The organism is Enterobacter cloacae complex sp. 677-3DZ2D5B, from assembly GCF_004136695.1.
Lineage (GTDB): Bacteria > Pseudomonadota > Gammaproteobacteria > Enterobacterales > Enterobacteriaceae > Enterobacter > Enterobacter hormaechei_C.
Genome location: NZ_QFLS01000006.1, coordinates 57,672 through 114,285 on the forward strand (window position 1 = coordinate 57,672; position 56,614 = coordinate 114,285).

The 56,614-nt window shown below is 55.4% G+C and carries 57 protein-coding genes, 1 tRNA gene and 1 other RNA gene (2 of these 59 only partly in view); 22 read left to right on the top strand and 37 right to left on the bottom strand.

What is annotated here, in order from left to right; all coding sequences use genetic code 11:
* The 3 genes in view from DD597_RS10080 to DD597_RS10090 are tightly spaced (at most 8 nt apart) and all read left to right on the top strand, a layout consistent with a single transcriptional unit that may run on beyond the window.
* A protein-coding gene (locus DD597_RS10080; RefSeq protein ID WP_003862857.1) for a cytochrome ubiquinol oxidase subunit I crosses the window boundary here: on the top strand, window positions 1-1,259 show its 3' portion. It extends 145 nt beyond the left edge of the window; the window shows 1,259 of its 1,404 coding nt (coding positions 146-1,404); its start codon lies off the left edge, out of view; the stop codon is at window positions 1,257-1,259.
* The gene (gene cydB / locus DD597_RS10085; protein WP_015571779.1) at window positions 1,259-2,269 is read left to right on the top strand and encodes a cytochrome d ubiquinol oxidase subunit II; all 1,011 of its coding nucleotides are present in this window, start codon (window positions 1,259-1,261) and stop codon (window positions 2,267-2,269) included. The genes DD597_RS10080 and cydB overlap by 1 nt, the downstream gene beginning before the upstream one ends.
* Before the next feature lie 8 nt (window positions 2,270-2,277).
* A complete protein-coding gene (locus DD597_RS10090; RefSeq protein ID WP_129256149.1) occupies window positions 2,278-3,903 on the top strand; it encodes an alpha-amylase family protein in 1,626 nt (541 codons plus the stop codon).
* Here DD597_RS10090 and DD597_RS10095 read toward each other — a convergent pair whose 3' ends face one another.
* Genes DD597_RS10095 through DD597_RS10110 form a run of 4 tightly spaced genes read right to left on the bottom strand, consistent with a single transcriptional unit; the run spans window position 3,904 to window position 6,395 of the window.
* Window positions 3,904-4,890, bottom strand: a complete 987-nt coding sequence (locus DD597_RS10095; RefSeq protein ID WP_129256150.1) for an SDR family oxidoreductase — start codon at window positions 4,888-4,890, stop codon at window positions 3,904-3,906. It abuts the gene before it with no gap.
* 16 nt (window positions 4,891-4,906) lie between these two features.
* Entirely contained in the window at window positions 4,907-5,425 is a 519-nt protein-coding gene (locus DD597_RS10100; protein WP_023323703.1) for a 2-oxo-tetronate isomerase, read from the bottom strand.
* Window positions 5,426-5,435: 10 nt separating this feature from the next.
* A complete protein-coding gene (locus DD597_RS10105; protein WP_006811854.1) occupies window positions 5,436-5,882 on the bottom strand; it encodes a DUF421 domain-containing protein in 447 nt (148 codons plus the stop codon).
* Between the two features lie 9 nt (window positions 5,883-5,891).
* Entirely contained in the window at window positions 5,892-6,395 is a 504-nt protein-coding gene (locus tag DD597_RS10110; RefSeq protein ID WP_003862866.1) for a hypothetical protein, read from the bottom strand.
* A 139-nt stretch (window positions 6,396-6,534) separates the two neighbouring features.
* On the opposite strand from DD597_RS10110, the gene DD597_RS10115 reads away from it, so the two are divergent.
* The gene (locus tag DD597_RS10115) at window positions 6,535-6,924 is read left to right on the top strand and encodes a YdeI family stress tolerance OB fold protein (protein WP_003862868.1); all 390 of its coding nucleotides are present in this window, start codon (window positions 6,535-6,537) and stop codon (window positions 6,922-6,924) included.
* Window positions 6,925-6,985: 61 nt separating this feature from the next.
* Window positions 6,986-7,870, top strand: coding sequence for an SDR family oxidoreductase (locus DD597_RS10120; RefSeq protein WP_003862870.1), 885 nt, complete (start codon window positions 6,986-6,988; stop codon window positions 7,868-7,870).
* A 33-nt stretch (window positions 7,871-7,903) separates the two neighbouring features.
* On the opposite strand, the gene DD597_RS10125 is transcribed toward DD597_RS10120, so the two are convergent.
* The gene (locus DD597_RS10125) at window positions 7,904-9,886 is read right to left on the bottom strand and encodes an alkyl/aryl-sulfatase (protein ID WP_129256151.1); all 1,983 of its coding nucleotides are present in this window, start codon (window positions 9,884-9,886) and stop codon (window positions 7,904-7,906) included.
* A gap of 168 nt (window positions 9,887-10,054) precedes the next feature.
* On the opposite strand from DD597_RS10125, the gene DD597_RS10130 reads away from it, so the two are divergent.
* Window positions 10,055-10,453, top strand: coding sequence for a hypothetical protein (locus DD597_RS10130; RefSeq protein WP_023323707.1), 399 nt, complete (start codon window positions 10,055-10,057; stop codon window positions 10,451-10,453).
* Between the two features lie 59 nt (window positions 10,454-10,512).
* Here the strand turns inward: DD597_RS10130 and DD597_RS10135 are convergent, their stop codons facing one another.
* From DD597_RS10135 to DD597_RS24850, 5 genes are all read right to left on the bottom strand, one after another.
* Window positions 10,513-11,124, bottom strand: coding sequence for an outer membrane beta-barrel protein (locus DD597_RS10135; protein WP_003862873.1), 612 nt, complete (start codon window positions 11,122-11,124; stop codon window positions 10,513-10,515).
* Between the two features lie 100 nt (window positions 11,125-11,224).
* Window positions 11,225-11,854, bottom strand: coding sequence for a winged helix-turn-helix transcriptional regulator (locus DD597_RS10140; RefSeq protein ID WP_003862875.1), 630 nt, complete (start codon window positions 11,852-11,854; stop codon window positions 11,225-11,227).
* A gap of 63 nt (window positions 11,855-11,917) precedes the next feature.
* Window positions 11,918-13,093: an OmpP1/FadL family transporter gene (locus tag DD597_RS10145; RefSeq protein WP_129256152.1), complete on the bottom strand. Its 1,176-nt coding sequence runs from the start codon at window positions 13,091-13,093 to the stop codon at window positions 11,918-11,920.
* A gap of 223 nt (window positions 13,094-13,316) precedes the next feature.
* Window positions 13,317-13,985, bottom strand: a complete 669-nt coding sequence (locus DD597_RS10150; RefSeq protein ID WP_017382881.1) for an isochorismatase family protein — start codon at window positions 13,983-13,985, stop codon at window positions 13,317-13,319.
* A 259-nt stretch (window positions 13,986-14,244) separates the two neighbouring features.
* Window positions 14,245-14,388 carry a hypothetical protein gene (locus DD597_RS24850; RefSeq protein ID WP_015571788.1) on the bottom strand — a complete coding sequence of 48 codons (144 nt, stop codon included), beginning with the start codon at window positions 14,386-14,388 and terminating at the stop codon, window positions 14,245-14,247.
* A gap of 374 nt (window positions 14,389-14,762) precedes the next feature.
* On the opposite strand from DD597_RS24850, the gene DD597_RS10155 reads away from it, so the two are divergent.
* The 3 genes from DD597_RS10155 to DD597_RS10165 are packed head-to-tail and all read left to right on the top strand — an operon-like array spanning window position 14,763 to window position 16,067.
* Window positions 14,763-15,254, top strand: a complete 492-nt coding sequence (locus DD597_RS10155; RefSeq protein ID WP_015571789.1) for an Hcp family type VI secretion system effector — start codon at window positions 14,763-14,765, stop codon at window positions 15,252-15,254.
* Window positions 15,251-15,664 carry a polymorphic toxin type 44 domain-containing protein gene (locus DD597_RS10160; RefSeq protein ID WP_232969554.1) on the top strand — a complete coding sequence of 138 codons (414 nt, stop codon included), beginning with the start codon at window positions 15,251-15,253 and terminating at the stop codon, window positions 15,662-15,664. Before DD597_RS10155 ends, DD597_RS10160 begins: the two co-directional genes overlap by 4 nt.
* Entirely contained in the window at window positions 15,642-16,067 is a 426-nt protein-coding gene (locus DD597_RS10165) for a hypothetical protein (RefSeq protein WP_023295378.1), read from the top strand. Before DD597_RS10160 ends, DD597_RS10165 begins: the two co-directional genes overlap by 23 nt.
* A 251-nt stretch (window positions 16,068-16,318) precedes the next feature.
* On the opposite strand, the gene DD597_RS10170 is transcribed toward DD597_RS10165, so the two are convergent.
* Together DD597_RS10170 and actS are read right to left on the bottom strand one after the other, a co-directional pair.
* Window positions 16,319-16,392 (bottom strand) — tRNA-Gly (locus DD597_RS10170).
* 80 nt (window positions 16,393-16,472) lie between these two features.
* Window positions 16,473-17,213, bottom strand: coding sequence for an amidase activator ActS (gene actS / locus DD597_RS10175; RefSeq protein WP_022651807.1), 741 nt, complete (start codon window positions 17,211-17,213; stop codon window positions 16,473-16,475).
* 163 nt (window positions 17,214-17,376) lie between these two features.
* Here actS and idi point away from each other — a divergent pair, with 163 nt between their 5' ends.
* Window positions 17,377-17,919: an isopentenyl-diphosphate Delta-isomerase gene (gene idi, locus DD597_RS10180; RefSeq protein WP_003863454.1), complete on the top strand. Its 543-nt coding sequence runs from the start codon at window positions 17,377-17,379 to the stop codon at window positions 17,917-17,919.
* A 48-nt stretch (window positions 17,920-17,967) separates the two neighbouring features.
* Here the strand turns inward: idi and lysS are convergent, their stop codons facing one another.
* From lysS to xerD, 5 genes are all read right to left on the bottom strand, one after another.
* A complete protein-coding gene (gene lysS, locus DD597_RS10185) occupies window positions 17,968-19,485 on the bottom strand; it encodes a lysine--tRNA ligase (protein ID WP_003863452.1) in 1,518 nt (505 codons plus the stop codon).
* Between the two features lie 9 nt (window positions 19,486-19,494).
* Window positions 19,495-20,593, bottom strand: a protein-coding gene (gene prfB / locus DD597_RS10190; RefSeq protein ID WP_096147815.1) for a peptide chain release factor 2 whose coding sequence is annotated in 2 segments (ribosomal slippage) — window positions 19,495-20,517 and window positions 20,519-20,593 — 1,098 coding nt in all. Because the reading frame shifts where the segments join, the coding sequence is not laid out codon by codon here.
* 90 nt (window positions 20,594-20,683) lie between these two features.
* On the bottom strand, window positions 20,684-22,417 hold the full coding sequence (gene recJ / locus DD597_RS10195) for a single-stranded-DNA-specific exonuclease RecJ (protein WP_022651808.1): 1,734 nt from the start codon (window positions 22,415-22,417) through the stop codon (window positions 20,684-20,686).
* Between the two features lie 5 nt (window positions 22,418-22,422).
* Complete coding sequence (gene dsbC, locus DD597_RS10200; protein ID WP_003863443.1) at window positions 22,423-23,136, bottom strand: bifunctional protein-disulfide isomerase/oxidoreductase DsbC; 714 nt, start codon at window positions 23,134-23,136, stop codon at window positions 22,423-22,425.
* 28 nt (window positions 23,137-23,164) lie between these two features.
* Window positions 23,165-24,061 carry a site-specific tyrosine recombinase XerD gene (xerD, locus tag DD597_RS10205; protein ID WP_003863442.1) on the bottom strand — a complete coding sequence of 299 codons (897 nt, stop codon included), beginning with the start codon at window positions 24,059-24,061 and terminating at the stop codon, window positions 23,165-23,167.
* 101 nt (window positions 24,062-24,162) lie between these two features.
* On the opposite strand from xerD, the gene fldB reads away from it, so the two are divergent.
* Window positions 24,163-24,684 carry a flavodoxin FldB gene (gene fldB / locus DD597_RS10210; protein ID WP_003863440.1) on the top strand — a complete coding sequence of 174 codons (522 nt, stop codon included), beginning with the start codon at window positions 24,163-24,165 and terminating at the stop codon, window positions 24,682-24,684.
* Window position 24,685: 1 nt separating this feature from the next.
* Here fldB and DD597_RS10215 read toward each other — a convergent pair whose 3' ends face one another.
* Together DD597_RS10215 and sdhE are read right to left on the bottom strand one after the other, a co-directional pair.
* Window positions 24,686-25,096 (bottom strand): protein YgfX, encoded by a 411-nt coding sequence (locus DD597_RS10215; RefSeq protein ID WP_003863439.1) that lies wholly within the window; start codon window positions 25,094-25,096, stop codon window positions 24,686-24,688.
* Window positions 25,077-25,343 (bottom strand): FAD assembly factor SdhE, encoded by a 267-nt coding sequence (gene sdhE, locus DD597_RS10220; RefSeq protein ID WP_003863437.1) that lies wholly within the window; start codon window positions 25,341-25,343, stop codon window positions 25,077-25,079. Before sdhE ends, DD597_RS10215 begins: the two co-directional genes overlap by 20 nt.
* A gap of 294 nt (window positions 25,344-25,637) precedes the next feature.
* On the opposite strand from sdhE, the gene ygfZ reads away from it, so the two are divergent.
* Window positions 25,638-26,618 carry a tRNA-modifying protein YgfZ gene (ygfZ, locus tag DD597_RS10225; RefSeq protein WP_022649306.1) on the top strand — a complete coding sequence of 327 codons (981 nt, stop codon included), beginning with the start codon at window positions 25,638-25,640 and terminating at the stop codon, window positions 26,616-26,618.
* Window positions 26,619-26,703: 85 nt separating this feature from the next.
* Here the strand turns inward: ygfZ and DD597_RS10230 are convergent, their stop codons facing one another.
* A complete protein-coding gene (locus DD597_RS10230) occupies window positions 26,704-27,363 on the bottom strand; it encodes a hemolysin III family protein (protein ID WP_003863433.1) in 660 nt (219 codons plus the stop codon).
* A gap of 266 nt (window positions 27,364-27,629) precedes the next feature.
* On the opposite strand from DD597_RS10230, the gene DD597_RS10235 reads away from it, so the two are divergent.
* From DD597_RS10235 to DD597_RS10260, 6 genes are all read left to right on the top strand, one after another.
* The gene (locus tag DD597_RS10235) at window positions 27,630-28,361 is read left to right on the top strand and encodes a MurR/RpiR family transcriptional regulator (RefSeq protein WP_023314798.1); all 732 of its coding nucleotides are present in this window, start codon (window positions 27,630-27,632) and stop codon (window positions 28,359-28,361) included.
* Between the two features lie 116 nt (window positions 28,362-28,477).
* Window positions 28,478-29,911: a 6-phospho-beta-glucosidase BglA gene (bglA, locus tag DD597_RS10240; protein ID WP_003863430.1), complete on the top strand. Its 1,434-nt coding sequence runs from the start codon at window positions 28,478-28,480 to the stop codon at window positions 29,909-29,911.
* Between the two features lie 124 nt (window positions 29,912-30,035).
* Window positions 30,036-30,395 (top strand): hypothetical protein, encoded by a 360-nt coding sequence (locus DD597_RS10245; protein ID WP_003863427.1) that lies wholly within the window; start codon window positions 30,036-30,038, stop codon window positions 30,393-30,395.
* Window positions 30,396-30,443: 48 nt separating this feature from the next.
* The gene (locus tag DD597_RS10250) at window positions 30,444-32,453 is read left to right on the top strand and encodes a protein-disulfide reductase DsbD (protein WP_129256153.1); all 2,010 of its coding nucleotides are present in this window, start codon (window positions 30,444-30,446) and stop codon (window positions 32,451-32,453) included.
* A gap of 1 nt (window position 32,454) precedes the next feature.
* Window positions 32,455-33,057 (top strand): DsbA family protein, encoded by a 603-nt coding sequence (locus DD597_RS10255; protein WP_058662856.1) that lies wholly within the window; start codon window positions 32,455-32,457, stop codon window positions 33,055-33,057.
* Window positions 33,047-33,547, top strand: a complete 501-nt coding sequence (locus DD597_RS10260) for a protein disulfide oxidoreductase (RefSeq protein WP_129256154.1) — start codon at window positions 33,047-33,049, stop codon at window positions 33,545-33,547. Before DD597_RS10255 ends, DD597_RS10260 begins: the two co-directional genes overlap by 11 nt.
* 2 nt (window positions 33,548-33,549) lie before the next feature.
* On the opposite strand, the gene DD597_RS10265 is transcribed toward DD597_RS10260, so the two are convergent.
* From DD597_RS10265 to DD597_RS10300, 8 genes are all read right to left on the bottom strand, one after another.
* Complete coding sequence (locus tag DD597_RS10265; protein WP_032610085.1) at window positions 33,550-34,293, bottom strand: SDR family oxidoreductase; 744 nt, start codon at window positions 34,291-34,293, stop codon at window positions 33,550-33,552.
* 70 nt (window positions 34,294-34,363) lie between these two features.
* Window positions 34,364-37,237 (bottom strand): aminomethyl-transferring glycine dehydrogenase, encoded by a 2,874-nt coding sequence (gene gcvP, locus DD597_RS10270; RefSeq protein WP_129256155.1) that lies wholly within the window; start codon window positions 37,235-37,237, stop codon window positions 34,364-34,366.
* Window positions 37,238-37,362: 125 nt separating this feature from the next.
* Window positions 37,363-37,752, bottom strand: coding sequence for a glycine cleavage system protein GcvH (gene gcvH / locus DD597_RS10275; protein ID WP_006811885.1), 390 nt, complete (start codon window positions 37,750-37,752; stop codon window positions 37,363-37,365).
* Between the two features lie 23 nt (window positions 37,753-37,775).
* Window positions 37,776-38,870, bottom strand: coding sequence for a glycine cleavage system aminomethyltransferase GcvT (gcvT, locus tag DD597_RS10280; RefSeq protein WP_003860107.1), 1,095 nt, complete (start codon window positions 38,868-38,870; stop codon window positions 37,776-37,778).
* A 397-nt stretch (window positions 38,871-39,267) separates the two neighbouring features.
* The gene (gene ubiI, locus DD597_RS10285) at window positions 39,268-40,470 is read right to left on the bottom strand and encodes an FAD-dependent 2-octaprenylphenol hydroxylase (RefSeq protein WP_063855277.1); all 1,203 of its coding nucleotides are present in this window, start codon (window positions 40,468-40,470) and stop codon (window positions 39,268-39,270) included.
* 12 nt (window positions 40,471-40,482) lie between these two features.
* Window positions 40,483-41,661: a 2-octaprenyl-6-methoxyphenyl hydroxylase gene (ubiH, locus tag DD597_RS10290; RefSeq protein ID WP_129256156.1), complete on the bottom strand. Its 1,179-nt coding sequence runs from the start codon at window positions 41,659-41,661 to the stop codon at window positions 40,483-40,485.
* Window positions 41,658-42,971, bottom strand: coding sequence for a Xaa-Pro aminopeptidase (gene pepP, locus DD597_RS10295; RefSeq protein ID WP_100397570.1), 1,314 nt, complete (start codon window positions 42,969-42,971; stop codon window positions 41,658-41,660). Before pepP ends, ubiH begins: the two co-directional genes overlap by 4 nt.
* A gap of 31 nt (window positions 42,972-43,002) precedes the next feature.
* Entirely contained in the window at window positions 43,003-43,581 is a 579-nt protein-coding gene (locus DD597_RS10300; protein ID WP_003860099.1) for a YecA family protein, read from the bottom strand.
* A gap of 167 nt (window positions 43,582-43,748) precedes the next feature.
* On the opposite strand from DD597_RS10300, the gene zapA reads away from it, so the two are divergent.
* From zapA to DD597_RS10315, 3 genes are all read left to right on the top strand, one after another.
* Window positions 43,749-44,078, top strand: coding sequence for a cell division protein ZapA (gene zapA, locus DD597_RS10305; RefSeq protein WP_003860096.1), 330 nt, complete (start codon window positions 43,749-43,751; stop codon window positions 44,076-44,078).
* A 41-nt stretch (window positions 44,079-44,119) separates the two neighbouring features.
* Window positions 44,120-44,303: non-coding RNA, 6S RNA (gene ssrS, locus DD597_RS10310), on the top strand.
* Between the two features lie 24 nt (window positions 44,304-44,327).
* A complete protein-coding gene (locus DD597_RS10315; RefSeq protein WP_003860095.1) occupies window positions 44,328-44,924 on the top strand; it encodes a 5-formyltetrahydrofolate cyclo-ligase in 597 nt (198 codons plus the stop codon).
* Between the two features lie 102 nt (window positions 44,925-45,026).
* Here DD597_RS10315 and serA read toward each other — a convergent pair whose 3' ends face one another.
* Together serA and rpiA are read right to left on the bottom strand one after the other, a co-directional pair.
* Entirely contained in the window at window positions 45,027-46,259 is a 1,233-nt protein-coding gene (gene serA / locus DD597_RS10320) for a phosphoglycerate dehydrogenase (RefSeq protein ID WP_032610090.1), read from the bottom strand.
* 266 nt (window positions 46,260-46,525) lie between these two features.
* Entirely contained in the window at window positions 46,526-47,185 is a 660-nt protein-coding gene (rpiA, locus tag DD597_RS10325; protein WP_003860091.1) for a ribose-5-phosphate isomerase RpiA, read from the bottom strand.
* A gap of 127 nt (window positions 47,186-47,312) precedes the next feature.
* Between rpiA and argP the strand changes: the two genes are divergently transcribed.
* The gene (gene argP / locus DD597_RS10330; protein ID WP_003860089.1) at window positions 47,313-48,206 is read left to right on the top strand and encodes a DNA-binding transcriptional regulator ArgP; all 894 of its coding nucleotides are present in this window, start codon (window positions 47,313-47,315) and stop codon (window positions 48,204-48,206) included.
* 48 nt (window positions 48,207-48,254) lie between these two features.
* Here the strand turns inward: argP and DD597_RS10335 are convergent, their stop codons facing one another.
* From DD597_RS10335 to tkt, 7 genes are all read right to left on the bottom strand, one after another.
* Window positions 48,255-48,995 (bottom strand): oxidative stress defense protein, encoded by a 741-nt coding sequence (locus tag DD597_RS10335; RefSeq protein WP_003860087.1) that lies wholly within the window; start codon window positions 48,993-48,995, stop codon window positions 48,255-48,257.
* Between the two features lie 92 nt (window positions 48,996-49,087).
* Entirely contained in the window at window positions 49,088-49,723 is a 636-nt protein-coding gene (gene argO / locus DD597_RS10340; RefSeq protein WP_039269094.1) for an arginine exporter ArgO, read from the bottom strand.
* 145 nt (window positions 49,724-49,868) lie between these two features.
* Window positions 49,869-50,723 carry a small-conductance mechanosensitive channel MscS gene (locus DD597_RS10345; protein WP_022651818.1) on the bottom strand — a complete coding sequence of 285 codons (855 nt, stop codon included), beginning with the start codon at window positions 50,721-50,723 and terminating at the stop codon, window positions 49,869-49,871.
* A 187-nt stretch (window positions 50,724-50,910) separates the two neighbouring features.
* Window positions 50,911-51,990 (bottom strand): class II fructose-bisphosphate aldolase, encoded by a 1,080-nt coding sequence (fbaA, locus tag DD597_RS10350; RefSeq protein ID WP_003860079.1) that lies wholly within the window; start codon window positions 51,988-51,990, stop codon window positions 50,911-50,913.
* 92 nt (window positions 51,991-52,082) lie between these two features.
* A complete protein-coding gene (gene pgk / locus DD597_RS10355; protein WP_003860077.1) occupies window positions 52,083-53,246 on the bottom strand; it encodes a phosphoglycerate kinase in 1,164 nt (387 codons plus the stop codon).
* A 49-nt stretch (window positions 53,247-53,295) separates the two neighbouring features.
* Window positions 53,296-54,315 carry an erythrose-4-phosphate dehydrogenase gene (epd, locus tag DD597_RS10360; protein WP_003860076.1) on the bottom strand — a complete coding sequence of 340 codons (1,020 nt, stop codon included), beginning with the start codon at window positions 54,313-54,315 and terminating at the stop codon, window positions 53,296-53,298.
* Between the two features lie 337 nt (window positions 54,316-54,652).
* Window positions 54,653-56,614, bottom strand: partial view of a transketolase gene (gene tkt / locus DD597_RS10365; RefSeq protein ID WP_023314810.1) — the 3' portion only. 30 nt of this gene lie beyond the right edge of the window; only the last 1,962 of its 1,992 coding nucleotides appear in the window; its start codon lies off the right edge, out of view; the stop codon is at window positions 54,653-54,655.

Here is a 56,614-nt window from a genome sequence, read left to right on the forward strand (position 1 = left end):
TCTGGCGCTCGCTATACCATTTCTGGCTAAAAATTTTCGCCGTCAACTTTGGTATGGGCGTGGTTTCCGGGCTGGTGATGGCTTACCAGTTTGGGACTAACTGGAGCGGCTTTTCCCAGTTCGCGGGCAGCATAACCGGCCCTTTGCTCACCTATGAAGTCTTAACCGCCTTCTTCCTGGAAGCCGGTTTCTTAGGCGTGATGCTGTTCGGCTGGAACAAGGTTGGCCCCGGCCTGCACTTCTTTGCCACCTGCATGGTGGCGCTGGGCACGCTGATGTCCACCTTCTGGATCCTCGCCTCTAACAGCTGGATGCACACCCCGCAGGGCTTCAGTATTCAGAACGGTCAGGTCATTCCCGAAGACTGGCTGGCCATTATCTTTAACCCCTCATTCCCTTACCGACTGATCCATATGTCCATCGCCGCCTTCCTGTGCAGCGCCTTGTTTGTGGGCGCGTCCGGGGCATGGCATCTGCTGCGCGGTAACGATACGCCCGCGATCCGCAAGATGTTCTCCATGGCCATGTGGATGGCGCTGCTGGTCGCGCCCATTCAGGCCGTGGTTGGGGATATGCACGGGCTGAATACGCTTGAGCACCAGCCTGCCAAAATCGCCGCGATTGAAGGCCACTGGGAAAACCCGCCCGGCGAGGCCACCCCGCTGCTGTTGTTTGGCGTACCGGATATGGAAGAGGAACGCACCAAATACGGGCTTGAAATTCCCGCGCTCGGCAGCCTGATCCTGACGCACAGCCTGGATAAACAGGTCCCGGCGCTGAAGGATTTCCCGAAAGAGGACCGCCCTAACTCGCTCATCGTCTTCTGGTCCTTCCGCATTATGGTCGGCATGGGGCTGCTGATGATTACCCTTGGCGTACTGAGCGTCTGGCTGCGCTATCGCCGTCGACTCTATCACTCACGGCCATTCCACTGGTTTGCCCTCTGTATGGGGCCTGCCGGATTACTCGCGCTGCTCGCCGGGTGGGTCACCACCGAAGTGGGCCGCCAGCCGTGGGTCGTTTACGGCTATCTGCGCACGATAGATGCGGTGTCTCTGCACAGCACGTTGCAGATGAGCATCAGCCTGCTGGCCTTTATCGTGGTCTACTGTTCGGTATTTGGCGTGGGATATGTGTATCTCGCCCGGTTGATTAAAAAAGGTCCGCAGCCTGTGGGCACGCTAACGTCTAATACATCGGGTACCCCTGCCCGTCCGCTGTCCGCCGCCGAGTCTGTTCCGGAAGAGGAGAAGATCTGATGGGCGTCGATATCCCGGTCATCTGGTTTGCCATTATTGTCTTCGCCACGCTGATGTACATCATCATGGACGGTTTCGATCTCGGTATCGGCATGCTGTTCAGCTTTGTGGGTGATGCCAAAGAGCGCGACGTGATGGTGAACAGCGTCGCCCCGGTCTGGGACGGAAATGAAACCTGGCTGGTTCTCGGCGGCGCAGGGTTGTTCGGCGCGTTTCCGCTGGCCTACGCGGTAATAATCGATGCCCTGACCATCCCGCTGACGGCCATGCTGATCGGGCTTATTTTCCGCGGCGTGGCATTTGAGTTTCGCTTTAAGGCGACCCCTTCCCACCGCAAATTCTGGGACTATTCTTTTGCTGGCGGTTCCCTGCTCGCAACCTTCAGCCAGGGGATCGTGGTTGGCGCGATGATCAACGGCTTTGACGTGGAAGGGCGTCGCTTTGTGGGCTCCTCGCTGGACTGGTTCACCCCGTTTAACCTGTTCTGCGGGCTGGGCTTAATTGTCGCCTATACCCTGCTGGCCACCACGTGGCTGATCATGAAAAGCGAAGGCGCGCTGCAAAACCGGATGCGCGAGCTGACCCGCCACGTTCTGCTGGCGCTGATTGCCGTCATTGCGGTGGTAAGTATCTGGACCCCGCTCGGCTGGCAGTTTGTCGCCGAGCGCTGGTTTACTCTGCCTAACTTCTTCTGGTTCCTGCCGGTTCCGGTTCTGGTGGCGGTATTCAGCCTGTGGATCTGGCGGCTGACGCGTAATCCCGACAGCCATGCCCGTCCGTTCCTGTTAACGCTGGGCCTGATCTTCCTCGGCTTTAGCGGCCTGGGCATCAGCCTGTGGCCACACATAATTCCGCCGCACATCACCTTGTGGGAAGCCGCCGCGCCGCCTGCCAGCCAGCTGTTTATGCTGATCGGCACGCTGTTAATCATCCCGGTGATCCTGGTTTATACCGCCTGGAGCTATTACGTCTTCCGGGGCAAAGTGTCTGATACCGAAGGTTATCACTAAGGATTACTATGGCAGGCTGGCATACACGCGCCATTATTTACCAGATAGATACTGCCATGTTTTACGATCTGAACGGCGATGGCTGTGGCGACATCGCCGGAATTGCCGCGAAGCTACGCTACATCCGCCGGATGGGCGCGACGGTTATCTGGATCACTCCGTTTTACCTCACGCCTTTTCTCGATGAAGGCTATGACGTGAGCGACCATTTGCAGGTCGATCCCCGCTTCGGCAAGCTCAACGATATCATCGCCTTTATTGAACAGGCGCGGGAGCTGGGGATGCAGGTCATTATTGAGCTGCTGATCCAGCATACCTCGGATGCGCATCCCTGGTTTCAACAGGCCCGCCGCAACCCTCAGTCACCCTATCGTGACTATTACCTGTGGTCCGACACGGACGACGATGATACGCCGCCGATGTTCCCCGGCGTGGAGAAGAGTATCTGGACATGGGACGACGAGGCGGGGCAATACTATCGGCATATGTTTTATCACCACGAGCCGGATCTCAATCTGGCCTCCCCTGCGGTGCTGAAGGAGGTTGAGAACATCATCATCTTCTGGCTAAAGCTCGGGGTGTCGGGCTTTCGCCTGGATGCGGCGTCGCACCTGACAAAACAGGCCGGACGTGGGGATGAAAAACGCGGCCTGTGGATCCTGGAGCATCTGCGCCGTCTTATCGAGCAGCGTAACCCGGATGCGATCCTGCTCGGCGAAGTCGACGTGGAGGTCGAGGCCTACAAAGATTATTTTGGTCAGAACGACCGGCTCAACCTGGTGCTGAATTTCTGGCTCAATAAGTACTTCTACGTCAGCCTTGCGGAGAAAAGCGCACGACCGCTGCGCAACGCGGTAAAGAAGATGATTGTGCCGCCTGACTCCTGCTGCTTCGCCAACTGGCTGCGCAATCATGATGAGCTGGATCTGGAAGGGATAGGAAAAAAAGCGAAGCAGACCGTCATTGATGCCTTTGCCCCTGACAAAGAAATGAGTGTGTATCAGCGAGGTATCCGCCGCCGTCTGGCGCCGATGCTTAATGGCGATCGTAAGCGGCTGGCCTTTTGCCATGCGGTCTTGTTTTCGCTGCCGGGCGTACCGGTCATGCGCTACGGGGATGAGATTGGCATGGGAGATGATTTGGAACTGGAGGAGCGTTACGCCGTACGCACCCCGATGCAGTGGGCCGGATCGCAAGGCGGCGGTTTCTCAGACGCCGACCCGGAAACTTTTATCGCCCCGATGATTGACCGCGGCCCGTACCGCTATCAAAAAATCAACGTGGCGGATTCGCTGTTGCACCGCAACTCACTCCTGCACTGCATTATCGATATCGCCAATACGCGCTCGGAGTTCCCTGAGATCGGCGTCGCGCCGTTTCGTCTTATTAATATCGACAGCGATGCGGTGCTGGGGATCTATTACGAAACCGACACGCGCAGCATTCTGACCTTCGTTAACTTTAGCGATAAGCCCGTTAATTTTACCGCCAGAGGGATCCGGCATGCGACCTGGACCGCCTGCCTGGCGGACAAACGCTACAACGACGCGCTGGTGTGCGGCAAAACCGTCGCGCTTAACCTCAGCGGCTATGGCTACCGCTGGTTCTGGACCGATCGTACCGCACTGCGCTGATTATCGTCTCCGCGAGAGCAGAAGACGCGCCACGATCGCACCCGTGACGGCGAGGGAGCCGAGCAGCACTTTCCCCGGCATGCCGGAGGTAACGCTGGTGGCGCGCTCTTTTGCTTCGTTGGTGAAGTGCCCGTGGATTTTATGCAGATCGTTAACCGGCTGATCCAGATAGTCCTGACGGTCATCCGCATTTAGCGTATCGGTCATCTGCCCTTCCCAGGCCTTTTTAACCATCAGCCGATCCAGAAAGCCGGGAAAAAGAAATTGCCCGACAATCGACTGGACGGTGCTGCTGCCCACCCACAGCTCCCGCACCGGTTTTTGCGCTACCTTGAAAATCGCGCTGGCAGCCACTTCCGGCTGAAACACGGGAGGAACCGGGCGCATCGCCCAGGAAAATTTATTCCTCGCCCACTCGAACTGCGGCGTGTTGAGGCCCGGCATCTGTACCATTGCGATCTGCACCCGGCTGTTTTCATGCATCAGCTCGGTGCGCACGGCGTCAGTAAACCCGCGGATCGCGGCTTTCGCCCCACAGTAGGCTGACTGCAAGGGAATGGAGCGGTAGGCCAGCGCGGAGCCAACCTGAATAATCGTCCCCCGGTCACGAGGAGTCATTAACTCCAGCGCGGCGCGGGTACCGTTAACATAGCCCAGATAGGTCACCTCGGTGACGCGGCGAAACTCCTCAGGCGACATGGTGCGAAACGGCGCCAGCATCCCGCCCATGGCGTTATTCACCCACACATCGATGGCCCCAAGCCGGTATTCAATCTCGTTAGCAGCATCGGTCACCGCCTTGCTGTCCGCCACGTCGGCCTGAACGGCACAGGCGTTGATCCCGAAACGGCGCAACTCCTCTTCTGTGGAGCGCAGGCTCTGCTCATCGCGGGCAATGATGCCCACATCGTAGCCCGCTTTGGCAAAGTGCAGCGCCGTGGCCTTCCCCACGCCCGCCGTACCGCCGGTAATCACGATGACAGCCATAGCCTTTCCCCTTGTTTCAGACGTTATCCCAGCCGGAGAGTATTTCGATCAGTTCAGACAGGGAATAACGCACCGCTTTATCCACCACATCCTGACATTCACCGGAAAACAGCACGGTGCGGGTTTCCGTCTGTCCGCGAATATTCCAGCCGAAGCAGACCGTACCGGCTGCGGTGCCATCGTCTCCGCCTTCCGGTCCCGCATAGCCGCTGATGGCAAGGCCAATATCCGCCTCGGCAATTTCGCGAATTTTAGCGGCCATCTCGGTCACCGTTTGTTCACTGACGGCGGTGAAGCGCTCAATGGTTTCGTGCCGCACGCCGAGGATCCTCTCCTTCGCCGCATCGCTGAACACCACCATGCCAACGTCATAAAATTCCGCGGTGTTCTCTTCGGCACAAAGCGCAACCGCGAGATTGCCGCCGGTACAGGACTCTGCGGTAGTTAACCGCAAACCTCTGTCCGTAAGCTGAGTGGCGAGCTTTTTCGTCAGCTCGCTGATGGTGTTGTTACTGTCGTGAATAAGATTGCTCATCGCGTTGCCCTTAATTTTCGTCAGGAATAATAGAAATATGACCATTACGCTCAAGAATAGCGTATTTTATCTCCTTCAATTCTGTAATACCGTGATTCTGGCGGGCTGATACCAATATATCATCACAGGATACATCGACCTTTTTCAGTTTATCGGCAAGGGGGACACCGTTCTCCACCAATATCACCGGCGTGCCATCAAGAATATTCTCAACAGTGGAAAAATATTTTTTCAGGAGGCCAAATATAATATCCACCACCACCAGCGTTGTTATTGTAATCATCGCACCAGTGACGGAAAAATCTTCGCCAAGCAGCGCCTGTTGTGTCGCTTCGCTGATAATTAAGAGCAAAATAAGGTCAAAACTGGTCATTTGTAGCAGGGCGCGCCGCCCGGCAACTTTAAACACAATGACCAGAAACAGGTAAATTGCCAGGGCACGAAAAACCATGTCCATATTCGACTCCTAGGGATAAATAAACTGCCAGAAACGGATATCTGGCTCGTTGTTTACGCGGATGCTGTTTGTCCACTTCCCTGCTTTTGACGGCGTGATGAATAATAGAACGGTAAATTTATCGGTCTGTTGTAAACGATCGTAGACGAGAAACAGGGTATTCCCCCGGCTGTACATGCTGTCCGGTTGTGGCCAGACGCTGCCGGGCTCATACACGTCGCTGCTTTCGCTGGTCAGGCTGAGGGTATATTTCCCCTCAGACGTCACCGGAAACGTCAGCGCCATCCGTGATTCGGTCTGGCGGCGACCGAAGCGCTCGTAGCTCAGAGCCAGGGATTTTGCATCGTTTGTTTTCTCCACGTCGCTGACCACACCGCTTGAAAACAGCCCGGCAATTGCCGCCACGATAATAGCTAACAGCACAATAAAACCCACCTGACGAAATGCGTACTCAAACGTCAGTAAACGATAACTCTCTTTTATCCCAGGCACTTTTTCATTTTTTGGTTCCATGGCAGTCGTCACCGTTTCGCTTAATTGCCGAAATTTTTGATTTCTCTGTGCAAATGCTTTTAAGACTTATCACATTTGCCACATAAAGAAATAGCAACAATACTTAATAAGTCAAGACATCCAAAATGAAGGATATCAGATGAAATTATCAGTGATTTCAGCCTTGTTAATATTAATTATCCCTACTGCCTGGGCAGATAATAACGGCGGGTTACAAAAGGGTGACGCGCCGCCACCGCCGCATGCGCTGGACAGCGGTTATCGTGGTACCGATGATGCGCGCATTATGACCATTACTCAGGCGAAAGAGATGCATGATGGCGCCTCTATTTCACTGCGCGGCAATCTTATTGATGGCAATGGCGATAAATACGTATTCCAGGATAAAACCGGGAAAATCGACGTTATTATCCCGAAAGCCGTATTTGACGACAGAACCGTGGAACCTGACAACATGATCAGTATTAGCGGCTCGCTCGATAAAAAATCATCCCCACCCGTAGTCCGGGTCAGCCACTTGCAAAAATAATTCAGCGAAGCGTTAACGCTGTAACTATCCATCAAATCTCACCCCTAACAAGGAGTTAGCTATGAGTGATAATGAACAACGTACGAACGCTTACCCAACGCCACCTTTCCCGAAGCAACCCCAGACGCCGCCGGGCCTGTCCTCAGAAATGGAACCCGTACCCGACCACGGCGAGAAGAGCTACAAAGGGCATGGACGTCTTGCCGGTAAGAAGGCGCTAATTACCGGGGGCGATTCCGGCATCGGACGCGCGGTAGCCATTGCCTATGCCCGCGAAGGGGCAGATGTCGCCATTAACTATTTGCCGGAAGAGGAAGAAGACGCAGCGGAAGTCATCGCCCTGATTAAAGCGGAAGGACGGAACGCCGTCGCGCTTCCGGGCGATGTGCGCGACGAAACTTTTTGTCAGAACCTGGTGGAGCAGGCCGTCTCAAAACTGGGCGGGCTGGATATCCTGGTGAATAACGCAGGCCGCCAGCAGTATCGTGAGTCGCTGGAAGAACTGACTACGGAAGATTTTGACGCGACCTTTAAGACCAACGTCTATGCGCCTTTCTGGATCACAAAGGCGGCGTTGCGCCACATGAAAGCTCCCGCTTCCATCATTAACACCTCCTCCGTTCAGGCGGTTAAACCGAGCGCCGTACTGCTTGACTATGCGCAGACCAAAGCCTGTCTCGCGGTGTTTACCAAAGCGCTGGCGAAACAGCTGGGTCCGAAAGGGATCCGCGTGAACGCGGTAGCGCCCGGACCTTACTGGACCGTGCTCCAGCCCAGCGGTGGGCAGCCACAGGAGAAAGTGAAACATTTTGGCGAGAGTACCCCTCTGGGACGCCCGGGACAGCCCGTGGAGATCGCACCGCTGTATGTCACTCTGGCCTCGGATGAGTGTTCATACACCTCCGGGCAGGTCTGGTGTTCAGACGGCGGCGACGGCGTCATTTGACGAAAAAGGCTGCGAAAGCAGCCTTTTTTACTTTTAAGGGGTGACGACAGGAAACCAGAAGCTGAAGCTCTCCATGCAGCGAAGCATTTCGTCTACCTTCGCGGCATTGCCGACGATCGTCACCTCTCCTGCCTGTTGCGCCTTTTTCAGCGTGGTCTCTTTGAGGATGATTTTATTCAGCGTTTCGCGGCTGAGCGTAATGGTTGCATCCGGATCTTCTGCCTGGATATTGGCACTATGGTTCAGCACGCCATTCTCCAGCTCCAGCTTATACCTGCCGCCCTCGCGGCCTAAATCAACGTTAAAAATGCCTCTGGCATTCGCCGCTCTGACGCCGTTAAGGTGAACGCCGAAATAGTCAAAAATCATCTCAGTCGACATGGCACGGACCGCATCCGGGCTGCCGGTATTGGGCGTCGGCATCCTCTTCACGCCGTTACGCAACTCCTGCGCACCGGTGAGGTAGGCGTTACGCCACGGTCCTGACTCAGCCTGGTATCCCAGCTGTTCAAACGCGTCCGCTTCCAGTTCGCGCGCTGCCTTATTATTCGGATCGGCAAAAACGACTTTACTGACCACCTGAGCCACCCAGCGATAATTCCCCCGGGCATAATCGACACGGGCTTTTTCAAGGATCGCACGGGCTCCGCCCATGTAATCGACATACTTTTTCGCCGCCTCGACCGGAGGCAGTTCATCGAGCGTCGCCGGATTGCCGTCGAACCAGCCAAGATAGTAAACATAGGTGGCTTTGTCGTTGTTGCTTACCGAGCCGTAATAGCCACGGCCTGCCCAGGATTTAGCCAGTCCGTAAGGCAGGGCGAAATTTGCGGCTATTTCATCCCTCGTCAGCCCCTTATTCGCCAGTCTGAGCGTCTGGTCGTTGATATAGCGGTAGATATCACGCTGGCTTTTCATCAGCTTCACCACTTTCTTATTACCCCATGTGGGCCAGTGGTGCTGCGCGATAATAATTTCCGCTTTATCCCCCCAACGATCGAGAGCGTTATTGATGTATTTTGACCATGCCAGCGGATCGTGTATCTTCGACCCGCGCAGCGAATAAGTATTGTGCAGGGTGTGAGTGACGTTCTCTGCTGCTTCAATCAGTTTTTTCTCTTCCACATACCAGAGCATTTCAGACGGCGCTTCCGACCCCGGCGCCAGCATAAAATCATAGGTGAGACCGTCGATGATCTCTTTCTGCCCGTCTTTGGTAATGGCGTGAGTGGGCGCGATAAGCGTGACCGTCCCCGCTGAGGTGGTCGTCCCCAGACCCGCCCCTATCTGACCTTTTACATTGGCCTTTAACAGGTTTCCGTAGATATAACTGGCACGGCGGCTCATGGCATTTCCGGCCATGATATTTTCCGATACCGCCTCTTCCATAAAACCTGCTGGAGCATAGACTTTCACTTTGCCGGTCATCACTCCCGCTTCATCGACCACGCCACGCACGCCGCCATAATGATCGACATGACTATGGGTATAAATAACGGCAACAACCGGGCGTTTGCCACGATGTTGAACGTAAAGATCCATGCCCGCTTTGGCCGTTTCCGCAGACACCAGCGGATCGATAACCGTGATCCCCTCTTTGCCCTCTATAATCGTCATATTCGACAGATCGAGGTTGCGGATCTGGTAGACGCCTTCCGTGACCTCAAACAGACCGCCAATATTATTCAGCTGCGCCTGACGCCACAGGCTCGGGTTGACGGTATCCGGCGCTTTTTGCCCTTCTTTGATAAAAGCGTATTTCTGGGGGTTCCAGATAACGGCGCCTTTTTCGTCTTTAATCACCGCGGCTGGCAGCGGGGCAATAAAGCCTTTGTGCGCATTTCGGAAATCGGTCTTATCAAAGAAGGGCAGTTGACCATAAAGTGCATCATTCATCTCTTTCGTATGGGCAGTGGCTCCCTTCCCTTCCTTTTGTGCCAGGACAGGCAATGAGGTCAACGAAACTAATAGCAGACCAGCAACGGCCATCGCACTAACGAGCGTTTTAAATTTCATACTTCCTCGAGGAGTTATATTCACGCTGGCGGTACATAGGGGGAAAGGAGGCTATCACCAGGCTTATCTTTAACCTATGAAATTAACGTTTATAAATAAGTTAATTCTTTCGTCGCTGCGGCCTTCAGGGATAATGCTGAGTCCAGTTTATTTCCCCGGAGTGATTCGATGAAGAGCCTGCCGTTCTTTTTCGCTGTATTAACCCTCAGCACATTAACAGCCTGTAGTTCTCCCCAACCAGACAATGTTGAAAAAATTAATCATCTGCAAATTCCACTGGTGTTGCCGGGGGAAAAATCGCCGCAGGTACAGATATCGCATATCGCGTCTCTTTATCAGGAAAATAAACAGCAGATCGAGACCCTAACGCGCAGCGTAAAATCACAGTATCTACAGGACACCACCGCAAAAGAAATTTTTGTTGCGGACAGTGCCGTTCAACGCGTATATGCCTCGCTGACCAAACTGGAACAGTTAGATATGGTTAATCAGCAATATCTGAAAGATAATAATGTCACGGGTCTGCAAAATATTCATATCGTTCTTGAACCGTTATTCACCAGCTGAAAACAAAAAACCCGGCAACTTAAGCAGCCGGGTTTTTATTAATGGGCATATCACGGGCATCAGTCGTACTGACCAAAGCGATAGCTAAGCCCTGCGGTGACGGAACTCAGGTCGCTGCTCACGCCGATCTGGTTAACATTGCCCACGTTGCTTACCCACTGATACTCCAGGCGGCCCGCCCAGTTTTTATTGAAGGCGTATTCAGTACCCACGGCAGCAAGCGGGCGCACACCGGTTTCAAAACGATTGTGGCCACTTACATCGGATTCAGCGCGATAGCCCATTGCGCCGGCACGGCCGTAAATATCCCAGTCATTGGTCAGGGCATAACTGGCCTTCAGAGACAGTTGCAGGCCCTGAGTTTTCATTTGCGCCCCTGCGCCATGCTGGCCTTTAATCTGCATGTTGCCTAAATAATCATAACCGCCTTCTACCGCAAGCCATGGGGTAATCTGATAACCCGTATAAACACCCCCGCCGACATTATCATGGTCAAAATCGAAGTGGTCGGAATGCGTGTTCTCAAACGCTTTTGAACCCATATTGGTATCAAAATAGTGAGACCAGCCGAATTTCGCCCCGCTATACCAGGTGCCCGCATCCGCGGCGGCGAAGGCGGAAGTGGCGGTAAATACATTAGCCACAATTAATGCGATAACTGTCTTTTTCATAAAAATACCGTTTACTTGATAAAGTTAAATCTGAGAAAGCAAACGATATAGAAAATTAACGGCAGCGTTAATTCCATTTCTGTTTAATTTTAAACTTCCGCTAGAATGATTCGGGTAAATGTCTGACTTCAAGCAGGTATCCGCCGCGCTTAAAGGAGATATATTCTCCCTGCTTAAGGGCGGATAATACATTGAGTATACTGCTGCGAGAGAGCAGCGTACGATCCTGAATATATTCCAGAATCGTGGTACGCAGACGCGTCTCTTCCGGGAGCAAAATCATTTCCTGAAGGTGGTTACGAATAACGGAATAGGTACGCTGCTGGAGTACCTGTGCATCACGAAATATTAAATAGGCCGTATGGTATGAAAGCAGCGCGGCGACATCCTCCCAGACGCCCTCGGCGCGAAACAACTCAGCCGCCTTGTCCGCATCGAGACGTAAAATAGTCGACTCCCTTTCCGCACGGAGAAGATGCCCCTGCGTAGGCTGGATCATCTCTGCAATACCAAACAAATGCGGCTCGTAAACGGTCACTACCACCAGTCCATCCGAAGCCCGCAGCAGGGATAACTCCCCTTCCAGAAAGAGGTACATCTGCTGTTTCCCCTTCCGTAACCAGGTGAGTCGCTTACGCGGAACAACGTGCACTTTCTCCGCTATCGGCTCAAGGATAGCGGTCAGTCGTTCGATGGATTTTTCGGGTCGAACAGGCGGTAAAATATGCATGGTACAACCTTCTGACATTCAATATCTGCCATTATAGACCATATATTTTAAGCGGTTAGCCGATCAAAACTGATAGCTGTAGTTGACGCTGGCAAACCAAAGATAAGGATGGTCGTAACTTCCGGCAAACGCCACCGGCGATTTCACATGCGACGACTGCATATGAAGATACGACACGGCAATACCAATATTGCTGGCCGGGGTGATCTGATACTGGGCTCCCGTACCAAATCGCCACTCATCGCCGGTAGGTAAGGTTAAGGCCACATCGCTCTGGCTTTCATACGGCGAGCTGTCGAACGCCACACCGGCATTCAGTCGCCACTGAGGCGTTGGACGATACTGCACGCCCACCGCACCGTGCCACGTGTCCTTCAGGCGGCTGACGTTGTTCAGCTGCTGGTCCCCGACGACGATTTGCGGCGCGCCGAACTGGCTCCAGTCCTGCCAGCCGAGATCGCCCATAACCGACCACCGCGGGTTAATATCATGCACCAGACTGAGCATGATTTGCTGCGGCGCGCTGATCTGTGCCGACAACGGCAGGTCGTAGGTGCCGTTCTGTAGACGCGCGTTGCCGTCAATATTGAAGCTGAAGTCCGTTTCGCTGTTCCAGGTAATACCGGCTCGGGTCTGGTCAGTTAGCTGCATCAGCAGCCCAAGCCGATAGCTCATGGCCAGGTCTTCATCGCGTCGCTGGTAGTCATCATCGTTAACGCTGCGAGTCAGCGAGAAATAACCGTAATTAACGTTGGCGGACGCCCCTATTGAGAGTCGGTCGTTGAGCTTGTATGCCAGTGACGGACTGAGCGTCATTGCAACCAGGGTACTCTTTTTAATCAGCCTGTCGCCCGCCCAGCTACCGTAATCGATCCCCAGACCGTAATTACCGTAAAGCCCGATCCCGGCATAAAGATCATCGTTTATCTTCTGGCTATAAAAGGCGCTGGCATTCGGGATGGTTTTCATCACGTCGCCGGGGCTTTGATGGGCATGGTTATCCAGCTGGTTGTCGATGGAGCCATCCATAACCTGTAACCCGCCAGTGACCATATGATCCGGCAGGCGCGTCATGCCAGCAGGGTTGGTCATGATTGTCGAGGCGTCCTGCGCACGAGCCGCCTGCCCTGCTCCGGCAAGCGCGGTATCTTCGGTGCCGGCTTCATAAAAATAGAGGGCGCTGGCATGGGCACTGGAGGCAGCTAATACGCCAGCGCACAGGAGGAGTCGTGTTTTCATCTGTGGTCCGGGAAATAAAAAATTTGCCGACAGATATAACAGGGGCGATTGATTACGTAAAAAGAAAGAGGGTTTAATTTTAAATTATGCGCGGTTCAGCCCCTCTTAATATCTCTGACAATTCAGCGACGTCCGGAATACGACGCCGCTACGTCCTGCACCTGTAATACGCTCAGGTACAGGACGATAAAATCCAGCAACTTTTATACAGGTTTATTAGGACTTACTTATAATGCTCCAGATTGGTTTCCGGGCCCGTTCTGGCAATTTCCTGAGCTTTGCCGAAACTTTCAATCAGGCACTTATATTCCGGACAGACATGCTCTGCCAGGATCTCAGCAAAGCGAGAACCTTCCTCGCGGTTCCAGGTTCTCATTAATTCAGCGACAATGGCAAACGTATCGGTAGGGATCGCCCCCGCCTGAGCCACGCGCGCGATGGTGGTATCGGTCGCGATTTTGGACCAGTTCCCCGAGGCATCCACAACACAGTAAACCTTATACCCCTCCTGGACAGCGCTAACCGCAGGGAACGCCATGCAGACGCTGGTGAGCGTGCCGGCAATAATCAGGGTCTTTCTGCCCGTCTTTTCCACTTCCTTCACAAACGCCGGATTATCCCAGGTATTAATCTGCCCGGTGCGTGGAACATACACGGCATGGGGTGCATATTTGTGAATTTCCGGGATGAGCGGGCCATTGGGACCGTCAGGAACAGAGGCCGTGGTGATCACCGGGATATTTAAAAGCGTGGCAACTTTGGCTATCGCTGTCACATAATTACGAAGGTCTGGTACAGGCACATCACGTACCGTGTTGAATAAGCCACTCTGATGGTCGATGAGTAAAATTACAGCGTCATCAGTATCAATCATACCGTTTGTAGCAGCCATATTTCTTTCCTCATGATTTCTTTTACATTGCCGTCAACTCTCCCGGCTCCGCGATTTTACATGCACATGGTCAGGGTATAATGCATTGATAAATCATAATGAATAGTAGTTCGATCCGGTCTGAATACCGCATCATTTCAGGACAATTTCTGGCACGGTACGCTGAGCCATCGACGCTGACGGAAAGCCCTCGTGAGGAGAAAAGATCTTTACAATGCCGTTATGCGGCCATTCGTATTCGTTCGGCTGAAGGCAAGCGTTACTCACTACTGGGATCGCCCTTATCCTCCCGCATGGATTCGATAAACTCCCGTTGCTCCTCTGTGAGTTCAAGCTCATCCAGCAAGCGATCTAACTCTTCTTCAGGTGATTCCTTTTGGTTCTTTCTCTTCCCGGTAGCCATACTCACCCTTGAGTTATTAGGATTAATCTCAGGGTATCCAGGGTACAGGAAATGTGCAACTTAGCGTGTTATGCCGACAACCGATCATAACAATGAACGAAAGGGGGAAGCAGGTACGCCAGTACAGGAAAGACTGATAGGGGTATTCCTGTTCCGGCGATGAAAGATAGCCAATTGAAAGCCTTGCCAGATTACATACGGGCTTTGCAATAATCGAGAGGGTGCAATACCTACCTTCCCTTTAGTTTAACTTAACTCAAATTTAATCACATTTAAATTAATGATTTTGTTAGATTTAATCGTTTATTGCCCTCTCACATATAGGTACACTTTCTCTATGGTTTTTTTTATAACAGCATGAGGAAAAAGTGAAAATGGCTATTCCAGCTTACCTATGGCTTAAAGATGACGGTGGCGCAGATATTAAAGGGTCTGTAGATGTTCAGGATCGTGAGGGCAGCATTGAGATCACTGGATTTTCCCATAATCTCAGCATTCCAACGGACTTAATGACTGGAAAGATCACAGGAACCCGCAAGCACTCTGCCGTGCTAATTCAAAAAGAGTTTGATAGCTCCTCCCCTTATCTTTATAAAGCTGTTGCTACTGGTCAGACGCTTAAATCTGCTGAGTTCAAATGGTATAAGATCAACGACGCAGGACAGGAAGCGGAATACTTCAACATCCTGCTTGAAAGTGTGAGAGTTGTCGGCGTTTCTCCAGTGATGCACGACACCAAAGATCCGACCAAAGAGAAGCACAACCACCTCGAGTGTGTAGAACTTCGCTATGAAAAAATCACGTGGAAATACTGCGATGGCAACGTTCAGTTTACCGATGCATGGAATGAGAGAGCGCAAGCGTGAGATACCCAACATTAGCAGCATCACCTCATCCGCCTTTTGATGTGTCATCTTTCGCCCCGCCAGGTGTGAATATCGTCAATAATATGATGATGGCTCGCTTTCACCGCGGCCCGTCAGCCCTTACCTATGCATGGTTTTATCAGCAGGTAAGAGGCCATGGTCCGTGGGATTACAAACAGCACGGGAGACAGTTTGAGAGCTTCGGAAACTTCCATTATGGTGCTGTTGGCCACGCTGCGGGGATTTCCGGCGAAGTATTACTTAGAGGCGCAGGATGGGCGCAAAGCCGCGCAGGAACAACGGATCCGGCTTTTGGTGATTGGTTTGGCTCAACGCCTTACGGTGATGATCCTAACGACCAGTACTGGATAAAAGCGGGTATCGACTATGCAAAACGCACAGGTTTTTAAGAAGCGGTATCTACTTCTGATCCTGTTGGCTGTTGTCGCCTATGGGATATACAACTTGCTGCACTTCTCACCACTTGAGCAAGTGATTATTAAGAAGGTGAAAGTTAACAATCTGGCTAATCTTTACATCACAGAAGCGAGTGCAGGAGCCACCACAGGCTTTTCCTACCGTTTCTATCTCTATGATGTAACCAAAGATGATAAAGCGTTTATGGCGAGTCTGGAGAACGATCACCAGCCTTTCATGATCACCACGGACAAAGATGCATTGAAGAAGGTCGAGAATAACGCGATCTACCTTTCCGTGAAGGGAACCATTTACACCTTTCACAGCCCTGCGGATTATCTGGCAGGTGGCTCGATCTACTCCGTCCCTGTCTATTTAACCGCATCACCATACTAAAAACATAGCCAGCTGCCACGCTGGCTCTTTCTCTTCTGGTTTTAGACAACAGAAACCATTAAGCCCCTTAGAGGTTAGAAGACAAGCGAAGCACAGCGATTTCATAAGACTGTCAGAGGGTTACCTGCATTTCGTGTGCAGGGAGGACGTCAATGCTCTACAGGACATAACGCCTAAACAAGTTAGTCAGCGCTACTGAGCAACCTACTGAAATAAAGAAAGTTTTTGAACGGTTCTACTTGGGGAAATTCTGGAGCGGGCGAAGGGAATCGAACCCTCGTATAGAGCTTGGGAAGCTCTCGTTCTACCATTGAACTACGCCCGCTTTGAGGTGCGTAAGGCATTATAGACCTTACGCCTCTTCATACAAGCCTTTACCCCACTAAGTGGCGATTAAATAATCACTTAGCATTTCGGCTTACTGCCCTGCGCCGGAAGATAACGCTGCGGATCGATGGCTGTGGCCTTATAGCGGATCTGGAAGTGCAGCTTGACCGTATCCGTCCCGGTACTGCCCATGGTCGCAATCTTCTGCCCCGCCTTCACGTTCTGCCCGTTATTGACCAGCATCGTGTCGTTATGCGCATAAGCAGTAATGTAGTCCTCACCATGCTTAATCATGATCAGGTTACCGTATCCACGAAGCTGGTTACCGACATAGACCACCTTCCCGGCCCCTGAAGCGTAAACCGGTGTACCGCGTGCGGCAGCGATATCAATACCTTTATTGCCACCTTCCGAGAGCGAGTACGGCGCAACCACTTTTCCGCTTGCAGGCCAGATCCAGCAGCGCTGACCGACCGGCGGCCAGGATGATTTAGGCACCTGATAGGATGGCGTGACTTTGGCTGTTTTACGCGTTGAGGACTTTTTCCCTGAGGAAGAACCGCCGTTAACCTTGAGCTTCTGCCCTACCTCAATAGTATACGGTGGAGAAATATTATTCAGGCGCGCCAGTTCCTTCACGCTGGTTCCCGTGGCGCGTGAGATGCGGTAGAGCGTGTCCCCGCGCTTAACGGTATAGACTGCACCGGAATAACTGCCCATATCCGAAGATTTACTCCCCGAGCATCCTGCTACAAGTAGCGTCAGCGTCAGGCAGAAAACGGCAATGATCGGGTTTCTCGTCAGGCTTCCTGCAAACAAAACAGCTCCTCGGTCAGCGTGAATGGCGCACTATGATAGCAGCCCAAACTGATGCGGGTCATGCCCTTTTCCGCTCTGTGGGCCAAACCGTTCGCATAAGAATGCAGTATAATAATTCCGCTGATGGTGCTGAACCATTAAGCATTTTGGCACTGGAGCATCAATGAGTATTCAAGAACACGTTATTTTGGTAAATGACCAGGGAAAAGTGATTGGCACTCAGGAGAAGTACGCCGCGCACACGTCACACACCCCGCTACACCTGGCCTTCTCTTCATGGCTGTTTAACGCTAACGGAGAATGTCTGATCACCCGTCGCGCCTTAAGTAAAAAAGCCTGGCCCGGCGTATGGACCAACTCCGTTTGCGGTCATCCACAGGCCGACGAAGCGACAGAGCAGGCGATTATCCGCCGCTGCCGCTTTGAAGTCGGCGCCGAAATCACAGACATCACCCCCATTGCCCCGGAGTTCCGCTACCGTGAAGCCGACCCGTCAGGGATCGTTGAAAACGAAATCTGCCCGGTCTATGCCGCCCGCGTAACGAATACCCTCGCAATCAATGACGATGAAGTGATGGAATATCAGTGGGTGGAGCTGGACGCGCTATTCCGCGCGCTGGACGCCACACCGTGGGCATTTAGCCCGTGGATGGTGCAAGAAGCGAACACTGCGCGTGAAAAACTCAGCGCCTTCGCGGCGCAATAAAAAAGCCCCGGCGATAAACGCACGGGGCTTTTTTTACGTCTTAACGGCTTATTTCACCGGACGCATCGCCGGGAACAGGATCACGTCGCGGATGGTGTGGCTGTTGGTGAACAGCATCACCATACGGTCGATACCAATACCCAGGCCAGCCGTCGGCGGCAGGCCGTGCTCCAGCGCGGTCACGTAGTCTTCGTCGAAGAACATCGCTTCGTCATCGCCTGCCGCTTTCGCGTTAACCTGATCCTGGAAGCGCTGCGCCTGATCTTCTGCATCGTTCAGCTCGCTAAAGCCGTTACCGATTTCGCGGCCCCCGATGAAGAATTCGAAGCGGTCAGTGATTTCCGGGTTCTCGTCATTACGACGCGCCAGCGGAGACACTTCCGCCGGGTATTCGGTGATGAAGGTAGGCTGAATCAGGTGCGCTTCGGCCACTTCTTCGAAGATCTCGGTCACGATACGGCCCAGACCCCAGCTCTTCTCAACCTTAATACCGATGCTTTCAGCGATCGCTTTCGCAGAGTCGAAGTTATCCAGATCCGCCATATTGGTTTCAGGACGGTATTTCTTGATCGCTTCGCGCATGGTCAGTTTTTCGAACGGCTTGCCGAAGTCGAACACCTCTTCACCGTAAGGTACCTGGGTGGTGCCCAGAATGTCCTGCGCCAGGGTGCGGAACAGGGATTCGGTCAGCTCGATCAGATCTTTGTAATCCGCATAGGCCATATAGAGTTCCATCATGGTGAACTCTGGGTTATGACGTACGGAGATACCTTCGTTACGGAAGTTACGGTTGATCTCAAACACGCGGTCAAAACCGCCGACCACCAGACGCTTCAGGTACAGTTCCGGCGCGATACGCAGGTACATGTCCAGGTCCAGGGCGTTGTGATGGGTGATGAACGGACGAGCGGAGGCTCCGCCTGGGATCACCTGCATCATCGGGGTTTCTACTTCCATAAAGTCGCGGTTAACCATGAACTGGCGAATGCCGGCCATGATCTGGGAGCGAATTTTGAAGGTCTTACGGGATTCATCGTTAGAGATGAGATCCAGGTAACGCTGACGATAGCGCGCTTCCTGATCCTGCAAACCGTGGAACTTGTCCGGCAGCGGGCGCAGGGCTTTGGTCAGAAGACGCAGCTCGGTGCAGTGGATAGACAGTTCACCGGTCTTGGTTTTGAACAGTTTACCTTTAGCGCCCAGGATGTCGCCCAGGTCCCACTTCTTGAACTGCTCGTTGTAGATGCCTTCCGGCAGGTCGTCACGAGAGACGTACAGCTGAATGCGGCCGCCAACGTCCTGTAAGGTGACGAAGGACGCTTTACCCATGATACGACGGGTCATCATGCGGCCCGCCACGGACACTTCAACGTTCAGCGCTTCCAGCTCTTCGTTCTCTTTACCGTCGAAGTCTGCGTGCAGTTGGTCTGAGGTGTGGTCACGACGAAAATCGTTCGGGAACGGCACGCCCTGCTCGCGCAGCGCTGCCAGCTTCTCGCGGCGGGTTTTCAGTTCGTTGTTAAGATCGACTACCGCGTCAGCGCCCTGTGCTTGTTGTTCAGACATGTTGGTTCCTCATAACCCTGCTTTCAAACTTGCTTCGATAAATTGGTCCAGGCTGCCGTCCAGCACCGCCTGCGTGTTACGGGTTTCAACCCCGGTGCGCAGGTCTTTGATGCGGGAGTCATCAAGGACGTAAGAACGGATCTGGCTGCCCCAGCCGATATCGGACTTGTTGTCTTCCATCGCCTGCTTCTCAGCATTTTTCTTCTGCATCTCCAGCTCATAAAGCTTCGCTTTCATCTGCTTCATGGCCTGGTCTTTGTTCTTATGCTGGGAACGGTCGTTCTGGCACTGTGTTACCAGCCCGGTTGGAATGTGGGTAATACGCACCGCAGATTCCGTACGGTTAACGTGCTGACCACCCGCGCCGGATGCGCGGTAAACGTCGATACGCAGGTCCGCCGGGTTGATGTCGATATCGATATCTTCATCCACTTCCGGGTAGACAAACGCGGAGCTGAAGGAGGTGTGACGACGGCCGCCGGAATCGAACGGGCTCTTACGCACCAGGCGGTGAACGCCGGTTTCAGTACGTAGCCAGCCGTAGGCGTAATCGCCAATAATCTTGATAGTGACGGATTTGATACCCGCCACTTCACCTTCGGATTCTTCGATAATCTCGGTTTTGAAACCGCGCGCTTCCGCCCAGCGCAGGTACATGCGCATCAGCATGCTCGCCCAGTCCTGTGCTTCGGTACCGCCAGAACCTGCCTGAATATCGAGATAGCAGTCAGCGCTATCGTATTCGCCGGAGAACATGCGACGGAATTCCAGCTGCGCCAGCTTCTCTTCCAGCACGTCGAGCTCTGCCACGGCTTCGTTAAAGGTTTCTTCGTCGTCGGCTTCGACAGCCAGCTCCAGCAGCCCAGAAACATCTTCCAGACCCTGCGCCATTTGATCCAGCGTATCTACGATGGCTTCGAGGGAAGAACGCTCTTTACCCAGCGCCTGCGCGCGTTCAGGTTCGTTCCAGACGTCCGGCTGTTCCAGCTCGGCGTTTACTTCTTCGAGACGCTCTTTCTTGGCATCGTAGTCAAAGATACCCCCTAAGAACGTCAGAGCGCTCCGTGAGGTCCTGAATGCGGTTTTTTACCGGATTAATTTCAAACATGGTCTGTTTTCTTTTATGAGCTTGTCAAAATGCGGTGATAAGAGCGGGATTGTACCGAATCCACGCCCTTTTTTATAGAGATTACTGACGCTAAATTGGCCAGATATTGTCGATGATGATCTGAAGGGAGCGGTTACCGCGGAACTCGTTAATATCCAGCTTATAGGCCAGCTCAACCTCGCGCACGCCGTTGTCCGGCCAGATGGAGGTATCAACGTTAAAGGCGATGCCGTCGAGCAGCGGTCCGCCGCCGACCGGTTCCACCATCACTTTGAGATGGCGTTCGCCCACGATGCGCTGTTGCAACAAACGAAAACGTCCGTCGAAAAGCGGCTCCGGAAACATCTGCCCCCACGGGCCGGCATCGCGCAGCATCTGCGCCACCTCCATGGTCATTTCAGCCGGTGAAAGCTCACCGTCAGAAACCACTTCACCCTGCAACAGAGCCGGATCGATCCACTCGGTGACCAGTTCGCCAAACAGACGCTGGAACTCGTCGAACTTCGCCTCTTCCAGCGACAGGCCTGCCGCCATCGCGTGACCGCCGAACTTAATCATCAGGTTCGGATGCAGCGTATCCAGACGCTCCAGCGCATCGCGCATATGCAGCCCCTGAATGGAACGACCGGAGCCTTTCAGCGTGCCGTCCCCGGCGGGGGCGAACGCGATCACCGGGCGGTGGAAACGCTCTTTAATACGCGACGCCAGAATGCCCACCACGCCCTGGTGCCATTCGGGGTGATACATCGCCAGCCCGCCCGGCAGGGTGTCACCGCTGCGCTCCAGCTTTTCGCACAGGGTCAGTGCTTCGGCCTGCATCCCCTGCTCAATCTCTTTACGGGTCTGGTTGAGTGCGTCCAGCTCACTGGCCAGCACGCGCGCTTCGCCGATGTTGTCACACAGCAGCAGCGCGACGCCAACCGACATATCGTCCAGCCGCCCCGCCGCGTTCAGGCGCGGGCCGAGGGCAAAACCCAAATCGCTTGCCGCGAGCTTCAGCGGATCGCGGTTGGCAATTTCCAGCAGCGCCTTAATCCCCGGACGGCATTTACCTGCCCGAATGCGGCTTAAGCCCTGCCAGGTGAGAATACGGTTATTGGTATCGAGCGGTACCACGTCCGCCACGGTTCCCAGCGCCACCAGATCGAGATACTCCGCGAGGTTCGGCACGGCAATCCCGCGCGATTCGAACCAGCCCTTATCACGCAGCAACGTGCGTAACGCCAGCATCAGATAAAACGCCACCCCTACTCCGGCCAGCGATTTCGACGGGAAATCGCAGTCGCGCAGGTTCGGGTTAATGATGGCTTCGGCGGCAGGCAGGGTTTCTCCTGGCAGGTGGTGATCGGTGACCAGTACCGGGATCCCCAGCGCATGGGCATGATCGACCCCCGCATGAGAAGAGATCCCGTTATCCACGGTCATGATCATCTGTGCGCCACGGGCATGGGCCTGATCGACCACTTCCGGGCTGAGGCCGTAGCCGTCTTCAAACCGGTTCGGCACCAGGTAAGTCACGTTATCACAGCCCAGCGCACGCAGGCTGAGCACGCTCAGCGCGGTACTGGTTGCGCCGTCGGCATCGAAATCGCCCACCACGACAATCCGCGTGCCTTCCCGGAACGCGTCGTAGAGCATTTCACTCGCTTGTTCGATGCCACTCAGCGCTTGCCAGGGCAGCATGCCTTTGACGCTGCGCTCAAGATCGCTTGCCGTACGCACGCCACGGCTGGCGTACAGCCGCTTTAGCAGCAGCGGAAGCGTGTCTGGTAAATCCGCGGTTTCACCCGCATCGCGGCGGCGCAGTTTTATCGGGGCTTTCACGCGAATTATTTACCACCCATCTGTTTCTGGTGCTCGTCGAGGAACGCTTTCATCTCTTTTGGCCCCTGGTAGCCCGGCACCACATAGCCGTTACTCAGCACAATGGCTGGCGTACCGCTCACGCCAAACTGTACGCCCAGCGCGTAATGGTTAGCGATGTCGATATCGCAGGACGCGGGCTTCACGCCTTTGCCGTTCATCGCGTCATCAAAGGCCTTGTTGCGGTCTTTCGCACACCAGATCGCTTTCATATCCTGCTCAGGCTGGCTCTGCACGCCAGCGCGTGGGAAAGCCAGGTAACGCACGGTAATGCCCAGCGCGTTGTAGTCTTTCATCTCTTCATGCAGCTTGTGGCAGTAGCCGCAGGTGATGTCGGTGAAGACGGTAATAACGTGCTTTTCCTGCGCCGCTTTGTAGACAATCATCTCTTTTTCGAGCGCGTTCAGGTTTTTCATCAGCAGCTGGTTGGTGACGTTCACCGGCTGCGCGCCGCTCACGTCGTACATGGGTCCCTGAATGATGTGCTTACCGTCTTCGGTCACGTACAGCACGCCGCTGTTGGTCAGCACCGTTTTCATGCCAGCCACCGGCGCTGGCTGGATCTCGCTGCTGGCGACGCCGAGTTTCGTCAGAGACTGTTTAATGGCGGCATCATCCGCATGGGCAAAACCGGAAACCGAAGCTGCCAGCAGGGTGAACAGCGCTAAAGACTTTTTCATATATGTTCCTGTAACAATTCGTCGGCACTCACGCGCGAGGGTGGTGCTGTTGGTGTAGCTGCCGCAGGCGTTCCGTCGCGACATGGGTGTATATTTGCGTCGTTGAAAGATCGCTGTGTCCAAGCAACATCTGCACCACGCGTAAATCAGCGCCGTGGTTTAACAGATGCGTCGCGAAGGCGTGACGCAAAACGTGCGGCGACAGCTTCTCACTGTCAATACCCGCCAGTGTGGCGTAATGTTTAATGCGATGCCAGAACGTTTGTCGCGTCATCTGCTGCGCGCGCTGGCTCGGGAACAATACATCTATGGAGACGCCGTTCAGCAGCCACGGACGCCCGTGTTCCAGATACGTCTCCAGCCAGTAGACCGCCTCTTCACCCAGCGGCACCAGCCTTTCTTTGTTCCCTTTACCGATAACGCGCACCACGCCCTGACGCAGGCTGATATCGCTCATCGTCAGGCCCACCAGCTCGGAAACGCGCAAGCCCGTGGCATACAATAGTTCAAGCATGGCTTTATCGCGTAACTCCAGCGGAAGGTCAACTGCGGGCGACTGTAATAATCTCTCAACTTGTGCTTCGCTGAGATCTTTTGGCAGCCGCTGAGGCAGTTTAGGCGATGCCAGCAGTGCGCTGGGGTCATCCGCGCGGATCTTCTCGCGGTACAGGTGCTGGAACAGGCGGCGCATGGCGCTCAGCAGACGCGCGGAGCTGGTGGCTTTGTACCCCCCTTCCATCCGCTCAGCCAGCAACCCTTGCAGGTCATCGCTTTGCGCGCTTTCAAGCGTCAGCCCCCGATGCGCCAGCCACTCGACCAGCAGCGTGAGATCCCGACGATAGGCGCTGAGCGTATTTTCAGCGAGGTTTTTCTCCAGCCACAGCGCGTCGAGAAACTGTTCGATGAGTGCGAGATCCTTTTCCACATCAGCCCCTTTGGTTCTGCAATCTGGCCATTATGCCTGATTGCCATCGGTTTCTGGTACACTACGCGCAAAGTCATAGCAAGAATTGAGATAGTTACGCGATGAATATTGGTCTGTTCTATGGTTCCAGCACCTGCTACACCGAAATGGCGGCGGAGAAAATTCGTGACATCATTGGCCCGGAACTGGTGACGTTGCATAACCTGAAAGATGACGCGGTTGCCTTGATGGAGCAGTACGATGTGCTGATTCTGGGTATCCCTACCTGGGACTTTGGTGAGATTCAGGAAGACTGGGAAGCCATCTGGGATCAGCTCGATTCAGTCAATTTTGAAGGCAAAATCATTGCGATGTATGGCATGGGCGACCAGTTGGGCTACGGGGAGTGGTTCCTCGACGCGCTCGGCATGCTGCATGACAAACTGGCGCCAAAGGGCGCGACGTTTATCGGCTACTGGCCTACGGAAGGCTATGAGTTCACCAGCCCAAAACCCGTCATTGCCGACGGCCAGCTGTTTGTCGGGCTCGCGCTGGATGAAACCAACCAGTACGATCTCAGCGACGAGCGCCTCCAGACCTGGTGCGAACAAATTCTGGGTGAGATGGCCGAGCAGTTTAGCTGATTTATTCCTGCGTCGGCTGTTGCACGATTAGCCGGCGCAGATCCCGCCACTCCGCGGGATCCATACTGTCTGCGGCCAGCCACAGGTGCTGGCGACGGTTGTCCTCGACCCGACGCAGCCGTAGCATCATCCCGGTGTTAAGCATCCACGGCGTCCCCATCATCTCCCACTCTTTTCCCTGCCAGCGCAGGCGAGAATCCATCAGCAGCTTAATTTCACCCTGACGGGCGTTGATTCGACGCTGGCTGCGCACGCTATCAAACACCACAAACGACAGCAAAAGCAGCCACAGAGGGGTATAGCTTAGCGGCCACGGCACCAATAACACCATTGCCGCGACCAGACCGTGGAGCAGTAAGGACATCCACTGTGAGCGCCACGAGACGCGAAGATCAGATTGCCACAGGACCACGTTCCTGATTCCGTGTTTGAATTAATTGCACCATCCGTTGCAACTCGGTGTCGGCGGGTTTGCCGTGATTCATCAGCCAGTTGAATAAATCCGGATCGTCAGACTCAAGCAGACGGACAAACAGGCGCTTATCGTCATCGCTTAAGCTGTCGTACTCATACTCGAAGAAAGGCATGATGGAGATATCAAGTTCACGCATGCCGCGACGGCACGCCCAGTGAATACGGGCCTTGTTGTTAATATCCATGTTCTGTTTCCTGCATTACGTTTGGCACAGTCGGTATCCCGTTCGGTATTCATTATTGCTCTCCGGGAACACCTGCTAGTGTAACGTGTTTTTGACCGTTTCTTTACTGGAATATTGCGAACCTCGAGCAGGCTTCCTGAATAATCCTTATAAAGACAGCGGATTACACTATTTTGCGTAGCGCCACGCATAACCGCGTAATGGCACGAATGGCCTGCTGAAAGCGCTTGCATTGAATACAGTCTCTTTTACCATTAGGTATTATCAAAGCGTTAAGCAATTCAGGACATCACTATGGCATTTACACCATTTTCTCCTCGCCAGCCCGCCGCCTCTGCGCGTCTGCCGCTGACGCTGATTACTCTTGATGACTGGGCACTGGCGACACTGACCGGTGCGGACAGCGAAAAATACCTGCAAGGCCAGGTCACGGCGGACGTGGCGCAGTTGACTGAGCACCAGCATCTGCTGGCCGCGCATTGCGATCCAAAAGGCAAAATGTGGAGCAACCTGCGTCTGTTCCGCCGTCAGGACGGATTCGCCTTTATTGAGCGCCGCAGCCTGCGTGACGCCCAGCTTAAAGAGCTAAAAAAATACGCGGTCTTTTCTAAAGTCACCATCGCCCCGGACGATGAACACGTTCTGCTGGGGGTCGCGGGTTTCCAGGCGCGTGCAGCGCTGAAAAACCTGTTTGCCGAGCTACCGGATGCTGAAAAACAGCTGGTCAGCGAGGGAGCGACCTCCATTCTGTGGTTCGAACACCCGGCGGAGCGCTTCCTGCTGGTAACCGACGAAGCAACGGCGGAACGCGTCACTGACGCCCTGCGCGGTGAAGCACAGCTCAACAACAGCCAGCAGTGGCTGGCGCTGAACATCGAAGCGGGCCTGCCAGTCATTGACGCGGCAAACAGCGCGCAGTTTATCCCGCAGGCGACAAACATCCAGGCGCTGGGTGGTATCAGCTTTAAGAAGGGCTGCTACACCGGTCAGGAAATGGTGGCGCGTGCGAAATTCCGCGGCGCGAACAAACGCGCCCTGTGGACGCTGGCTGGTCACGCCAGCCGTGTGCCGGAAGCGGGTGAAGATCTTGAGATGAAGATGGGCGAAAACTGGCGCCGTACCGGCACCGTGTTAGCCGCCGTCCAGCTCGATGATGGCCGCCTGCTGGTGCAGGTTGTCATGAATAATGATATGGAGCCCGACAGCGTGTTCCGCGTGCGTGATGATGCAAACACGCTCAGCATTGAGCCGCTGCCGTATTCACTGGAAGATTGATGCTGTATCGCCCGGTGTTGATATTCACCCTCTCCCTGTGGGAGAGGGTCGGGGTGAGGGCATCAGACCGCACCTTACAAAAAAACTACACCTGCCCAACATACAGATAAATTGCCAGGAAGTGGCACACGCTGCCGCCCAGCACAAAGCCGTGCCAGATGGCATGGTTGTACGGAATACGCTTGCAGACGTAGAAAATCACGCCCAGCGAGTAGACCACACCGCCCACCGCCAGAAGCGTCACGCCCCCCACCGCCAGCTTAATGGCTAACTGATACACCACAATCAGCGACAGCCAGCCCATTGTCAGATAGGTAACTAGCGACAACACTTTAAACCGGTGCGCAATGGTCAGCTTAAACAGGATCCCCAGCAGCGCCAGGCTCCAGATCACAATCATCAGGCCACGCGACAGCGGTGAGTTGAGCCCCACCAGCAAAAACGGCGTATAGGTACCCGCAATAAGAAGATAGATAGCGCAGTGGTCAAATTTCTTGAGCCATATCTTCGCCCGTTGATGCGGAATCGCGTGATACAGCGTTGAGGCAAGGAAAAGCAGGATCATACTCCCGCCATACAGGCTGTAGCTGGTAATGGCCATCGCGCTGGCGTTGGTATCCACTGCCTGTACCAGCAATAACACTAAGCCGACAATCCCAAAAACCAGGCCAATGCCATGGCTTATACTGTTGGCTACTTCCTCAGCCAGCGAATATCCCTGTGCGATTAATGGTCTGCTCACCATACTTAACTCCGGGAAAACAAAAGATGATTATTCATCGCCAGTCTATGCTAACTGAGAATGATTCCAGTGAACACCTGTTAGCTAAAATAAATCTATAATCAAGATTTATCCTTATAAATCAGTGCAATGAAAAATAAATCCACCGCACAGATGTAAATGATTTCATTAACACCTGAGTAATCAAGGAGATAAATCCGTCTCCCGCCCTTCGTCATCATGGTATGCTTCAGGAATAGTGTCCGACAGCGAGTTTAGCCATTGTGAGTATGTTCAGCCATTCCGCCATTGCCAGCCTCAACAATCTGGAAATGATGGTCTACAACTATGTCATTAAGAACCGCGATAAAGTGATGTACATGACCATCCGCGAGCTGGCGGATGCTGCTGGGGTCTCCACTACCACTATCCTGCGCTTCTGCCGCAAGCTCAACTGCGATGGTTACTCGGAATTTCGGGTGCGCTTTAAACTCTATCTGGAGCAGAACGAGCCGCAGCAGGCGAATTTTGGTGCCAGTGAAATTATCAGCTTCTTTAAAAGCGTAAATAACGAAGAGTTTGATGCGCTATTAGATAAAGCCGTCGATATTATTTTATCATCTGAACGAATTATTTTTGTCGGTGCGGGCACCTCCGGATCGCTGGCAAAATATGGCGCACGTTTCTTTTCAAATATCGGCAAATTCAGTAACCATATCGACGATCCTTATTTCCCGGTCACTAACGACATGGCTAAAAATGCGCTGGCCATTGTACTCTCCGTCTCCGGCGAAACCGAGGAGATCCTGCGCTTCGCCAGCCAGTTCAGCCTGCACCACTGCAAGGTGCTCTCCGTCACCAGCCATGAACATTCTCGTCTCGCAAAGCTGGCGGACTTTAACCTCTCCTGGCATGTCCCGCAAACGCGTATTGGCGGCGTTTACGATATCACCACGCAAATTCCCGTCATCTATATTCTGGAATCATTAGGCCGAAAACTGGCGAAGAAATTAACAGAATAAAACATCTTGTTTTTTTGATGTAACAAATTACAATTTCCACAAATTGTTATATCGTGACATTTAATTCCGCTTTGCTAGACTCGAAATCAATAAGTCCTGAATTGAGAATAGCAAAGATGAAAAAACTCACCTTACCGAAAGATTTTTTATGGGGCGGCGCGGTGGCGGCGCACCAGGTTGAAGGCGGCTGGAACAAAGGCGGCAAAGGGCCAAGCATCTGCGACGTGCTCACCGGCGGCGCACACGGCGTTCCGCGTGAAATCACGCAGGAAGTGATTGAAGGCAAATATTACCCGAACCACGAAGCCGTCGACTTCTATGGCCATTACAAAGAAGACATTAAGCTGTTTGCCGAGATGGGCTTCAAATGTTTCCGTACCTCCATCGCCTGGACGCGCATCTTCCCGAAAGGCGACGAAACTCAGCCAAACGAAGAGGGGCTGAAGTTTTACGACGACATGTTCGATGAACTGCTGAAGTACAACATCGAGCCGGTGATCACCCTCTCCCACTTTGAAATGCCGCTGCATCTCGTTCAGGAATATGGCGGATGGACCAACCGTAAAGTGGTCGATTTCTTTGTGCGCTTCTCGGAAGTGGTATTTGAGCGCTACAAAAATAAGGTCAAATACTGGATGACCTTCAACGAAATCAACAACCAGCGCAACTGGCGTGCGCCGCTGTTCGGCTACTGCTGCTCTGGCGTGGTCTATACCGAGCACGACAACCCGGAAGAGACCATGTACCAGGTGCTGCACCACCAGTTCGTGGCCAGCGCGCTGGCGGTGAAAGCCGCACGCCGCATTAACCCGGAGATGAAAGTCGGCTGCATGCTGGCGATGGTGGCGCTCTATCCTTACTCCTGCAAGCCAGAGGACGTCATGTTTGCTCAGGAATCCATGCGCGAGCGCTACGTCTTTACCGACGTGCAGCTGCGCGGCTACTACCCGTCTTACGTGCTGAACGAGTGGGAGCGCCGTGGGTTCTCCATCAGGATGGAAGCGGGCGACGAGCAGATCCTGCGTGAGGGCACCTGCGACTACTTAGGTTTCAGCTACTACATGACCAACGCGGTCAAAGCGGAAGGCGGCACCGGTGACGCCATTTCCGGCTTCGAGGGCAGCGTGCCGAACCCGCACGTCAAGGCGTCCGACTGGGGCTGGCAGATTGATCCGGTAGGCCTGCGCTATTCGCTTTGTGAACTGTACGAACGTTATCAGAAGCCGCTGTTTATCGTGGAAAATGGTTTCGGCGCCTACGACAAAGTGGAAGAGGACGGCAGCATTAACGATGACTACCGCATCGACTACCTGCGCGCCCACGTGGAAGAGATGATGAAGGCCGTGACCTGGGACGGCGTGGATCTGATGGGCTATACCCCGTGGGGCTGCATTGACTGCGTCTCCTTCACCACCGGCCAGTACAGCAAGCGCTACGGCTTTATCTACGTCAACAAGCACGACGACGGTACCGGTGACATGTCCCGCTCCCGTAAGAAGAGCTTTGAGTGGTATAAAACCGTCATTGCCAGCAACGGCGAAACGCTGTAATGGCTCGCCCTCTCTGCAAGCGGAGAGGGCAAACCGCTTATCTTCCAGACACTTCTTTACAGCTTTTGCGTTGCCAAAATATGTTCGCCCGATAATATAGGCGTCCTGAATATTTGAGGCGAACATGATCAAGCGACAACGCAACGCTATCCTGCTTGTAGCCCTGGCCTGCCTGGTGGTGCTGATATGCACCGCCCAGCGGATGGCCGGGATGCACGCGCTTGTCATGAACGTCACCGCCACGAGCCAGTCTGTCCAGCAGGGGCAGGAGAGTACCGACGCACCGGTAACCCCGTGTGAGCTTAGCGCCAAGTCGCTGATGTCGGTCCCGCCTGTTTTGTTTGAAGGCGCCCTGATTGCCGTCACCCTGCTGCTGGCGTTGCTGGCAGCCAGCCCGCCGCGCCGCGAACGGCAGTGGCCTCCCCGCGTTATCTCCCCGCCCCGGTTAAGGGTGCATCTGCGATTATGCGTCTTCCGTGAATGAGTCTTCGCCTGTTACTTCAGGTTAATTCATCATTTACGGAGATAATTTATGTTTACTGTATTCAGGCGACTGCTGGTCTGCCTGCTTTGGCTATGGCTGCCCCTCAGCCAGGCTGCCGACAGCGGCTGGCTGCGCGCCGCCGATAATCAGCACGCCAGCGTCAGGCTGCGTGCGCAACCCGAAAGCACTGGCGAAACCCGCCTGCTGCTGGACGTCGCCCTGCAAAAAGGCTGGAAAACCTACTGGCGCTCGCCGGGCGAAGGGGGCGTCGCACCCGCGATTAAATGGCATCAGCCCGTCGAGGCGAAATGGCGCTGGCCTGTGCCGCAGCGTTTCGACGTCGCGGGTATCACCACGCAGGGCTATCACGGCGATGTCAGCTTTCCCATCACCCTGCGGGGCGACGTCCCGAAGATCCTGAGCGGCGTGCTTACGCTCTCCACCTGTAGCAACGTCTGTATTCTTACCGACTACCCGTTTTCACTGAACATGACCGCATCCGCAGGCGCCGGTTTTGATTACGATTTCAGTCGGGCCATGGGCACCCTTCCGCTCAGCGGCGGGTTGACCTCAACGCTTAACGCCACCTATGCCCCCGGCAAGCTGACCGTAACGGCGCAGCGTGACGCAGGCTGGCAGGCGCCGTCCCTGTTTATCGACGGTATGGATGATGTTGATTTCGGCAAACCGGCCCTCACCGTGCGCGGTGATTCGCTGGTCGCCACCGTGCCCGTGACGGACAGCTGGGGCGAGGCCGCGCCCAACCTCAGCGGCAAAACCCTGTCGCTGGTTCTGGCCGATAGCGGGCAGGCGCAGGAGTCCAGCCTGAGCATTCAGCCGGGGAACGCCGCGCCGACGCTCTCGTTAGGCTGGGTGCTGCTGATGGCGCTGGCGGGCGGTCTGATCCTTAACGTCATGCCCTGCGTACTGCCCGTGCTGGCCATGAAGCTGGGCACGCTGATGCAAACCGAACGGCAGGCGCGGGGTCAGGTACGCCGACAGTTTCTTGCGTCGGTAGCCGGGATCGTGATCTCGTTCCTCGCGCTGGCGCTGATGATGACGGTTTTACGCTTAGGCAATCAGGCACTCGGCTGGGGGATCCAGTTCCAGAACCCGTGGTTTATTGGTGCGATGGCGATGGTGATGGTGCTTTTCAGCGCCAGCCTGCTGGGGTTGCTTGAAATCCGTCTCCCTTCCGGCGCCAGCACCTTCCTCGCCACGCGCGGCGGTAACGGGCTTGCGGGTCATTTCTGGCAAGGCGCGTTTGCCACGCTGCTGGCGACACCCTGCACCGCGCCGTTCCTGGGTACGGCGGTCTCGGTCGCGCTGGCGGCGCCGCTTCCCCTGCTGTGGGGGATCTTCCTGGCGATGGGTATCGGCATGAGCCTGCCGTGGCTGCTGGTGGCGGCCTGGCCGGGGCTGGCCCAGCGCTTGCCGCGTCCGGGACGCTGGATGAACGTCGTACGCGTAGTGCTGGGGATAATGATGCTCGGCTCATCGCTGTGGCTGCTGAGCCTGCTGACGGTGCACATTGGCAGCCTGCCCGTCATCACGCTGGGCGTGCTCCTGATCCTTACGCTGCTGCTGGTCACCGCCTGGCGCTACCGCTGGCAAACGGCACTGCGCGCCGGGGTATTAGCTGTAGTAGTGGCCGGAGCAGTCGCGTTTGTATCCGGCTCCGGCGGCGAGGGTTCCCGCCGCGATCGTATCCACTGGCAACCGCTCAGCGAGCAGGCCATTGCCCGCGCGCTGGCGGAGAACAAACGGGTGTTCGTCGACGTGACCGCCGACTGGTGCGTGACCTGTAAAGCCAATAAATACAACGTGCTGCTGCGCGACGACGTGCAGGATGCGCTCTCCGCCCCGGACGTTGTCGCCCTGCGCGGCGACTGGAGCCGCCCCTCAGATACCATCAGCCAGTTCTTAACCACGCGCGGCAGCGCCGCCGTGCCGTTTAACCAGATCTACGGACCGGGATTACCGCAGGGCCACGTGCTGCCTGCGTTGTTAAGCCGCGAAGCGGTGCTGAGCACCCTGTCCGATGCAAAAGGAAAATAACATGAGAGCCTTAATAGCCTTACTTCTGCTGTCGTTATCAACGTTCGGTTTCGCCGCACCGTCAGATGACGCTTCCAGCGACCAGCTGGCAAAACTGTTGTTTAACGACCCCAACAGCCCGCGAACCGGCGCGGCATCGCCGAAGCTGACCATCGTCTCCTTCACGGACTACAACTGCCCGTATTGCAAGCAGTTCGACCCAATGCTGGAGAAAATCGTGCAGGAAAATCCCGACGTGCAGCTCATCGTCAAACTGCTGCCGTTTAAGGGACAAAGCTCGGTAAATGCCGCGAAAGCGGCGCTCTCAACGTGGCAGCAGGCGCCGGATAAATTCTGGGCGCTGCACCAGCGGCTGATGATGAAAAAGGGCTATCACGATGACGCCAGCATCGCCGCCGCGAAGGTCAAGACCGGAACGGACGGCATTAAAACGGATGATAAAACCATGGACAGCTTAAAGATGAACCTCATCCTGGCGCAGGTGTTGAATATTCAGGGTACCCCGGCGACCATTATCGGCGACCAGATGGTGGCGGGCGCCATTCCGTATGACGACCTGGAGGGGCTGGTCAAAGAACAGCTGGCAAACGCCCGTGGCAAGTAAGCTTTCGCGCCTGCTGCGCGAGCTGGGCGTGTGGCTGCTGATTGGCGTAGCCGTGAGCCTGGCGGTGGACTATTTCCGCCAGCCCGCGCTGCCGCAGAATTTCTCCGCGACGGCACAGCACACCCTCGACGGTCAGCCCGTCGATCTTATCGCCATGAGTAAGGAGCGACCGCTGCTGGTCTACGTCTGGGCGACATGGTGCGGCGTTTGCCGCTACACCACGCCGTCGGTGGCGGCGCTTGCCGCGGACGGGGGTAACGTGATGTCGGTTGCGCTGCGCTCGGGCGATAACGCGACGCTCGAAACATGGATGAGGAAGAAGAAGGTGATGATGCCCACGGTCAACGACGCCAGCGGAGAACTGGCGCGTGAGTGGGACGTTAAGGTGACGCCAACGCTGGTGGTGATCTCTCACGGTGAGGTGAAGTCGATCACCACCGGCTGGACCAGCGGCTGGGGAATGCGCCTGCGGCTGTGGCTGGCGTCTTAGCGTTACTTCCCGCCAGCCAGCTCCAGGAAGCTACCGGTAACATAGGAGGCTTTGTCGCTCAGCAGCCAGGCAATGGCCTGGGCGACCTCCTCCGGCTGACCGCCACGCTGCATCGGTAACATCGACTTCACCCGATCCACACGCCCCGGCTCGCCGCCGGAGGCGTGAATATCGGTATAAATCAGGCCTGGCCGCACGCCGTTAACGCGAATGCCCTGTGCCGCCACCTCCAGCGCGAGGCCGGTAGTCAGGGAATCCACCGCCCCTTTGGAGGCGGCATAATCCACATATTCCCCCGGCGCTCCCAGCCGTGATGCCGCCGAGGAGACATTCACAATCGCGCCGCCCTTGCCGCCGTGTTTATGCGACATGCGCTTCACCGCTTCACGGCAGCAGAGAAAATAGCCGGTGACGTTGGTAGCCAGCACGCGGTTAATACGTTCAGCGGAGAGGTTTTCAATGGTGGATTGTTCAAACAAAATTCCGGCGTTGTTCACCAGTGCGGCGAGCGGCTCACCTTCGCGATCGAGGCTGGCGAACATCGCCATCACCTGCGCTTCATCGCTGATGTCCGCGCGCATGGCAAAGGCTTTACCGCCCGCGTCCACGATCTGATTAATGACCTCTGTCGCGGCTTTGATGTTGTGATGAAAATTCACCGCAACGGTGTAGCCTTCGCTTGCCAGCTGTAGCGCGGTGGCTTTACCAATACCCCGGCTGGCGCCGGTGACCAGTGCAATTGCCATTCTTTTCTCCCAATAAAAAAGCCGGGTAGCGGCTTCGCTTTACCCGGCCTACGTTACTACAGGAACAACGTTACTGGTATTCGCTCATCGGTACGCAGGAGCAGAACAGGTTACGGTCGCCGTAAACATCATCAAGACGTTTCACGGTTGGCCAGTATTTGTTTACCACACCTGCCGGGAAGACAGCCAGTTCGCGGGTATAACCGTGGTTCCACTCTGCCACCAGTTCGTTCTGGGTATGCGGCGCGTTAACCAGCGGGTTATCTTCCAGCGTCCACTCCCCGCCTTTCACGCGGTCGATTTCGCTGCGGATCGCCAGCATGGCGTTGATAAAGCGATCCAGTTCCACCTTGCTTTCAGACTCGGTCGGCTCAACCATCAGCGTTCCCGCAACCGGGAAGGACATGGTTGGCGCGTGGAATCCGTAGTCGATCAGGCGCTTGGCAATATCCAGCTCGCTGATGCCCGTCTCTTCTTTTAGAGGACGAATATCGAGGATGCATTCGTGCGCCACGCGACCGTCGCGGCCGGTATAGAGCACCGGATAGGCGTCCTTCAGACGCGTTGCGATGTAGTTGGCGTTGAGGATCGCCACCTGGCTGGCCTGCTTCAGCCCTTCCGCGCCCATCATGCGGATATACATCCAGCTGATTGGCAGGATAGAGGCGCTGCCAAACGGTGCCGCGGAGACCGCGCCCTGACGGGTCAGCATGCCTTCAATCTGCACCACGCTGTGGCCCGGCACAAACGGTGCCAGGTGCGCTTTCACGCCGATTGGGCCCATGCCCGGGCCGCCACCGCCGTGCGGAATGCAGAACGTTTTATGCAGGTTCAGGTGCGACACGTCCGCGCCAATAAAGCCCGGAGAGGTGATGCCCACCTGGGCGTTCATGTTTGCGCCGTCGAGGTAAACCTGGCCGCCGAACTGATGCACCACTTCACACACTTCACGGATAGTTTCTTCGTACACGCCGTGGGTGGACGGGTAGGTCACCATGATGCAGGAGAGTTTGTCGCCCGCCTGCTCGGCTTTGGCGCGCAGGTCGGCCAGATCGATGTTGCCGTTTTTGTCGCACGCCACAACCACCACTTCCATTCCTGCCATCTGGGCAGAAGCCGGGTTGGTACCGTGGGCAGAGCTTGGGATCAGGCAGATATCACGGTGGCCTTCATTGCGGCTTTCGTGATAGTGACGGATCGCCAGCAGACCAGCGTATTCACCCTGCGCACCGGAGTTCGGCTGCATGCAGAGCGCGTCGTACCCGGTCAGCTTCACCAGCCAGTCGGAGAGCTGGTTGATCATCATGTGATAACCTTCCGCCTGCTCAGCCGGGCAGAACGGGTGCAGCTCAGAGAATTCAGGCCAGGTAATTGGGATCATCTCAGCCGCGGCGTTCAGCTTCATGGTGCAGGAGCCCAGCGGGATCATCGCCTGGTTCAGCGCCAGATCTTTACGTTCCAGCGAGTGCATGTAACGCATCATCTCGGTTTCGCTGTGATAGCGGTTGAACACCGGATGAGTCAGGATCGCGTCGTCGCGCAGCATGCTTTCCTGAATGGAGCGGCTGTCGAGCGCAACCTCTTTGTCGAGCGTATCAACGTCCAGACCGTGTGCGTCACCCAGCAATACGTTGAACAGGGTCAGGATATCGTCACGGGTGGTGCTTTCGTCCAACGTAATGCCGACCGCATTGTGAATGTCGCTGCGCAGGTTGATTTGCGCTGCCTCGGCGCGCGCCAGCACGGCCGCTTTGTCTGCCACCTCGACGCACAGGGTGTCGAAATAGTGTTCATGACGCAGTCTGAGATCTTTCTGTTGCAGACCGCAGGCCAGGATATCGGCCAGACGGTGGATGCGGCTGGCAATACGCTTCAGGCCTGCCGGACCGTGGAACACCGCGTACAGGCTGGCAATGTTAGCCAGCAGCACCTGCGAGGTACAGATGTTGGAGTTCGCTTTCTCGCGGCGGATATGCTGCTCGCGGGTCTGCATCGCCATGCGCAGCGCGGTGTTACCGGCGGCATCTTTCGATACGCCGATAATACGGCCTGGCATGGAACGTTTAAATTCATCTTTCGCGCCAAAGAACGCCGCGTGCGGGCCGCCGTAGCCCATCGGCACGCCGAAACGCTGGGCTGAGCCGAAGACAATATCCGCGCCCTGTTTACCTGGCGCCGTCAGCAGCACCAGTGCCATAAAATCAGCGGCGACGCTAATAATAACCTTACGGGATTTCAGCTCGGCGATCAGTGCGCCGTAGTCGTGTACTTCCCCGGTGGTGCCCACCTGCTGCAACAGCACGCCGAAGACGTCCTGGTGATCCAGCACTTTTTCAGCGTCGTCGACAATCACCTCAAAGCCGAAGGTTTCCGCACGGGTGCGCACCACGTCCAGCGTCTGGGGATGCACGTCCGCCGCGACGAAGAAACGGTTGGCGTTTTTCAGTTTGCTCACGCGCTTCGCCATCGCCATCGCTTCGGCGGCGGCGGTGGCTTCATCCAGCAGCGAGGCAGAGGCGATATCCATACCGGTCAGATCCAGCGTCACCTGCTGGAAGTTCAGCAGCGCTTCCAGACGGCCCTGGGAGACTTCTGGCTGATATGGGGTATAAGCGGTGTACCAGCCCGGGTTTTCCAGCATGTTACGCAGGATCACCGGCGGTAACTGCACGTTGGTGTAGCCCATGCCAATGTAAGACTTATAGCGCTTGTTAAGGCTGGCGATGGCCTTAAGCTCCGCCAGCGCGGCGAACTCCGTCGTGGACTCGCCTACCTGCGGCGGCGTGGCAAGCTGGATGTCCTTTGGCACGATCTGGCCGATCAGTGCGTTTAATGAATCCGCGCCAACTGTCTTCAGCATCTCCTGCTGTTGCTGAGCATCCGGCCCAATGTGACGTTCAATGAAGGCGCCACGGTTTTCAAGCTGGCTTAAAGTCTGTGTCATGAGCGATGGTTCCTGAAACGTGCAGTGAATGTGTTTTCTCCCTCTCCCTAAGGGAGAGGGCTGGGGTGAGGGTATCGTCTGTTCCCCTCACCCTACCCTCTCCCCAAAGGGGAGAGGGAAATGGCTTATTCGTCTTCCAGTAGTGCTTCGTACGCGGTCGCATCCAGCAGCGCGGCAACCTGCGCTTCGTCGCTGGCTTTGATCTTGAAGATCCAGCCGCCTTCATACGGTTCGCTGTTCACCAGCTCCGGGGAGTCGCTGAGCGCGTCGTTCACGGCAACAATTTCACCGCTTACCGGGGCGTAGATGTCAGAGGCCGCTTTAACGGATTCCGCCACCGCACAGTCATCGCCTGCGCTCACGGTTGCGCCCACTTCCGGCAGGTCAACAAACACCATGTCGCCCAGCAGCTCCTGCGCGTGCTCGGTGATCCCAACGGTGTAAGTGCCGTCCGCCTCTTTGCGCAGCCACTCGTGTTCTTTGCTGTATTTCAGTTCTGCTGGCACATTGCTCATTGAAGTTCTCCTGATAAAAATAGTTAGGCGACCGGCTTACCGGCGCGAACAAAAATCGGTTTGGTCACGTTGACCGGCATTTCGCGGTTGCGGATCTGCACCACCGCCGTTTCGCCAATCCCCGCCGGCACGCGTGCCAGGGCAATACTGTAGCCGAGCGTCGGGGAGAACGTTCCGCTGGTGATCACGCCTTCGCGATGATTGCCATCGGCATCGGTGAAGCGCACCGGCAGCTCGCCGCGCAGCACGCCTTTTTCTTTCATCACCAGGCCTACCAGCTGTTCAGTGCCCTTCTCGCGCTGCATCTCCAGCGCTTCACGACCAATAAAATCACGGTCAGCCGGTTCCCATGCGATGGTCCAGCCCATGTTGGCGGCCAGCGGAGAGACGCCTTCGTCCATCTCCTGACCGTAGAGGTTCATCCCCGCTTCCAGACGCAGCGTATCGCGCGCGCCCAGGCCCGCAGGCTTCACACCTGCCTCCACCAGCGCACGCCAGAAATCAGCGGCCTTCTCGTTTGGCATGGCAATTTCATAGCCCGCTTCACCGGTGTAGCCGGTGGTGGCGATAAACAGATCCCCCGCCTGCACGCCGAAGAATGGCTTCATGCCTTCGGTGGCTTTGCGCTGCTCGTCGCTGAACAGAGACGCGGCTTTCGCCTGGGCGTTTGGCCCCTGTACGGCAATCAGCGACAGATCGTCACGGACAGTGATGTCAATGGCGTAAGGTTCAGCGTGTTGGGAAATCCAGGAGAGGTCTTTTTCGCGGGTGGCGGAGTTTACAACGAGGCGGAAGAAATCTTCGGTGAAGTAGTAGACGATGAGGTCGTCAATCACCCCGCCAGAGGCATTGAGCATACCGGTATAGAGCGCTTTGCCCGGCGTCTTCAGTTTGGCGACGTCGTTTGCCAGCAGATAACGCAAAAACTCCCGGGTGCGGCTACCGCGCAGGTCGACAATCGTCATATGAGACACGTCGAACATACCGGCATCGGTGCGCACCGCGTGGTGCTCATCAATCTGCGAGCCGTAGTGCAGCGGCATCATCCAGCCGTGGAAGTCCACCATGCGGGCACCGCATAACACGTGCTGTTCGTACAAAGGAGTCTGTTGAGCCATCTTTTCCTCGTTGAAAAATTCACCGTGAAACCCGGTGTCGGCCTCGCGATCGGGGGCCGACGCAAACGTTCTCTTTTACCTGAACTTACCACCGAAACCGGCGGTTAACCATAAGGTAAAACGGGTCATCACATTAGCTTATGACCAAAAATCGCTGAAAAGCCTACAGAGTTATTCACTGGGAAAATGCGATTAAACCCGCATAAAATTAACAATGATCTAACAGGATTTAGCAGATGCTGATATTTCATGCGGAAAAATGGGCCGAATTTCCGTAACATAAAAATAGTAAGATTAGATTTTCTAATGCGAAAAATGACGTGAAATTAGATTATTTCAAACGAGGAAATTTCCCCGGCGCGCAGGCCGGGAAAATAAAGTGTGACGGGGATCGAGATTAACGTAACCAGTCGGGAAGATCGTTGAGGCCCATTGCCTGACGAAGAAGCTGCGGTTTTACTCCGGGAAGGGTGTCGGCCAGTTTGAGGCCAATATCGCGCAGCAGTTTTTTCGCCGGGTTCGCTCCGGCAAACAGCTCGCGGAAGCCCTGCATACCCGCCAGCATCATCGCCGCACTGTGTTTGCGGCTGCGCTCGTAGCGACGCAGATACAGATGCTGACCAATATCTTTGCCTTCCCGATGCAGGCGACGCAGCTCTTCAACCAGCTCAGCCGCGTCCATAAAGCCGAGGTTCACTCCCTGCCCGGCCAGCGGATGAATGGTATGCGCCGCATCCCCCACCAGCGCCAGACGGTGCGCGGCAAACTGACGCGCGTAGCGACCGGTTAACGGAAACGTCTGGCGTTCGCTTTCAAGCCCGCACAGGCCCAGACGGTTATCAAACGCCACGCATAGCGCCTGAATGAAGGCATCCGGCGTCGTCTCCTGCATCTGCTGCGCTTTCTCCGGCTCTAAGGACCAGACGATGGAGCAGAGATGCGGATCGGCAAGCGGCAGGAAGGCCAGAATGCCGTCATTATGGAAAATCTGGCGCGCCACGCCGCCATGCGGCTCTTCGGTGCGGATTGTGGCCACCAACGCGTGATGACGGTAATCCCAGAAGGTCAGCGGAATATCCGCTTTGTTACGGAGCCAGGAATTGGCGCCGTCGGCACCCACTACCAGACGCGCAGTCAGCATATCGCCACTTTCAAGAGTGATAAACGCGTCGTTTTCGCCCCACGCCACCTGCTGAAGTTTCGCCGGTGCGATCAGCGTGACGTCGCTGCACTGCTGCGCTTTCTGCCACAGCGCGTGGTGGATCACCGCGTTTTCAACGATATGTCCAAGGTGGCTGTACCCCATGCTTTCATCGTCAAACGCGATACGGCCAAAGCTGTCTTTGTCCCACACTTCCATCCCGTGATAGCAACTGGCACGGAGCGCCACGATTTCAGACCAGACGCCAAGGTGCGTCAGTAGCTTTTCGCTGGCGGCATTGATCGCCGAGACGCGAAGCTCTGGCGGTGCATCCTGCGCCACAGGCTGCGGCGCTTTTTGCTCAAGCACGGCCACGCGCAGGCCGCTGCCCTGTAAACCACAAGCCAGCGCCAGTCCTACCATTCCGCCGCCCACAATGGCGACATCAACATTTTGCACGGTCAATACTCCTTAACGCGCGACCCAACCCAGGGTCCGCTGCGCCAGCACGTCACGTGCCGGAATGAACAGTTCCATCGCCATAAGCCCAAGGTTGCGACCCGCAACCAGCGGTGCCCAGCGATTGGCAAACAGGTGGACTAAACCGTCGGTGACGCCAATGGTCGCCGCTTTGTCCGCCTGGCGTCGTTTCTGGTAATGGCTCAGCACTGAGTATGCGCCACAATCCTGTTGTTCGCTCCACGTTCGGGCCAGGAGCTCGGCCAGGCTCATCACGTCACGGAGGCCAAGGTTGAAGCCTTGCCCGGCGATGGGGTGTAGCGTCTGCGCGGCGTTGCCGACCAGGGCGACGCGATGGGAGACAGTCTGCGATACGGTCGTCAGCGCAAGCGGATAGGCCACGCGTTTTCCGGCGTGGGTGATGCGCCCAAGCCGCCAGCCGAAGGCCTTTTGCAGCTCGGAACAAAAACGTTCGTCGGACCAGGAGAGAACCTCATCGGCCCGATCCTGCGCATGGCACCATACCAGCGAGCAGCGCCCGTTCGACATCGGCAGCATGGCCAGCGGGCCGTGCTCCGTGAAGCGCTCAAATGCCCTGCCGTTATGCGCGCCAGCCGTAGAGACATTAGCGATGACCGCCGCCTGTCCATAGGGTTCAGAGCGCCATTCGACGCCGCACTGCGTGGCGATCGCGGAGCGTGAACCATCTGCCGCCACCAGCAGTTGCCCCTCCAGCGTGGTGCCGTTGTCCAGCGTCACGCTGACGGCCTCGTCACGGCGGCTGAAGCTGGCGACGCGCGCCGGACAGTGCAGCGTGACGCCAGGGGCATCCTGTAACAGACGGAACAGCCGCAGCCCCACGTCATGCAGCTCGACGACCTGCCCCAGTGCCTCAATTCGGTAATCGTGGGCATCCAGCGTCACAAACCCGGCGTGGCCGCGATCGCTGACGTGAACGGTGCCGATTGCCGTCGCGCAGTCCGCTATCGCCTGCCAGATGCCAATGCGCGCAAGCTGCTGGCAGGTTCCCTGGGCCAGCGCGATGGCGCGGGCATCGAAGCCGGGATGATCGGCCGCCTGCGGCGCAACCGCCTCAACAAGATGCACCGGAAGCTGGCCTTTGGTTAACTGCGAAATGGCCAGCGCCAGAGTAGCGCCGGTCATGCCTCCGCCAACGATGATCACGCTCATACGCGTGCCGCCGCCATCAGCGCCTCGATGTCGTCGGCTTTTTTCACCACGGTCGCGGTCAGGTTTTCGTTACCGGTTTCGGTGATGACGATGTCATCTTCAATGCGAATGCCGATCCCGCGGTACCGTTCTGGCACGTCGGCATCCGGCGCGATGTACAGCCCAGGCTCAACGGTCAGCACCATGCCTGGCTCCAGCACGCGCGAACGTTCCGGACCGTATGCCCCGACGTCATGCACATCCAGCCCCAGCCAGTGGCTCAGGCCGTGCATAAAGTACGGACGATGGGCGTTTTCGGTTATAAGGGTGTCCACATCGCCTTTCAAAATGCCGAGCTTCACCAGCCCGGTAATCATGATGCGCACCACCTCGCCCGTAACCTCCTGGATGGAGGTGCCAGGGCGGAACAGCGTCAGCGCGGTCTCCAGAGACTCAAGCACGATGTCATAGATTTCACGCTGCGCGGTGGTGAATTTACCGTTCACCGGGAAGGTACGGGTGATGTCGCCCGCGTAACCCTGATATTCACAGCCCGCGTCAATCAGCACCAGATCGCCGTCGCGCAGTTCACTTTCGTTTTCGGTGTAGTGCAGAATGCAGCCGTTTTCACCGCCGCCTACGATGGTGTTATAGGACGGGAAGCGCGCGCCGTGACGGTTAAATTCATGGTGAATTTCGCCTTCAAGCTGGTACTCGAACATACCGGGACGGCACTTTTCCATGGCGCGGGTATGCGCCAGGGCGCTGATTTCGCCCGCGCGGCGCATCACATTCAGCTCTTCTTCAGACTTAAACAGGCGCATCTCATGCACCATCGGTCGCCAGTCCGTCAGGGTGGCGGGTGCAGACAAATTCTGACGTGAGCCTTTACGCAGCTTATCCAGCGCGGTGAAGACAATGTCATCCGCATACGCGTATTCGCCCTGCGCGTGATAGAGCACGTCCAGGCCGTTCAGCAGTTGGTAAAGCTGCTGGTTGATTTCGCTGTAGGCCAGCGCACGGTCCACGCCCAGTTTTTCCGGCGCCGCCTCCTGCCCTAAGCGGCGGCCAAACCAGATTTCCGCGGTCAGATCGCGCACGCGGTTAAAAATCACGCTGTGGTTGTGGGTGTCATTGCTTTTAATCAGCACCAGTACCGCTTCCGGCTCGTTAAACCCGGTGAAGTACCAGAAATCACTGCTCTGGCGATAGGGGTATTCGCTGTCGGCGCTGCGCGTCACTTCCGGCGCGGCGAAAATCAGGGCAGCGCTTCCCGGCTGCATTTTTGCCAGCAGCGCCTGACGACGGCGAGAATACTCTTGACTGGAGATAACCATGACACCCTCCTGTGCGTTATTTTTCTTAGTGTAATGTTGGCTTGCGAACTTCCGGCGCGGTCGGCTGCGAGCGCGTAAAGTTGTCGTGGCACAGCAGAGACGCCACGCGCACGTACTCGATAATCTCTTCGAGAGACATTTCCAGCTCTTCCTGGTCTTCGTCTTCATCGTAGCCGAGCTGGGCGATATTACGCAGATCGTCGATCGCTTCACCCGCTTCGCCGGTCACTTTATCCAGTTTAGGCTGGGTTACGCCCAGGCCAAGAAGATAGTGGTTTACCCAACCCGCGAGCGCATCGGCGCGATCGAAGACGCTGACATCGTCGCCTTCAGGCAGATAAAGCTGAAAAAGAAAGCCATCGTCTTCCAGGGAATCGCTGGTTGCGGCGTGCATTTTACGCAGCGCTTCCGCCAGTTCGTGGCCAAACGCCAGCCCTTCGTTGGTGAGGTCGTGGATCAGCGGCTGCCATGAGCTGTCGCTGTTTCCGCCGCACAGTATGCCGCTGATCAGACCGTGCATTTCGGCAGGGGTCAGACCGACTCCCTGCTGGTTCAGTAACTGGTTTAAATCCTTGTAACCAGGCATTTCGTTCTGTATAGACATACGCATTCGTCATCAAAGGGAGGATATTCATGATATGCTACCACTTTGGACCCTGGTGATACCAGAAAAGGGCTTGTATCTTCACATCAGGGTAGCTATAGTGTCGCCCCTTCGCAGCCCCCGGGGCAGTAAGCGAAGGCAGCGCAGTCAATCAGCAGGAAGGTGGCATGTCTGCACAACCCGTCGATCTCCAGATTTTTGGCCGTTCACTGCGAGTGAATTGTCCGCCTGAACAAAGGGATGCCTTGAATCAGGCTGCGGACGATTTGAATCAGCGGTTGCAAGATCTAAAAGAACGCACTAGAGTCACAAATACTGAGCAGCTGGTTTTCATCGCCGCGTTGAACATCAGCTATGAACTGACTCAGGAAAAAGCGAAGACCCGCGATTACGCGGCAAGCATGGAGCAGCGCATTAAAATGCTCCAGCAGACCATAGAACAGGCATTGCTTGATCAAGGTCGCAGTCCCGAAAGACCGGGACCAAAGTTTGAATAACACTTCTCAGTTGACTATGGTAGAGTAACTGTGAAGACAAAATTTCTCTGAGATGTTCGCAAGCGGGCCAGTCCCCTGAGCCGATATTTCATACCACAAGAATGTGGCGCTCCATGGTTGGTGAGCATGCTCGGTCCGTCCGAGAAGCCTTAAAACTATGACGACACATTCACCTTGAACCAAGGGTTCAAGGGTTACAGCCTGCGGCGGCATCTCGGAGATTCCCTCTCTTTTCTTCTACCGACTACCATGACTCAATTCCCTGAAGTTTCTGCTTCACGCCAGGACATCCGTCAGCTTATTCGCCAGCGTCGTCGCGCCTTAAGCGCCGAGCAACAGGCACATTTTGCCCAGCAGGCCGCCGCCCGCATGATGGCCTATCCGCCTGTGGTGATGGCAAACACCGTCGCCCTGTTTCTCTCGTTTGATGGTGAGCTGGATACCCAACCGCTTATCGACCAGCTCTGGCGCGCCGGGAAAAAAGTTTATCTGCCGGTGCTACATCCCTTTAGCCGAGGCAATCTGCTGTTTCTGCACTACCATCCGCACAGCGAGCTGGTGGTAAATCGTCTGAAAATCACCGAACCCAAACTCGACGTGCGCGACGTGCTGCCGCTATCTGAACTGGATGTGCTGATTACGCCGCTGGTGGCGTTTGACGAGCAGGGCCAGCGATTAGGCATGGGCGGGGGGTTCTATGACAGGACGCTGCAAAACTGGCAGCAGTACGGATTGCAGCCGGTGGGGTATGCGCATGATTGCCAGGGCGTGGAGGTATTACCCGTAGAGAAATGGGATGTGCCGTTGCCGGCGGTGGTGACGCCCAGTAAAACCTGGACCTGGTAGAATAAAGCCGGGTGGCGGCTACGCCTTACCCGGCCTACATAAATCATCGAACATTGTAGGTCGGGTAAGCGTAAGCGCCACCCGACACCACAGACCGCACCATCAGTACAGCAGACGCGCGCGAATCGTCCCCGGAATGGCCTTCATGCTCTGCAATGCTTTCTCGGCGATGTCTTCATCCGCTTCAATATCAATAACCACATAACCCATCTGCGAGTTAGTTTGCAGATACTGCGCAGCAATGTTAACGCCCTGCTCGGCAAAGATCTGGTTGATGGCGGTCAGCACGCCAGGACGGTTTTCGTGGATGTGCAGCAGACGACGCCCACCGTGCAGCGGCAGAGACACCTCCGGGAAGTTCACCGCAGAGAGCGTTGAACCGTTGTCGGAATATTTACTCAGTTTACCCGCCACTTCCAGGCCGATATTCTCCTGCGCTTCCTGAGTAGAACCGCCAATGTGCGGCGTCAGAATCACGTTGTCGAACTCGCACAGCGGAGAGGTGAACGGATCGCTGTTAGTGGCCGGTTCCGTCGGGAACACGTCAATCGCCGCACCCGCCAGATGTTTACGCTTCAGCGCGTCGCACAGTGCAGGAATGTCAACCACGGTACCGCGCGCGGCGTTGATCAGCAGAGAGCCCGGCTTCATCAGCGCCAGCTCTTCTGCGCCCATCATGTTTTTGGTGGACGCATTTTCCGGCACGTGCAGGCTTACCACGTCGCTCATGTTCAGCAGGTCAGAAAGATGCTGCACCTGCGTCGCGTTACCCAGCGGCAGCTTGCTTTCGATATCGTAGAAAAACACGTGCATGCCGAGAGATTCCGCCAGAATACCGAGCTGCGTACCGATATGGCCGTAACCGATAATCCCGAGCTTTTTCCCACGGGCTTCGTAGGAGCCCGCAGCCAGCTTATTCCACACGCCGCGGTGCGCTTTGGCGTTAGCCTCCGGAATGCCGCGAAGCAGCAGCAGCAGCTCGCCAATTACCAGCTCCGCCACGGAACGGGTGTTAGAGAACGGCGCGTTAAAGACCGGGATACCGCGTTTTGCGGCGGCATTCAGATCAACCTGGTTGGTGCCGATGCAGAAACAGCCAATCGCCACCAGCTTTTCCGCCGCAGCAATAACGTCTTCAGTCAGTTGGGTACGGGATCGCAGGCCAATGAAATGGGCATCACGGATGGACGCTTTCAGCTCTTCGGTATCGAGCGCGCCTTTGTGAAATTCGATGTTGGTGTAACCTGCCGCACGAAGGCTATCGATTGCTTTTTGATGCACGCCCTCGACCAGCAGGAATTTAATCTTGTCTTTCTCCAGTGATACCTTTGCCATTTACCCGACCCTGTTTTTGTCTGAACTGATGTTGTGCTGGATATAAATCCGCTGTAGCCAACATATCAAAAAAAACTATTGCAGCAATATGAACGTTTGCGTCAGTACGCTGAAGGAAAGTCATACAGCGCAAAATGGCAGAGGAAAATGCTATGGAAATTTACAAACGCGGAAGGATCGACAAAAGAGACATAAAAACGTGACACAAGTCACCGAATTTAGCGTTTCAAAAATTTTTTAGCGGGGGGAGGACTCCCCCCGTCAGATCATTTTACGATGGTTTTCACGCCGTCAGCGGTGCCGATCAGCGCCACATCCGCGCCACGGTTGGCAAATAACCCTACGGTAACAACGCCTGGAATGCCGTTGATCGCATTTTCCAGCGCAATGGCATCGAGGATCTCAAGGCCGTGAACGTCGAGGATCACGTTGCCGTTGTCGGTCACCACACCCTGACGGTATTCCGGACGACCGCCCAGCTTCACAAGTTGACGGGCAACCGCGCTGCGCGCCATCGGGATCACTTCGACCGGCAGCGGGAAATTCCCCAGAATGTCGACCTGCTTGGAGGCGTCCGCGATGCAGATGAACTTATCCGCCACGGAAGCGATGATTTTTTCGCGGGTCAGCGCCGCGCCACCGCCTTTGATCATCTGCATGTGGCCGTTGATTTCATCCGCGCCATCAACGTAAATGCCCAGACGGTCCACTTCGTTGAGGTCGAAAACGGTGATGCCGAGGCTTTTCAGCTTTTCCGTGGAAGCATCGGAGCTGGAAACCGCGCCCTCGATCTGCCCCTTCATCGTGCCCAGCGCATCGATAAAGTGCGCCGCCGTCGACCCCGTACCAACACCGACAATGGTACCCGGCTGTACGTACTGGAGAGCGGCCCATCCTACTGCTTTTTTCAGTTCATCCTGCGTCATGATCGTTTTGCCTGTGGTGTGAAAACTCAGGGCGCATTATAGAACACGTCGAATGGATTTCGTCTGCCACGAAGGGAAAATTGTGTCATAGTGCAGATTAAGCAAAATTAAGGAGTCAGCCAGAGCAATGAAACGTCCGGACTACAGAACACTACAGGCACTTGATGCAGTTATTCGTGAACGCGGTTTTGAGCGCGCGGCGCAAAAGCTGTGCATCACCCAGTCCGCCGTATCACAGCGTATCAAACAGCTTGAAAACATGTTCGGGCAGCCGCTGCTGGTGCGTACCGTACCGCCGCGTCCGACAGAGCAAGGACAAAAGCTCCTCGCCCTGCTGCGTCAGGTTGAACTGCTGGAAGATGAATGGCTGGGCGATGAACAAACCGGCTCCACGCCGCTGCTGCTGTCGCTGGCGGTGAACGCCGACAGTCTGGCAACCTGGCTGCTGCCGGCCCTTGCGCCAGTGCTGGCCGACTCCCCAATCCGCCTGAACCTTCAGGTTGAAGACGAGACCCGCACTCAGGAACGCCTGCGCCGTGGCGAAGTGGTTGGGGCGGTCAGTATTCAGCCGCAGGCGCTGCCAAGCTGTCTGGTGGATCAGCTGGGCGCGCTGGATTACCTGTTTGTCGGTTCAAAAGCCTTTGCAGAGCGCTACTTCCCGAACGGCGTGACTCGCGCCGCGCTGCTGAAAGCCCCTGCCGTCGCGTTCGACCATCTGGACGATATGCATCAGGCCTTCCTGCAACAAAACTTCGATTTGCCGCCGGGCAGCGTGCCGTGTCATATCGTTAACTCGTCCGAAGCCTTCGTACAGCTCGCGCGTCAGGGCACGACCTGCTGCATGATCCCGCATTTGCAGATTGAGAAAGAGTTGAAAAGTGGTGAGCTGATTGATTTAACCCCGGGGCTGTATCAGCGCCGGATGCTCTACTGGCACCGTTTTGCCCCGGAAAGCCGCATGATGCGCAACGTCACCGACGCGCTACTGGCGTTTGGGCATAAGGTGTTGAGACAGGATTAATCGCTTGAATTCCCTCTCCCTGTGGGAGAGGGTTAGGGTGAGGGCAAACTACTGCGCCTTAGCCGCCTCAGTTTGCTGAGTTTGAGTTGGCTCCAGCTGGAACACCACATCAACCTGATCGTCGAACTGAATGGTTGGCTGCTCGTAGGTTTCCTGAGCAGAAACCGGCGCGGCGTCCGCCTTCATCATCCGCACCATCGGGCTTGGCTGGTAGTTTGAAACGTGGTAACGGACGCTGTAAACCGGACCGAGCTTGCTCTTGAAGCCGGATGCCAGCTGCTGCGCCTGATGAATGGCATCATCAATTGCCGCTTTACGCGCTTCGTCTTTATATTTTTCCGGTTGCGCAACGCCCAGCGAGACGGAACGAATTTCGTTCAGCCCTGCCTTCAGCGCACCATCCAGCAATCCGTTGAGCTTATCAAGCTGGCGTACAGTCACTTCCACAGTACGCACGGCGCGATAGCCTTTCAGGATGCTTTTGCCGTTCTGGTAGTCGTAATCCGGTTGGGTACGCAGGTTCGCAGAGCTGATGTCTTTTTTCGCGACACCGTTCTGTTCCAGGAAAGAGAGGTATTGCGCAACACGATCGTCTGCCTGTTTCTTGGCGGAAGCAGCATCTTTCGCCGCCACGTTCACTTCAATTGCCAGGGTTGCAACATCGGGTACCGCATCCACACTTGCCGTGCCTGAAGTGACAATGTGCGGGCCGTTTGGCAGTTCATTCGCCTGCACCGACACCGCACCTAAACTTACTAATGCCGCCAGGGCCATCACCTTAAACTTCACTGTCATTCCTCCATGTTGCGAAGAGAGCCCTGTTAACAGGGCTCATGCCAGCAAGCTTAGCGGGTCTTGTTCAAATGTCCATAAGACAACGCTTAGTTGAACAATCCCTGTACGTGATGAATGCCCTCTTTCGCCAACTGGAAGGCAATAAACCACATCACCAGCCCCACCAGGGTATTGATAATGCGCTGCGCTTTGGCGGTACGCAGTCGTGGTGCCAGCCATGCCGCCAGGATCGCAAGACCAAAGAACCAGAGGAAGGAGGCGCTGACCGTACCGAGCGCAAACCAGCGTTTCGGCTCAACGTCCAGCTGTCCGCCCAGGCTGCCCAGCACCACAAAGGTATCAAGGTAGACGTGCGGGTTAAGCCACGTTACGGCGAGCATGGTGACGATAATCTTCCAGCGCCCCTGCTTCATCACTTCGGCGCTCGCCAGCTCAAGATTGCTGCTCATGGCCGTTTTCAGGGCACCAAACCCGTACCACAGCAGAAACGCTACGCCGCCCCAGGTAACCAGCGCCAGCAGCCACGGCGACTGCATCAACAGGGCGCTGCCGCCAAAAATCCCGGCGCAAATCAGCAGCAGATCGCTCACCGCACACAGCAGGGCAATCATCAGATGATACTGGCGGCGAATGCCCTGGTTCATCACGAACGCATTTTGTGGACCAAGGGGAAGGATCATGGCCGCACCTAACACAAGCCCCTGAAAATAATAAGATAACATGACGTAATTCTCGCAGAGTTGTCCTGGAGGCAGACTATACTGCGGGAACGTCATTAGAGGAAATGGATAATATTAATTGGGGATTAGCTGGGCTAATAAAAGAAAAGCCCGGTGTCGCTGACGCTTACCGGGCCTACGGGAGACGTTACTCTGCTTCTTTGACTTTTTTGACGTTTACGTCCATCTGCGGGTACGGGAAGCTGATGCCGTTGGCATCGAAATCACGCTTGATGCGCTCCAGCACATCCCAATAAACGTTTTGAAGATCGCTGCTTTTGCTCCAGATGCGCACCACAAAATTAATAGATGACGCGCCCAGCTCATTCAGACGAACGGTCTGCTCGCGGTCCTTCAGAATACGGTCATCTGAAGCAATGATGTTGGTAATCAGAGACTTAACCTGATCGATATCGGAGTCGTACGCCACGCTGATGATCAGCTCGTTACGACGCACCGGCTCGCGGGAGAAGTTAATGATATTGCCCGCAATGATTTTCCCGTTCGGGACTACCACAATGCGACCATCCACGGTACGCAGGGTCGTGGAGAAAATCTGAACCTGCAACACGGTACCGGCAATACCGCCCAGATCCACATACTCACCGGAACGGAACGGACGGAAGGTCACCAGCAATACGCCCGCCGCCAGGTTAGACAGCGAACCCTGCAATGCCAGACCAATGGCCAGACCGGCAGCACCGAGCACAGCGATGACGGATGCCGTCTGCACGCCGACACGCCCCAGCGCCGCAATCAGCGTAAAGGCGATAATGCCGTAACGGACCAGCGCGGAGAGGAAATCGGCGACTGTGGCATCAATGTGTCGTGCGACCATCACCCGGTTGACAGCGTTCGAAACGATACGCGCCACGATCATCCCGACAATGATGATGGCAATAGCGGCAACAATATTCACGGCGTAGCTCAGCAGTAGCGCCTGGTTGCGCACCAGCCAGTTACCCGCGTTATTGATGCTGTCTACAACATCAAGTTGTTCCATTTATTCTTCCTTTTGTTAAACCAAAACACAAAATCCATCCCCCATGGAGACAGGCAGGTCAGTAAAGGGTAAACAAAAAGCACCGGCTTTGCCAAACAGATCACAAAATCAGGTATTGCAGGATATTGAAAAAGCATAAAAAAAGGCCCGCATATGCGGACCTTCTTGACGCTATGAACAGCTCAAATTACAGAACGTCAACCGCGTTCAGTTCTTTGAATGCCTGCTCCAGACGAGTAATCATAGAAGTCTGGGCAGCGCGCAGCCATACGCGTGGATCGTAGTATTTCTTGTTCGGCTGGTCTTCGCCTTTCGGGTTGCCCAGCTGACCTTGCAGGTAAGCTTCGTTGGTTTTGTAGTATTGCAGGATACCGTCCCAGGTTGCCCATTGGGTGTCGGTATCGATATTCATTTTCACTACGCCGTAGCTTACGGAATCTTTGATTTCCTGAGCAGAAGAACCGGAACCGCCGTGGAAGACGAAGTTCAGGCTGTTGTGCGGCAGGTTGTGTTTTTTGGACACGTATTCCTGAGAATCACGCAGGATGGTCGGGGTCAGAACCACGTTACCTGGTTTGTATACGCCGTGTACGTTACCGAAGGACGCTGCGATAGTGAAGCGTGGGCTGATTTTGCTCAGCTCGGTGTAAGCGTAATCAACGTCTTCTGGCTGAGTGTACAGTGCAGAAGCGTCCATGTGGCTGTTGTCCACACCGTCTTCTTCACCGCCGGTGCAACCCAGTTCGATTTCCAGGGTCATGCCCATTTTGGACATACGCGCCAGGTACTTAGAGCAGATCTCGATGTTTTCTTCCAGAGACTCTTCGGACAGGTCGATCATGTGAGAAGAGAACAGTGGCTTACCGGTTGCTGCGAAGTGTTTTTCACCTGCGTCCAGCAGACCGTCGATCCATGGCAGCAGTTTTTTCGCGCAGTGGTCAGTGTGCAGGATAACCGGAACACCGTAGTGCTCAGCCATCTGGTGAACGTGATGTGCGCCAGAGATAGCGCCCAGGATTGCAGCACCCTGAGGAATGTCAGTTTTCACGCCTTTACCTGCGATGAACGCAGCGCCGCCGTTAGAGAACTGAACGATAACTGGAGCTTTAACTTTAGCAGCAGTTTCCAGTACGGCGTTGATGGAGTCGGTACCCACGCAGTTAACTGCTGGCAGAGCGAAGTTGTTTTCTTTAGCTACCTGGAACACTTTCTGTACGTCATCACCAGTGATAACGCCAGGTTTTACGAAATCAAAAATTTTAGACATGTTGCTTAGTCCTGTATCTTCGGCCGTTAGAAATGGTGCGAGCTCTGATAAGCGCGCTGAAAATTGGGCAGGTTTCCCTGCCCCTGAATGGCTTACTTCTTAGCGCGCTCTTCGAGCATTGCTACTGCTGGCAGAACTTTGCCTTCCACGAATTCGAGGAATGCGCCGCCACCAGTGGAGATGTAGGAGATCTTGTCAGCGATACCGAACAGGTCGATAGCTGCCAGGGTGTCACCACCGCCTGCGATAGAGAACGCTTCGCTGTCTGCGATAGCGTTAGCCACGATCTCAGTCCCTTTGCGGAAGTTCGGGAATTCGAACACGCCGACAGGACCGTTCCACAGGATAGTTTTTGCGTTTTTCAGGATTTCAGCCAGTTTCTGTGCAGAAACGTCGCCCAGGTCCAGAATCTGCTCTTCATCTTTGATGTCGTTAACAGATTTCAGGGTTGCGGTAGCAGTTTCGGAGAACTCGGTTGCCACGCGAACGTCAGTTGGAACCGGGATATCACAGGTACCCAGCAGACGTTTGGCTTCGTCAACCAGATCCGCTTCGTACAGGGATTTACCCACGTTGTGGCCTTGCGCAGCAACGAAGGTGTTCGCGATACCACCGCCAACGATCAGCTGGTCAGCGATTTTGGACAGAGAATCCAGTACGGTCAGTTTAGTAGAAACTTTAGAACCACCAACGATAGCGACCATTGGACGAGCAGGTTCTTTCAGTGCTTTACCCAGCGCTTCCAGTTCGTCAGCCAGCAGCGGACCTGCACAGGCGACGTCTGCGAATTTACCGATACCGTGGGTAGATGCCTGCGCACGGTGAGCCGTACCGAATGCATCCATCACGAATACGTCGCACAGCGCAGCGTATTTTTTGGACAGGGTTTCGTCGTCTTTCTTTTCGCCTTTGTTGAAGCGAACGTTTTCCAGAACAACCAGCTCACCTTCGGCAACTTCTACGCCGTCCAGGTAATCTTTCACCAGGCGAACCGGGCTGGACAGTTTGTCTTTCAGGTAATTAACAACCGGCAGCAGAGAGAACTCTTCGTTGTACTCGCCTTCAGTTGGACGGCCCAGGTGGGAGGTGACCATCACTTTAGCGCCCTGCTTCAGAGCCAATTCAATGGTTGGCAGAGATGCACGGATACGCGCGTCGCTGGTCACTTTGCCATCTTTAACCGGTACGTTCAGATCGGCACGGATGAAAACGCGTTTACCTGCCAGATCCAGATCGGTCATCTTAATTACAGACATGGTGAATCCTCTCGTTGATTCTTAAAGTTTTGCAAGCGCAAGGTGCGCTCTACCTGAAACCTTTCGCGGCCATGGCTAACGTGGTGTCGAGCATTCGGTTAGCAAAGCCCCATTCGTTATCACACCAGACCAGCGTCTTGATGAGGTGCGCACCACTGACTCGCGTCTGCGTGCCATCCACGATGGCGCTATGCGGGTCGTGGTTAAAATCTACTGAGACCAACGGTAATTCCGTATAGTCAACTATACCATGAAATGCTCCCTGTGCCGCTTTTTGCAGCAACAGGTTGACTTCACAGGCTTTTACCGGTTTTTTCACCGTCACGCTAAGATCGATTGCGGTGACGTTTATCGTCGGAACGCGCACGGCAATCGCTTCAAAACGATCGTTAAACTGCGGGAAAATACGGGTGATCCCGGCAGCCAGTTTCGTATCCACCGGAATGATTGACTGGCTCGCCGCGCGAGTGCGTCGTAAATCCGGATGGTAGGCGTCGATTACCTGCTGATCGTGCATGGCGGAGTGAATCGTGGTCACGGTGCCGGATTCAATGCCATAAGCATCGTCTAACAGTTTAATGACCGGAATAATGCAGTTGGTGGTGCAGGAGGCGTTGGAGACAATGCGGTGTTCAGCGTGCAGCTCGTGCTGGTTAACACCAAACACGACGGTGGCGTCGAGGTCGTTACTGCCGGGATGGGAGAACAGCACTTTTTTCGCGCCAGCATTCAGATGCGCTTCGCCATGTTCACGGTTACCGTACACGCCGGTACAGTCCAGCACCACATCCACACCCAGTTCGCGCCAGGGCAGCCCTTCAATACTGTTCTCATGCAGTACGCGGATGGCATCGTCACCGACGAACAGCTGTTCCCTTTCCTGGCGAACATCCCAGGCAAAGCGACCGTGGCTGGTGTCATATTTCAACAAATGTGCCATGCCCGCAGCATCCGCCAGTTCATTGATTGCCACCACGGTGATTTCCGCACGACGCCCGGATTCATATAAAGCACGAACCACGTTGCGCCCGATGCGACCGAAGCCATTAATCGCTACGCGTACGGTCATAGATCTCCTGCAAAGCTATCCCTGAGTTTGAGGTGGCTGAAAGAGTAATCCAGCGACGCCCGAAGGGGAATCCTTGCTGTCACAAACTGCGATTGATTGGTCAATTGTCGAACATTTAATCGACTGAAACGCTTCAGCAAGAATAAGCGAATCGAGGAATAAAAGGAATGTCTGTCCAGATGAATAAGCGAGCTATATGACTTGCGTCACATTTTGGGTGGAATAATGCTTACAAAAAAGCCGGGTGGCGCGTTAGCGCTTACCCGGCCTACTTTATTCTCCCTCTCCCCGTGGGAGAGAGCCAGGGTGAGGGCATCAGCCCGCACCGGACAAACAATTACAGCAGTTCTTTCGCCTTAGCGACAACGTTTTCAACGGTGAAGCCGAACTCTTCAAACAGCTGTTCAGCTGGCGCAGACTCACCAAACGTGGTCATCCCGACGATAGCGCCGTTCAGACCCACGTATTTGAACCAGTAGTCTGCGATACCCGCTTCCACTGCCACGCGAGCGGAGACCGCTTTAGGCAGTACGGATTCGCGGTACGCGGCATCCTGCTTGTCGAACGCATCGGTAGAAGGCATAGAAACCACACGCGCTTTCACGCCTTCGGCAGACAGTTTTTCCCATGCGGCAACGGCCAGTTCAACTTCTGAACCGGTGGCGATGAAGATCAGCTCAGGCTGGCCCGCGCAATCTTTCAGCACGTAACCACCGCGTGCGATGTTCGCCAGCTGCTCTGGAGTACGCTCCTGCTGCGCCAGGTTCTGACGGGAGAGGATCAGCGCGGTTGGACCGTCCTGACGCTCAACGCCGTATTTCCACGCCACCGCAGATTCAACCTGGTCACATGGACGCCATGTGCTCATGTTCGGGGTCACGCGCAGGGAAGCCACCTGCTCTACTGGCTGGTGAGTTGGACCATCTTCGCCCAGACCGATGGAGTCGTGGGTGTAGACCATCACCTGACGCTGTTTCATCAGCGCAGCCATACGCACGGCGTTACGTGCATATTCCACAAACATCAGGAAGGTAGAAGTGTACGGCAGGAAACCACCGTGCAGAGCGATACCGTTGGCAATCGCAGTCATACCGAACTCACGTACACCGTAATGGATGTAGTTACCGGCAGTATCTTCGTTGATTGGCTTAGATCCGGACCACAGGGTCAGGTTTGATGGCGCCAGGTCAGCGGAGCCGCCGAGGAATTCTGGAAGCAGAGGGCCAAACGCTTCGATCGCATTCTGAGATGCTTTACGGCTGGCGATCTTGGCTGGGTTCGCCTGCAACTTCGCGATGAACTCGTTCGCTTTGGCGTCGAAGTCAGACGGCATGTCACCTTTCATACGACGGGTGAACTCAGCCGCTTCCTGTGGGAAGGCTTTCGCGTAAGCCGCGAACTTCTCGTTCCAGGCCGCTTCTTTCGCCTGACCCACTTCTTTCGCATCCCACTGAGCGTAGATTTCAGACGGGATTTCGAAGGCAGGGTGTTTCCAGCCCAGCGCTTCACGGGTCAGTGCAATTTCCGCGTCGCCCAGCGGTGCGCCGTGGGAGTCGTGAGTGCCCGCTTTGTTCGGAGAACCGAAGCCGATGATGGTTTTGCACATCAGCAGGGACGGTTTGTCGGTCACGGCGCGCGCTTCTTCTACGGCACGTTTAATCGAGTCAGCATCGTGGCCATCAACGCCGCGCACAACATGCCAGCCGTAGGCTTCGAAACGTGCGGCGGTGTCGTCAGTGAACCAGCCTTCAACGTGGCCGTCGATGGAAATGCCGTTGTCGTCGTAGAACGCAACCAGTTTACCCAGCTTCAGGGTGCCTGCCAGGGAGCACACTTCGTGAGAAATGCCTTCCATCATGCAGCCGTCGCCCAGGAAGGCGTAGGTGAAGTGGTCAACGATGTCGTGGCCAGGACGGTTAAACTGCGCCGCCAGGGTCTTCTCTGCAATCGCCATACCTACGGCGTTAGCGATGCCCTGACCCAGCGGACCGGTAGTGGTTTCAACGCCAGCGGTGTAGCCTACTTCCGGATGACCTGGAGTTTTGGAGTGCAGCTGACGGAAGTTTTTCAGCTCTTCGATTGGCAGATCGTAGCCAGTGAGGTGCAGCAGGCTGTAGATCAGCATAGAGCCGTGGCCGTTAGACAGCACGAAACGGTCGCGGTCTGCCCATGCCGGGTTCTGCGGGTTGTGGTTAAGGAAATCACGCCACAGGACTTCGGCGATGTCAGCCATGCCCATAGGGGCACCCGGGTGGCCGGATTTGGCTTTCTGTACTGCGTCCATGCTCAGCGCACGAAT

Excerpts from the sequence above, each read along its gene's own strand:
- cydB (WP_015571779.1), top strand. The coding sequence starts at position 1,259 with ATGGGCGTCGATATCCCGGTCATCTGGTTTGCCATTATTGTCTTCGCC.
- DD597_RS10090 (WP_129256149.1), top strand. The coding sequence starts at position 2,278 with ATGGCAGGCTGGCATACACGCGCCATTATTTACCAGATAGATACTGCC.
- DD597_RS10095 (WP_129256150.1), bottom strand. The coding sequence starts at position 4,890 with ATGGCTGTCATCGTGATTACCGGCGGTACGGCGGGCGTGGGGAAGGCC.
- DD597_RS10100 (WP_023323703.1), bottom strand. The coding sequence starts at position 5,425 with ATGAGCAATCTTATTCACGACAGTAACAACACCATCAGCGAGCTGACG.
- DD597_RS10105 (WP_006811854.1), bottom strand. The coding sequence starts at position 5,882 with ATGGACATGGTTTTTCGTGCCCTGGCAATTTACCTGTTTCTGGTCATT.
- DD597_RS10110 (WP_003862866.1), bottom strand. The coding sequence starts at position 6,395 with ATGGAACCAAAAAATGAAAAAGTGCCTGGGATAAAAGAGAGTTATCGT.
- DD597_RS10115 (WP_003862868.1), top strand. The coding sequence starts at position 6,535 with ATGAAATTATCAGTGATTTCAGCCTTGTTAATATTAATTATCCCTACT.
- DD597_RS10120 (WP_003862870.1), top strand. The coding sequence starts at position 6,986 with ATGAGTGATAATGAACAACGTACGAACGCTTACCCAACGCCACCTTTC.
- DD597_RS10125 (WP_129256151.1), bottom strand. The coding sequence starts at position 9,886 with ATGAAATTTAAAACGCTCGTTAGTGCGATGGCCGTTGCTGGTCTGCTA.
- DD597_RS10130 (WP_023323707.1), top strand. The coding sequence starts at position 10,055 with ATGAAGAGCCTGCCGTTCTTTTTCGCTGTATTAACCCTCAGCACATTA.
- DD597_RS10135 (WP_003862873.1), bottom strand. The coding sequence starts at position 11,124 with ATGAAAAAGACAGTTATCGCATTAATTGTGGCTAATGTATTTACCGCC.
- DD597_RS10140 (WP_003862875.1), bottom strand. The coding sequence starts at position 11,854 with ATGCATATTTTACCGCCTGTTCGACCCGAAAAATCCATCGAACGACTG.
- DD597_RS10145 (WP_129256152.1), bottom strand. The coding sequence starts at position 13,093 with ATGAAAACACGACTCCTCCTGTGCGCTGGCGTATTAGCTGCCTCCAGT.
- DD597_RS10150 (WP_017382881.1), bottom strand. The coding sequence starts at position 13,985 with ATGGCTGCTACAAACGGTATGATTGATACTGATGACGCTGTAATTTTA.
- DD597_RS24850 (WP_015571788.1), bottom strand. The coding sequence starts at position 14,388 with ATGGCTACCGGGAAGAGAAAGAACCAAAAGGAATCACCTGAAGAAGAG.
- DD597_RS10155 (WP_015571789.1), top strand. The coding sequence starts at position 14,763 with ATGGCTATTCCAGCTTACCTATGGCTTAAAGATGACGGTGGCGCAGAT.
- DD597_RS10165 (WP_023295378.1), top strand. The coding sequence starts at position 15,642 with ATGCAAAACGCACAGGTTTTTAAGAAGCGGTATCTACTTCTGATCCTG.
- idi (WP_003863454.1), top strand. The coding sequence starts at position 17,377 with ATGAGTATTCAAGAACACGTTATTTTGGTAAATGACCAGGGAAAAGTG.
- lysS (WP_003863452.1), bottom strand. The coding sequence starts at position 19,485 with ATGTCTGAACAACAAGCACAGGGCGCTGACGCGGTAGTCGATCTTAAC.
- dsbC (WP_003863443.1), bottom strand. The coding sequence starts at position 23,136 with ATGAAAAAGTCTTTAGCGCTGTTCACCCTGCTGGCAGCTTCGGTTTCC.
- fldB (WP_003863440.1), top strand. The coding sequence starts at position 24,163 with ATGAATATTGGTCTGTTCTATGGTTCCAGCACCTGCTACACCGAAATG.
- sdhE (WP_003863437.1), bottom strand. The coding sequence starts at position 25,343 with ATGGATATTAACAACAAGGCCCGTATTCACTGGGCGTGCCGTCGCGGC.
- ygfZ (WP_022649306.1), top strand. The coding sequence starts at position 25,638 with ATGGCATTTACACCATTTTCTCCTCGCCAGCCCGCCGCCTCTGCGCGT.
- DD597_RS10230 (WP_003863433.1), bottom strand. The coding sequence starts at position 27,363 with ATGGTGAGCAGACCATTAATCGCACAGGGATATTCGCTGGCTGAGGAA.
- DD597_RS10235 (WP_023314798.1), top strand. The coding sequence starts at position 27,630 with ATGTTCAGCCATTCCGCCATTGCCAGCCTCAACAATCTGGAAATGATG.
- bglA (WP_003863430.1), top strand. The coding sequence starts at position 28,478 with ATGAAAAAACTCACCTTACCGAAAGATTTTTTATGGGGCGGCGCGGTG.
- DD597_RS10245 (WP_003863427.1), top strand. The coding sequence starts at position 30,036 with ATGATCAAGCGACAACGCAACGCTATCCTGCTTGTAGCCCTGGCCTGC.
- DD597_RS10250 (WP_129256153.1), top strand. The coding sequence starts at position 30,444 with ATGTTTACTGTATTCAGGCGACTGCTGGTCTGCCTGCTTTGGCTATGG.
- DD597_RS10255 (WP_058662856.1), top strand. The coding sequence starts at position 32,455 with ATGAGAGCCTTAATAGCCTTACTTCTGCTGTCGTTATCAACGTTCGGT.
- DD597_RS10265 (WP_032610085.1), bottom strand. The coding sequence starts at position 34,293 with ATGGCAATTGCACTGGTCACCGGCGCCAGCCGGGGTATTGGTAAAGCC.
- gcvP (WP_129256155.1), bottom strand. The coding sequence starts at position 37,237 with ATGACACAGACTTTAAGCCAGCTTGAAAACCGTGGCGCCTTCATTGAA.
- gcvH (WP_006811885.1), bottom strand. The coding sequence starts at position 37,752 with ATGAGCAATGTGCCAGCAGAACTGAAATACAGCAAAGAACACGAGTGG.
- gcvT (WP_003860107.1), bottom strand. The coding sequence starts at position 38,870 with ATGGCTCAACAGACTCCTTTGTACGAACAGCACGTGTTATGCGGTGCC.
- ubiH (WP_129256156.1), bottom strand. The coding sequence starts at position 41,661 with ATGAGCGTGATCATCGTTGGCGGAGGCATGACCGGCGCTACTCTGGCG.
- DD597_RS10300 (WP_003860099.1), bottom strand. The coding sequence starts at position 43,581 with ATGTCTATACAGAACGAAATGCCTGGTTACAAGGATTTAAACCAGTTA.
- zapA (WP_003860096.1), top strand. The coding sequence starts at position 43,749 with ATGTCTGCACAACCCGTCGATCTCCAGATTTTTGGCCGTTCACTGCGA.
- DD597_RS10315 (WP_003860095.1), top strand. The coding sequence starts at position 44,328 with ATGACTCAATTCCCTGAAGTTTCTGCTTCACGCCAGGACATCCGTCAG.
- serA (WP_032610090.1), bottom strand. The coding sequence starts at position 46,259 with ATGGCAAAGGTATCACTGGAGAAAGACAAGATTAAATTCCTGCTGGTC.
- rpiA (WP_003860091.1), bottom strand. The coding sequence starts at position 47,185 with ATGACGCAGGATGAACTGAAAAAAGCAGTAGGATGGGCCGCTCTCCAG.
- argP (WP_003860089.1), top strand. The coding sequence starts at position 47,313 with ATGAAACGTCCGGACTACAGAACACTACAGGCACTTGATGCAGTTATT.
- argO (WP_039269094.1), bottom strand. The coding sequence starts at position 49,723 with ATGTTATCTTATTATTTTCAGGGGCTTGTGTTAGGTGCGGCCATGATC.
- DD597_RS10345 (WP_022651818.1), bottom strand. The coding sequence starts at position 50,723 with ATGGAACAACTTGATGTTGTAGACAGCATCAATAACGCGGGTAACTGG.
- fbaA (WP_003860079.1), bottom strand. The coding sequence starts at position 51,990 with ATGTCTAAAATTTTTGATTTCGTAAAACCTGGCGTTATCACTGGTGAT.
- pgk (WP_003860077.1), bottom strand. The coding sequence starts at position 53,246 with ATGTCTGTAATTAAGATGACCGATCTGGATCTGGCAGGTAAACGCGTT.
- epd (WP_003860076.1), bottom strand. The coding sequence starts at position 54,315 with ATGACCGTACGCGTAGCGATTAATGGCTTCGGTCGCATCGGGCGCAAC.